Genomic DNA, 57,671 nt, shown 5'->3' with positions numbered 1-57,671 from the left:
CCAACGGTGAACCAGCTTACTTGAATTGATACTGCCGGATTATTCCATATAGAGAACCAGGTCAATCCACCAGCGATAAAGCTGAGGATGATAGCTGCGAGGGAAACTAGACCCGACTGGTCGCGTTTACCTGCTATTGCTTGATATAGGAATGCCACAAATGGCGCTGCCAAGGTAAGCAGTGCGGTCAGAAGGGGCGATATGTGAACAAATTGATCCAATGCTTACTTGTCTTTTAATTGGTTGATCTCATCCGGATTAATGGTTTTGTAATGTCTGTAGACATTTAATACAATAGCCAATCCAACGGCAACTGCAGCCGCTGCGAGAACGATGGCAAACAGGGCAAAAATTTGCCCACCATAACTGACCTTGTCGTATTTTCCAAAAGCAACAAAGTTCAGAATGGCGGCGTTGATCATCAACTCAATACCGACCAAAATCATAATTGCATTTTTCTTGGAAAGAACGGTATAGAGGCCAATGCAAAAGATGCAGGCACTGACAACTAAAAAATGCGTCAGCGTAATCATATTGTACGCTCCTTTCTCGATAGATGTGAGGCTCCGATTAAGGCCATCATCAAAAACACGGATATAATTTCAAATGGTAAAACGTAAAAGGTCATAAAACGTAACCCAATCTGATGAATGTTATTATCTGATGCGATAATCATGGTCCTATTTTCCTGGGCTTTTAAGATCCACCATGTTGGAGGAGCCTGTTGCCATTCAACAATGCCGTATAGCATAAGCAATAGGAAGCCAAGCACGATGGGAATCGTCTGCCACTTAGGCATGGTTAAGAATGTACCGCTGCTATCCTGAAGGTCTTTCAGGAGTTCTTTGTTGGAGAGCATAAAGGCAAATAACATCAATATGAGCACGCCTCCAACATACACCATAATTTGTGTGATAGCTACAAAATCGGCTAAAGCAAATAAGTAGAGTCCTGCCATAGCAAATAACACAATAAAAAACAGGAACAATGCACGCGCAATATTTTTAAGATTGACCAGTAAAAGTGCTGAACCGATTGCTAGGGTAGCAAAGGCGTAGAATAAAATAGTTTCCATCTTTTATTTTTGCTTTGCTGCCTCCTTTTCAGCTTGAAACTTGGTCCACTCTGCTTTGCGCTGTGCGACCTCACTATCGGTCATATCTGAAAAACCATAGATAAGATCGGTCAGTTTTTGAGAACTGCGGTCATATTCATTGGTCATGGTAATACATTCCGTCGGACATACCACAGTACAAAGTCCACAGTACATACATTTGGCCATATCAATATTGAATTTGGCCGGATATAGTCTTTTTACACTTCCATCGGAAGTTTTTCCAATCGCTTCCGGTGATTTGATGGCTTCGATTTCGATGCAGTCGACAGGACAAGCCTTTGCGCATAGATCACATACAATACAGTCCTCGATATCGACTTGCAATTGATAGCGGGCAACTTCGGGGATTGGCATTTTTTCACGCGGGTATTGTACGGTGACAATACCTTCTTGTTGATCAAAGTAATTGTCTTTCTTGATATTCAATTCTGTTCGCGAACGTCGGGCACCAAACAAGTGCTTAACAGTCAAAGATAAACCCTTGATTGCCGTACGAAATGCATGCGAAGCTGTTTTAAATATCATATCCTATGCTATAACTAAAATTCGCCAAATTGCAGAGATGGCCATACAAAGAAAAGCCAGCGGTGTCAATACTTTCCAACATAAACTCATCAGCTGGTCTGCACGTAACCGTGGTAATGTCCATCGAATCCACATTTGGATACCAACAATAAATAATGATTTGGCTAATGTCCAAAATATTCCCCACACTAAACCCGTGGTCCAATCGGCCAAACGTATTGCACCTATGTTTGGTAATGGTGTATTCCAAGCGCCTAAGAAGAGAACAACTCCCAACATCGATACCAAAAACATCATGGCATACTCTGCCAAAAAGATAAAGGCAAATTGTATGCCCCCATATTCTGTATGGAAACCGCCAACTAACTCAGATTCGGCTTCCGGGATATCAAAGGGTGCACGATTACACTCGGCAAGGGTAGCAATAAAGAATATGATGTAGGTAATAATCAAATGTGGGGCCTGAAAGATGTTCCAGGCGAAAAGGCCTCCGATCTCATTGACTTCCCAAAAACCAAAGAATTTAATGCTTCCATGAGTTAGAATTCCTTGTCCAATGGCGATTTCATTCAAATTTAGGGTTTGGGTTAGCATCACTACAGCAATCAGCGAAAGGCCTACCGGTATTTCATAGGACACCATCTGTGCAATGGCACGCATGGAACCCAATAAAGAATATTTGTTGTTAGATCCCCAACCTGCCATTAAAATGCCCAAAGCATCAATGGAGATGATGGCCATAATAAAGAACAAGCCTGTATGTGTATCCGCCGGGATAAAATCTTTGGCCCAGGGAATAACGGCAAAACCTGTAAATACAGCAACGAAAATAACGATAGGAGCAACTCTAAAGAGTATTTTATCGGCCGATGAGGGGGTGATTAATTCTTTTTGTAATAATTTGAGAATGTCGGCAATCGTTTGGAGACTGCCATACTTTCCTGTTTCCATCGGTCCTAGACGATCTTGTACAAATCCCGCGATCTTACGCTCGGCATATACTGCAAATAAGGTAAAGGCTGCTATAAAAGTGAAAATAGCAATGGGAACCAAGATATGTAGTATTGTTTCTAACAAGTCTTATTTATAATGATTTTTAATAAGAGACCAATGAATACGCAAACTTAACGAAAAACAGGGAATTTAGATAAGGAAAAATTAAAATATACTTAACAAGTAGATTATCGTGACAATAACGTAACGACGAGGCATCCTATAGTGTTCGGGCGGATGGTTTCGGACAGCTGTAAAGTCCTCCATGTTAGTTCGGATAAAAATATAAAAGCATCCCCGAGGGATGCTTTTTAAGGATATAAATCGAAATCGGATTAACGATTTGAAAATTCAACGTAGTCGCGTTCTGTGTGGCCAACGTATACTTGTCTAGGACGACCGATAGGCTCTTTGTTTTCACGCATTTCTTTCCATTGTGCAATCCATCCTGGTAGACGGCCTAAAGCAAATAATACGGTAAACATATCTGCTTTGAAACCTAATGCACGGTAGATGATACCTGAATAAAAGTCAACATTCGGATAAAGTTTTCTGTCGATGAAGTATTGGTCATTCAATGCTGCTTCTTCGAGTCTTTTAGCGATATCCAATACCGGATCTTGAACGCCTAATTTTTCCAAGATGTCATCACATGCTTTTTTGATGATCTTAGCGCGAGGGTCGAAGTTTTTGTAAACGCGGTGACCGAATCCCATCAGACGGAAAGGGTCGTTTTTGTCTTTTGCTTTAGCAAGATATTTTTCAGCATCACCACCATCATTTTTAATGGCTTCTAACATCTCGATTACAGCTTGGTTTGCACCACCATGTAATGGTCCCCATAATGCATTGATACCCGATGCAACAGATGCATAAAGGTTTGCATTGGATGAACCGACGATGCGAACAGTAGATGTCGAACAGTTTTGCTCATGATCAGCATGTAAAATCAACAATTTGTGCATGGCATCAATCACCACAGGATCGAATGTTTTTTCATCATTCACTTCTCCAAACAGCATGTTTAAGAAGTTGTCAATGTAACCAAGGTTGTTTTTTGGATAAACGACAGGATGACCCAACGATTTCTTTTGAATCCAGGAAACGATCGTAGGCATTTTTGCCAAAAGATTGATGATCGTTTGATCCTCTTCTTCGTCAGTTAAGTTTGGATTTAAAGATTCTGGGTAAAATGCCGATAATGCGCCTACTAAACACGAAAGCTGGCCCATTGGGTGAGATTTGGATGGGAATCCAGCGAAGAAGTTTTTCATGTCTTCGTGAATCATCATTTGCTTTTTGATGTCAGCTCTGAATTTCTCCAATACCTCTTTTTTAGGAAGTTCTCCATAAATCAACAAATAAGCAACTTCCAAGAAAGTCGATTTCTCCGCCAATTGTTCAATTGGATATCCTCTATATCTCAATATGCCTTTTTCACCGTCAAGGAAAGTAATCGCACTTTTCGTTGCACCTGTATTTTTGTATCCTGGGTCTAACGTAATAAATCCGCTTAGATCTCTTAATTTGGAAATATCAACTGCTTTTTCATTTTCAGTACCGACAATGACCGGAAGGTCATACGAAGTGCCGTCTAAATTTATAGATGCTTTATCTGACATGTTTATATATTATCTTATATCTGATTTGTTATGCTAATCTCACAAATTTAACTATTTGATATTTAAAATTGAAAGTTCTTTTGGAATTAAAATGACATGACTGCGTCATTTTGGATAATATTCACGAATTATTTACTTAAATAAGCAAATAATTTATTCAAATTTAACATTATCTTATTCTGCAAAAATATCAATCTATTTTTCGTTGCGCAACCTTTCCTTTGTCTTCGTAGTTGCCGTGTTTGCCCGATCCGAAAAAAGGTAGTATGACAAAACAAACCAGAATAATGGACGTTAGTGTCAAAATTCCTGTAGTCCACAATATTTTGCTGAAGTTTTCCGCCTCCAATAGCTTAATGCCCCAAAGTCCCAAAAGGAAATAGGTGGCAACGAAAAGGATCACCAGTGTGAATAATATGCCGAATATATATTTCATAGCTGAATTAATTTATGGGTTGTGAATGGATTGACCTCAGTATATTGAGCTGAATCGTACCGATTTACATTTTAAAAGGTCTCATGGGATAGCTATCACTTTTAAGGTTGAATCTCCCGTAATACACTAGATTTTATTGAGAATCTGTTTTTTTAATGTGTCGAATTCTTCTTGGGTAATGATATTCTCACGAAGCAGCAGCTGCAGCTTTTGGAGTTTCTCGACAAAGTCACCCTCTTGCTGAATATGATCTTTGATCTCCTCTTTTTGAAGGTCGAATTGCTTTCCGAGTTCCATACCGACTCCCAGTTGTGCACCTACACCTGCAATTCCGCCTTCATTTTTAGCTGCGTCGCGTAGTGCCCGTAATTTTTCTAATTCAACATAGCTCAGACCTGCCTGTAGTGCTGCTTGATTTTGTGTGCTTAAATCGGCGATTTCTCCAATTCTTCGTTGTGTATTGGCATCAAATTGAGTTCCTAGGATTTTGAAATCCGTAATGTCGAGGCCAAGATCATTAAAGTCTTGTGTAACCGCGGTCTTGATGTCGTTGGAAAGTAATCCCAGTTGACTGTCAATCTCATTGTAACCCAGTTTCTTTTGTGCAATCTGCGCAATAATTTGTTGGGGGATCCGATTATTGATGATGTCTTGAATATCAGCTGTGCTAACCGTATTTTGATTAGCCACAATGTTTTTATAGAAATGTACCGGTTCCTTGATGAGGTAAGAGAACGTACCATTCAAGCCAATTTCTATCGGTAAATTGTAATGGGGGTCGATATATTTAATAGGTGTTCCCGTTCCCCAAGATTGATTGACAATAGCGGCTGTACGGAAAAAGTAAATGTAGAGCTTATGTTCTGATTCAAAGTTTTGCCGCAAACGTGCTAAAGTAGTAAAGAATGGATGGTTGTCCGTTTTCAGATTGTATGTACCTGCCTCGGTCAGCAAGTTTTCACCTTTTCCTTCGTAGACGAGGATGCAGCCCTGCCCTGGAGCAAGGATCAGTTTACTGGAATTTTTGATCTCATTCCTTTCAGATGGAAATTTATACCATAATAAGCGGGGATCCTGGTTTTTCCACTCAATGACCTCAGAAAGCTGGTTGTTAAAAAGATTAAATAGTCCCATAGTGTTTAATTTAGTGTGTCGAATTTGGGGTTATACCCTTCAAACTTGTTGATTTGTTTGCCATTATTATCAAAATAATAATAGTTGCTCGCGTCTTTTACAATAAAACCATCCTTTAACAGGCATCCATTTCCATAAATGGACTTCAGGTCTGTGCTGATCGTTTTTTGTATGGCCCCCGTTGTTATATCCAGCAACTGGATCTGTATGGGATCGTCCTCAGCAGGTGTTGGTTTATACGCAATGAGAAGTGTTTTGTCATTTTGAGCAACCACTACGGGCTGGAAGTAAAGTCTGCCCGGTGTAAAGTCTTTGAAACTGATCAGACGGGCTCCTTTAAATTGCCATGGATTTATCAAGACCTTTTTGTATGGATCGCGGTCGGTAAAAATACCTGATCCGCCGTAATCCTTATCCCAGGAAAAGCGTGGGCTATCTTTTGGAAACCCATATTGATATTGGTAACTGTACTGGATCAACTGGATTTTTTCTTCTGGATAATAACTGGATTTGCTTGAAAAGGTAAAATCCGTTTTTGTTGTTGGGTTGGGCAGCTTTTTCCTTCTTTCATCGTACAGCTGTTTATCGGGAATAGATTTGTTAATTAAGGGGTAATAAGCTAGGTTTTGTCCTTCATTGTTGACAATTTGATAGGCAGAGCCATAGTCTTCGTATTTAAATTCAACTTTAGCGATGCCCGTGCTTAAAGATGGAGCATCTTTTACATAGTTCTCTAGGACACTTTTATAAGTGAGCGTATTTCTGTCTAGCTGATAAATGTATTTGGATTTGACGATGATATAAAGATGCTGATCTTCAAATACCTGAAGTTTTACGTCGCTGCTCGACAGTTCGACGGGAGTTTCCATCAAAGTCTTAACCCATTCTTTCTTACCTGTTTTTGGATCGAAGAGTCCAATATACACCTTATTGTCCTTGCCTTCGTCCATTCGACCCCTGAAGGTTCCGACATTACCGACGACGACGATATGTGGCGTATTATCTTTATCCAAAAATAGCGTGTTGCTTGCGTAATTCCATTCCAGCGGTTGGGCTTCTTCTTTTTTCTCTGCTGTATTGGAAGTGCTGTAAGTTGAATAATTAGGCGCTGGCTTTTTGGAAAATAGAGCACTTAGGGCTCCAATGACAAACATCAGCGCAATAAAGCCCACAACAGCAAATAATACAATCCGTATGGCTTTATATTGATCTTGGTTGTTGCGTGGGTAGTTATAGTTGTGGTTGATATTGATGTCATCACTATCCAGAAAAAATTCAGTTCCACAGCTGTCGCATTTGTAATAATCGGGGCGTAATGTGGTAATTTTTATACTGCCACAATGCGGACATTTGATCGCTTTGATATTTTTAGCCATTTATCTTTCTTGTATTTGTGTTAAACCATCTCCTTTTGGAGTGAACGGTGCGACTGATTGCTATCAATTTTACACAGTGAATATCCTGTTCTTTCCATTGATGAAGCGATTTATGAATGAATTTAGAATTAAAATAAACGTATAACAAATTTTTTGCCAGCTAACTTATATTCGTCGGATTTGAGTTTAAATGCGCAGGAAATGAGCTATTTCTTTTTTTTAAGGGGTTACAAAGTCCCTATTTGCGTGAAGATCACAAAGGGGATAAAAAATATTTTTGGTATTTACGAATTATTCGTAGATTAGTAGTAGATTAGAAAAAGGAAGATAAAGACATGGAAAAATTAACAGCACAGGAAGAGCAGGCAATGCAATCGATTTGGAGCCTCAATGGAGGTTTTATAAAAGAGATCTTGGATAATGTAAAAGGTGAGAAGATGCCTTATACGACTTTGGCTTCGACAGTAAAGAATCTGGAGCGCAAGGCTTTTGTGAAGGCAGTACGCTATGCCAATGCCAAACGCTATGAGCCGATGGTGAGTGAGGAAGATTATAAGGCTAAGTTTATGAATTCCTTTGTGGGCGATTATTTCAAAAATTCCTATAAGGAAATGGTTTCCTTTTTTGTACAGGAAGAAAAACTGACCGCCGATGAGTTAAAGGAGATTATGGACATGATTAAGCATAATAAATCTTAATAGCATGGAAAGTCTACTAACCTATATTATACAAGTCAATCTGTTGTTGGGTATTATCTATCTGGGATATATTGGACTATTGAAAGGCTTGACATTCTATTTTTTAAATAGAGCCTACTTTTTAGTGGGAGGACTATTTGCTTTTCTGTATCCATTTTTGGATTTAAAGTCTTTGTTTGTACAGCGTGGATTGAATATAGGGGTGGTAGGCGAGCAGATTTCGCTTTATATGATGGAACCGGAGGTTCAACGTCAGCTGACGTTAGGAAGGTTGGTGGAAATCGTTTTTGTGGCCGGTGCCGTTTTATTGTTCTTAAAATTTGTATTCCAATTAGTGAGTTTATTACGGATCCATCTGAATTCGACGTCCGATCAATGGCGGACGTACCTATTCCGGAATGTCCTGATTCCTATTGTTCCATTTTCGTTTTTGAATAAAATCTATGTTAACAAAGACCAGCATCTGGATGCTGAGCTAAAAGATATTTTTAAGCATGAGGATATTCATGTGAAAGGCCTTCACAGCTTGGATATTTTATTGTTTGAAATGATATTGGTGTGTTGTTGGTACAATCCTTTCGTCTGGCTCATGCGCAGGGCCATTCGCCAAAATTTGGAGTTCTTGACTGATCAACAGGTTCTCGATAAAGGAATTGACAAGCAGACGTACCAATACAGCCTATTGAATGTGTCCAAAAAGGGCACTTCAGTAGGATTGAGCAATCAATTTAATTTTAAACTTTTAAAACGTCGTATTATGATGATGAACAAGAAGCGATCATCGAAAATAGAGCTTAGTAAATACGCCTTTCTTTTACCCATATTTTTGTTGACGGGAGCAGCATTTACAGTAAGTAAAGCGGAGGGTAGTATTGAGGGGGTAGTTGAGAAGGCAAATGAAACTGTACTGCCTATTCCGTTGCCAACAGTTGATTTAAGATCTCAGACAGATCAATCAAATATGAAGGCTGCTTCGTTAACGGATACTTTGGCTAAAGCAAATCAAGTGGAGACAAAAGATTTTAAGGAAATCAAGAGATCCGCTATTGATTTCTCTAAAGATCAAAAGTATTTTGTGGATAATAAATTGGTCTCTAAAGCGGAGTTTTTGGCTATTCCTGAAGGAAAATTGGCAAAGTACTGGTTTTCGAATGATAGTGATCTGATCAAGTATCGGACGAAGTCTTCAATCGATATTGCTGGCGGAGCAATTTTGGCCAATACTGTCGAGATGCAACAACATTCGGATATAGCGCAAAAGAAATTACGCTGTGTTATGAATGGTATTGTGCAGGAAAAAACTTTTACTGTAGATGATATCGATCCAAATGCTATAGCGTCAGTCTCGGTATTACAAGGTAAGGCTGCTATTGATAAGTATGGTGAGGATGTTGGAAAAGATGGCATCCTTGAAGTGAAATTGAAAGAAGGAGCTCATATTGGTAAAGACGCGACTAGATTGAAAGGAAATACTATTGGGATAGAGGTTCGTGCCAATGCAGACCCTAGAAGTGAACCGCTTTATATTGTGGAAGGAAAGGAAGTTAATTCAACCATTATGTCTGCCATTCCGGGGACGGAAATCCAATCGATTGATGTGATTAAAAATAATGCTGCATCAATATATGGCGAAAAAGGGAAGAACGGAGTTATTCTTGTTAAGTTAAAGAAAAACGGTTCACCAAAGATCACAAATCAGACCCTTACTTTTACTTATGATAAAAAAGAAGATGCAGGTAACGTTGACAAGATGAAGGTGAATGGAAACCTCTCGGAAGTTGTTGTAATGGGGTATAAAAAAGAAGATGCGAACGAACCCGAGCTCAAGGGCCGAGCGCAGGGAATCCCTGGAAATATCATCGGATTGACAGATGATGGATCTGGAAAAGTCGCTGCCCGTAATATTAAATTTCGCGGAGTTCATGGAGCTAAGGGCAATCCACTATTTGTTGTCGACGGAGAAATTGCCGCAGACAAAAAAATCAAAGATTTGGATCCGAATACAATTGATAACATTACGATCTTAAAAGATCAAAATGCTACTGCACTATATGGTGATCAGGCGGATAATGGCGTCATCATTGTGAACACCAAGTCTTATGTAAAGGAACACCCTGAAATATCTTCTGATGTAAAGGACCGTCTATCGGGAAAAGTGAGAAAAGTAATTAAGACTGAGTTGGGGAAGGAACAAGGTGAAACGGTTAAGAAATAGACAAGGTCGATACAATAAAAGTACAAGAGTTACACAAGAAAAAGCCGATATATTCGGCTTTTTCTGTTTATGGAGTTGTTTTTTTGTGAAAACGAAAGGGGTATGACAACATTATCATTTCAAATAGAATCTTCTGAAGTAAAAAAGATTAAAGCGGTACTAAAAGCACTAGGTGGTACGAAAATAAAAATTGAGTCTGACGATGAATTTTCAAAATTAAATGATCGCGTGAAAGAAGCTAGGGCTGAGAAGGAAAGAGGCGAAAGCAATCAGGTATTTAAAATATTTTGGCGGTGAAATTTGGAGTAGGGCGATCAATGAGAGAGACCGCCTTATTGATGAAATTTTTGAAGAATAGATGTCTGTCATTTTGATCCAGGCACTGGGACATTAAAACGACAAGTAGCTTATTTTGTATTCAGATTTGTCATGGTCAGCTCGATGCCGATATTGATAAAACTCTGGATCATTTTTACAGAATGGTCAATTAAAGCCGGTAGTTCAGCTTGTTCCTCTTTGTCAAAAGGACCTAGTACATAATCTACTTGTCTACCTTTTGGGTAATTATTGCCAATACCGAAACGTAAGCGCGGATAAACCTGTCCGCCACAAAGCTGTTCTATGGATTTAAGTCCGTTATGACCGGCGCTGCTTCCTTTGGGTTTCATGCGTAGCGAGCCAAATGGAATGGCCAGATCATCTACAATCACCAATACATTCTGAATTGGAACTTTGCATTGTTGCATGTAGTAGTTGACGGCCTTGCCACTTAAGTTCATGTAAGTTGTAGGTTTAATCACAGTAACATTGTGCCCCCGTTGCTTAAATTCGCTATAGTAGGCCAACTTGAGCAAGGAGAAACTGGCGCCAGCCTGTTTAACCAGCTCGTCGGCAACCATAAAACCAATATTATGTCGTGTATCGGCATATTCACTGCCAATGTTGCCTAATCCAACGATAAGATAATTCATGCTGCAAAAATAGAAATTTAATAAACAAAAAAAGCACCGAATTTCGGTGCTTTCTGTAGTATTTTAAAATCTTGCTCAGATTATTTTTTACCACCTTTAGATGCTTTAGCAGCTTCTTGTTCAGCTTGACGCAATGCACGAGACATGATTACTGATACGATTGTATCATCAGCATTGTTCAATACTTTTGCGTTTTCCAATTGAATTTGACCTACACGAACTGATTTACCAACTTCTAAAGATTCCATTGGTACGGCAATTTCTTGTGGCAAGTTTGCTGGTAATGCTTTTACGCGTAAATTACGTAATTTTTGAACTAATTTACCTCCCATTTTAACACCTGGAGAAGTTCCTGTTAATTTGATAGGGATATTTAATGATACTTCTTTATCATCAAATAATTCTAAAAAGTCAACGTGTGTAACTAAATCAGTTAATGGGTGGAATTGTGCGTCTTGAACGATAGCTCTTTTAGTTTGACCGTCAATGTTTAATTCAACAATGATTACGTCTGCAGTGTAAAGAACTGGTTTCAAATCAGCTGCGGATACAGAAAGAGCTGTTTGCTCTGTACCACCGTAAAGTACTGCTGGTACTAAACCTTGGTAACGCAATTCTTTTGCATCTCTTTTCCCTACGTTCTGTCTTACAGAACCGCTAATAGCAATTGATTTCATCTTTTAATTTTTTATAAATTTGAGGTGCAAAGATAATCTAATTTCTGATATTATCAAAAAAATACCACCGCTATTCGTTCGGGAACAGGCACTTATTCCATGTTTTCGATTTTCCATGTTCATGACTAAGCCTGTTCATGGCGACTTGTTTACCCTAATGTATGACCAAATTGATACCACTTCCTATATTAAAACTGAAATAAGACTCTTTTAGCAGGGGCATAACAAGGGGTTAACAGGGATTTACCCCTGTTATACCCCTGTTAACCCCCTGCTAACCCCCTGTTATATCCCTGTAAATCTCCTATCGTTATAGCAGTTGATAGCAACCAATTGCTAACTTACTCTATTGGATAAAAATGGGCTTTTCGACTGTGATTAAAAGATAAGTGCCACGCGAAGAGTGTTTTTAAATCTTTGTTGTTTTTTTGAAAGGGCGGAGGTAGGTTGTGCAATATAAAAAAGACCTTGGCCGTTGAGCTGAATGCTTTCTGTACCAAGGTCCAATATCTAGAATCTAAAACGCAAAGATTATTCTACTTCAAATAAATCAGAGATTGAAGAGTGTTGATTTACACTTGTGATTGCTTTTGCAAATAAATCAGCCGTTGATAATACTTTGATTTTGGTCGATTGTTTTGCTTTTTCCGGATCTAATTGAATGGTATCGGTTACGATCATTTCTGACAATACGGAGTTTTCAATTGTTTCATATGCCTTTCCGGACAACACCGCATGTGTACAAACTGCTCTGACAGATTTTGCGCCATTTTCCATGATTAACGCTGCAGCTTTTGAAAGTGTGCCTGCTGTATCACAGATGTCATCGATCAAAACAACGTCTTGACCTGTTACATCGCCGATAATAGACATTGATTCGATTTCATTTGCGCGTTTACGACGTTTGTCACAGATAATAACTTCTGCATTGAAAAATTTAGCAAAGGTACGCGCTCTGTATGAACCGCCCATATCTGGAGAAGCAATCGTTAGATTCGGAAGTTTTAACGATTTGATGTAGGGAACAAAAATGATAGAACCATCCAAATGATCAACAGGAATATCGAAAAAACCTTGGATTTGTGCTGCGTGAAGGTCCATCGTCATGATGCGGTGAATGCCAGCTGCAGTCAATAGGTTGGCAATCATTTTTGCGCCGATAGCAACTCTTGGTTTGTCTTTACGATCTTGTCTTGCGAAACCAAAGTAAGGGACTACCGCTGTGATATAATGTGCTGAAGCTCTCTTCGCTGCATCTGTCATCAACAATAATTCAAAAAGATTGTCAGTAGGCTGGTTGGTAGATTGGATGATGAATACATCGCTTCCGCGAACTGATTCATTGTAGAATGGTTGAATCTCACCATCGCTAAAACGCGATAATGTTTTGTCTCCTAGTGGTTTCCCGTAAGATTGTGCGATTTTTTCGGCTAGTTCTGTAGTGCCAGAACCTGCAAATAGTTTAACCGTGTTGAATTGCAAAGGCATGGTTTTGTATATTTATGTTGGGTTATTGTATTGTCGTTTATTCAATATTTTTATTCCCTTACTATTTTTTAAAGTTAAACATTAAAAAAAATGGATTGTTTTCACAATCCATATACTCTTAACTTTAAAAGTTGTCCGACCTGGATTCGAACCAAGACAAACAGAACCAAAAACTGTCGTACTACCCTTATACTATCGGACAATGTCTCTAAAAAGTCAACGTTTCCGTCTTTTTCTTTTTGACGACGCAAAGATAGAGATTTGTTTTAAAAATCAAAATGTAAATTTAAAAAAATCTAAACCCTTTATAAATAATAAGCCTTGCATATAACGCAGAAAAGGCTTGCATTTGCAAGCCTTTTCTATTGTTTGTTGTCCGACCTGGATTCGAACCAAGACAAACAGAACCAAAAACTGTCGTACTACCCTTATACTATCGGACAAACAATTCAAAAATGTTCGTTATCGTGATGATGTCGTTCACATTTGATGATGCAAATATACGGACTATTCTTATTTCTGCAAATAAAAATGTGTTGTAAAGTGTATTGGAGCTGATTTTCAAATAAATAATTTTTGTTTGCTCCTGAAAATTCAGTGTGCTAACCTTTTTTTCGGTAAGGAGATCCCGTCAACAGGTTGTAAAGTGTACAAGTGCACTTGGACGTGCTTTCTTTGTCGCCAATATTAGATCGCGTAATGAAATTTTTTCAATTAATATGTGTTAAAAAATCAGAATAAAGTTCATTTCTTATTAACTTATCCTTATTTTCGAGCCGTATTAATAATACTTTTTACAGTTATCATTTTATGAACTATACTAAAATCAACAATCTTTTAGGATGGATATGTGCGCTAATTGCAACTGTAGCGTATGTCATGACTGCCGAACGATCGACGAGCTGGTGGGACTGTGGCGAGTTTATCGCTTCAGCCTTTAAACTTCAAATTGTGCACCAGCCAGGAGCACCTTTATTCTTAATGATTCAAAATATATTCTCAAACCTTGCCGGTGGGGATGTTACACGAATTGCTTTCTGGATGAATGTAGGGTCGGCGGTATGTAGTGGTCTGACCATTTTGTTTTTATTTTGGACAATTACAGCTTTAGCAAAGAAAATCGTTGTAAAGGGTGTTGATGGATCGTATACATCAACCGATTTAATCAAAATATTTGGCTCGGGCGCTGTTGGTGCATTGGCCTATGCCTTTACGGATACATTTTGGTTCTCAGCAGTAGAGTCCGAAGTCTATGCCATGTCTTCTTTATGTACAGCCGTCGTATTTTGGGGTATTCTAAAATGGGAAAATCATGCCGATGAAGCCGGTTCGGACCGTTGGTTGATCTTTATCGCCTATGTGATGGGACTTTCTATTGGGGTGCACTTATTAAACCTGTTGGTGATCCCGGCGATTGCTTTGGTGATTTATTTTAAACGTTCAAAAACTGTGACATCTTCGGGGGCGATCAAAGCCTTCTTAATTGGTGTAGTTGTTTTGGCGCTGATCTTATGGGGAATCATTCAATATACCGTTAAAGCGGCAGCCTATTTTGATCTGTTCTTTGTGAATAGTCTGGGAATGGGCTTCGGTACTGGATTTAACTTATTCATGATTTTAGCGGTGGCTCTTTTCGTATATGGGATCTGGTATTCAATCAAAAAGGTCAAACCGATGTTAAATCTGATTTTAATCAGTGCAGCATTTATCATTTTTGGTTACAGCTCTTTTGCCATGATTATGGTACGTGCCAAAGCAAATCCGACGTTAAATAACAGTGATCCGGATAATGCATTTTCTTTTGTAAGCTACCTTGGCCGTGAGCAATATGCAAGTGAGCCTCTTTTAAACGGACCTACATTTGATGCGCAGGTAGTGGATGCCGAACCGACCTACACGTACAGAAAAGATAAGGATAAGTATACAAAAGTGGAGAACGGCATGGATTATAAATACGATAAAACGATGTTTTTCCCGCGTGTCTACAGTTCACGGGATCAGGGACATATTGAATATTATCGTGATTACTTAAAAATTCCGGAAGGACAGTCGCCGACTTTTGGCGATAACCTGAAATTCTTTTTCAGTTATCAGATCGGACATATGTACGGCCGTTATTTCTTGTGGAATTTTGCCGGTCGTCAGAATGACCAACAAGGTCAGGGTTCGTTTACGGAGGGTAATTGGATCTCAGGTGCTAAACCTGTAGACCAAATGCATGTCGGTGGACAAAATGCCATTCCAGATTCATTGAAGACTGATCCTTCGAATAACAAATATTATTTCTTGCCTTTGATCATTGGTTTAATTGGTGCATTCTGGCATTTTGGAAAGAGACAACGTGATGCGGGAATTGTGGGGCTGTTGTTTTTCTTTACAGGATTAGCAATTGTTTTATATCTAAATCAAAGTCCACTTCAACCACGTGAACGTGACTATGCGTATGCAGGTTCCTTTTATGCCTTTGCGATCTGGATCGGGCTTGGGGTTTTCGCTATCGCGGATTATTTAAGCAAAAAAGTGGATGGTAAAGTAGCGGCCGGTGCTGCTACAGTAGCTTGTTTATTGGGTGCTCCGGTATTGTTGGGCTTCCAAAACTGGGATGATCACGATCGTTCGGAGAAAACAACTGCACGTGATTTAGCGAAAAACTATTTAGCATCTTGTGCACCGAATGCGATTTTATTTACTTACGGTGATAATGATACCTATCCTTTGTGGTATGTACAGGAAGTTGAAAATTATCGTCCAGATGTGCGTGTCGTAAACTTAAGTTTGTTGAGTTCGGACTGGTATATGCGCCAGATGAAGCAAAAAGTGAATCAGGCCGAAGGTTTACCGATCAATATCGATGATGAAAAGTTCAAAAAAGGCGTTCGCGAAGTGCTTTATTATCAGGATATGAAGGTTCCCGGGCATGTGGATCTGGACTTGATCATGCAGATTTTATTGTCTGACGACCAGAAGAACAAATTGGAATTGAGAGGTGGTAAGTTTGAAAACTTCTTGCCAACCAAAAACTTTAGCCTTCCGGTGAATAAAGAATCTGTTCTGAAAAATAATGTCGTTCCTAAAGCTTGGCAAGAATCTATTGTCGATACCATGAGCTGGACCTACAATAGAAATTATATCTCTAGAGCAGAATTATCAATCTTAAACGTATTGTTGAATAACGATTGGAAACGTCCAATTTATTTTGCGGCAACAGTTCCAAATGATAACTACCTTGGTTTAGATAAATATCTGGTCCAAGAGGGCTTTGCACTGCGTTTAATGCCGATTGCAACTCCTGCCGGGGCGGAAGGTACATTGGTTGATACACAGTCTGCTTATAAAGACATTACTACGAAATACCAATGGGGTAATATGGCACATGCTTCGTACCTGGATCCTGAATCTTACCGCATGATTACCATGATTACAAATACCGTAATGGGTGGTACAGCGACACAGTTGATGATGGAAGGTCATAAGGATGAGGCGCGTAAAGTCGCTGTTGAAACGTATGAGAAAATGCCAAAACGTGTTTATTTGATGCGCGATATTTTAGGCTATATTCCAATTGTCAATGTGTTGTATGAAACTGGTGAAACAAAGCGTGCGAATGAGATCGTAAACCGCAATTTGAAGTTTATGACCCAAAATATGCGTTGGTACCAAGATATTGCCCAAACGAAACCTGAGCTTGAATATTCCAATATTGGAACGGCTTTACGTGCTTTGGGAGCCTATAAGAGTATTTTAGCCTCTACTTCGGAAAAACAATTGCTACAGCAAGTGACCGATTTAGAAAAATCGTATAAACAACAGTATGGTGTTGAGTAACAATTAGAGACATCATCTTACCCAAAGGAGCTGCCCTTTACTACAGGCATTCGAAAAGGAGAAATACTTTTTGATGCGATGTAGGAAAGGGCAGCTTTTTTTGATTATTTTTTCTTAGCTTAACGCCATATAAAACCAAGCTTAAGTTATGATGAAACGTCAATTAAAATTGTGGGATGCAGTAATGCTGGTCATGGGGTCGATGATCGGAAGCGGTATTTTTATTGTATCGAGTGATATGATGCGGCAGCTGGGATCCGGATATTGGTTGGCGATAGTTTGGTTATTGACCGCATTGGCCACTGTTGCGGCGGCAATCTGCTATGGCGAATTGTCGTCGATGTATCCGAAGGCTGGTGGACAATATACCTATCTGACAGAAATATTTGGGAAGCCAATCGGCTTTTTATATGGCTGGAGCTTATTTACAGTCATTCAAACGGGGACTATAGCGGCTGTAGCTGTTGCTTTTGGCAAGTTTACGGCCTATCTCATCCCTCAGCTAAATGATGCAGCACCGTTATTTCAGCGTGGAGAGTTTAAGATTACCTGGATACAGATTGTTGCTATGGCTGTTATTATACTCCTTACCTTCATCAATACGAGAGGGATTAAGAGTGGAAAAGCTGTTCAATCTTTCTTTACCTCAGCAAAAATTATTGCCTTGATTTTACTGATTTTAGGTGGTTTGCTCTTGATTAAGGAAAATCATTTTTCAGAAAATATGGCTTATGGCTGGGATTCCTTCCAGAATTTAAAAGGTGCTGGCTGGTCGCAGATCTCGGGCGGCGTATTGATGGGGGCTTTGGCAGCGGCCATGGTCGGTTCGGTATTTAGCAGTGTGGCCTGGGAAAATGTCACGTTTGTTTCCGGGGAAATTGTCAATCCACAGCGTAATGTCGTTCGGGCATTGGTTATCGGGACGAGCCTGGTGATGTTGCTCTATATAAGTTGTAATTACATTTACCTGGCGGCTTTAAATCGAGAGGAAATTGCTTTTGCAGCCAATGATCGGGTAGCTATTGCGGCTGCTGAAAAAATATTAGGGCATAGCGGTACGGTAGCGATGGCAATTTTGGTTATGATCTCGACCTTTGGTTGTGTGAACGGACTTGCACTGTCTGGAGCGCGTGTTTTTCAGACCATGGCAAAAGATGGACTGTTTCTGAAACAGGCAATTCCCAATAACAAATATGATGTGCCTGCGCGATCGTTATGGCTTCAGGGAATCTGGGCTTCGTTACTTTGTCTAAGCGGACAATATGGCAACTTGCTGGATATGATATCTTTTGTTATTGTTATATTTTATATGATTACAGTGTTGGGGGTTATTATTCAGCGTGTACGAAGACCCGATTTGGATCGCTCCTATAAAACCTTCCTTTTTCCGATTACACCAATCTTGTACCTGTTGATCGGTACGGTCTTTTGTGTATTATTAATTATCTATAAGCCACAATACACCTGGCCCGGCTTTATCCTTGTATTAATCGGTGTACCGGTATATTTTTTCGCACGGAATAATAAACCTACCCAGCTCGACGAATAATCTCCATGTATAACATTTCGATGCTATGGAATTTGCTGTAAACGGTTGAAAAAGTGTATTGTATAGGACTGCAAAACCTGGTAATATACTCGGATAATAGCTTTGTAAATTTCCTTAAAACGAAGATATTCTTTGTTTAAATCACTTTTTGTTATTGTGCCAGTTGGATGCAACTATTGAAATTAATTGCCGTTCATAGCTTCATTTTTGTTAAAAAAAGTGTAGCTTTGCTCAAACATTCCCATAATGAAACAGTCGATTTTATTAGACGGACCAAAATTTCAAATCACAATTCAAAGACTATGTCGTCAATTGATTGAGAATCACGGTGATTTTTCAAATGCTGTCGTCATAGGTATTCAACCCCGAGGAACTTTCTTAGCGAGACGTATCGTCAAAGAGCTTGAACAAATGATCGGAAAAGAAATTTTAGTTGGCGATTTGGATATTACCTTTTATCGTGATGATTTCCGTACGAAAGGGAATACCGGTCCACTCTTAGCAAATAGCACAAATATCAATTTTATTGTAGAAGGTAAAGAGGTCATCTTTATAGATGATGTCTTATGGACGGGACGTACTATTCGTGCGGCAATGGATGCTGTACAGGCATTTGGCCGTGCAAGAAGAATAGAATTGCTTGTTTTGGTCGATCGCCGGTTCTCTAGACAGATTCCTATTCAGCCTGATTATATCGGAATACAGGTAGATTCTATTGATTCACAAAAAGTAATTGTTAACTGGAAAGAGTCAGAGGATCAGGATAGTATTATCTTGATTACGGAAAAAAAGACGTCAGCTAGCGATTCATAGCGGTGTTATGACCATATAGCTGAAGGTTATAGGTAACCTTTGGAAACAGGCACTTTCAATAAAAAATGATTAGTAAATATTTGAATATACTATAAAATGTCATCTGTAGCAGAACAATTAAGTACCCGCCATTTATTGGGGATCAAAGATCTAAATGAGAACGATATCCAATTGATCCTGGATACAGCAAGTAATTTCAAAGAGGTATTAAATAGACCGATCAAAAAGGTTCCTTCATTACGGGATATTACGATTGCCAACGTGTTTTTTGAAAATTCTACACGTACACGCTTGTCGTTTGAGCTAGCTGAAAAGAGGCTTTCTGCGGATATCGTGAATTTTGCAGCATCCTCCTCTTCCGTAAGTAAAGGCGAGACACTCATCGATACGGTGAACAATATTCTGGCCATGAAGGTTGATATGATTGTAATGCGACATCCCTATGCCGGGGCTGGGGTATTTCTAAGTAAACATGTTGATGCTCAGATTGTCAATGCAGGTGACGGAGCACATGAACACCCTACACAAGCTTTGCTTGATTCATTTTCAATTCGTGAACGCTATGGCGATGTCGCTGGTCGTAAAGTAGCTATTGTTGGGGATATCACACATTCACGCGTTGCCTTGTCGAATATCTTATGTCTTCAAAAGCAAGGTGCTGAAGTGATGGTTTGTGGTCCGACCACATTAATTCCTAAACATATTACCTCATTGGGTGTAAAGGTAGAGCATGATTTGAGAAAAGCGCTGAACTGGTGCGATGTTGCAAATATGTTACGGATTCAATTGGAGCGTCAGGATATTGCCTATTTCCCTTCCTTAAGAGAATATTCCATGCTATATGGATTGAATAAAGAGATTTTGGATTCTTTAGAGAAGCCAATTACAATTATGCACCCCGGACCAATCAATCGAGGGGTCGAAATCACATCGGATGTCGCGGACAGCGAACATTCAATTATTTTGGATCAGGTTGAAAATGGTGTTGCTGTGCGCATGGCTGTCTTGTATCTACTAGCAGGGCAACGCGGATAGTTGAAATTGGCTTCGCTCTGCGTTAATGCACGTGTGAGACTAAATAACACTGTTTTCTAATGCAACAATAGTATGCCTGACTTTATTTTTTGTCGGGCATATTTTTTGTGCAAAATTTCCGTTATAATACAGGATTATTCACAGATGTTAATAACTTTTGTGTAAAATAGCTCAATTAAAGTATAATTTAGTAAAATGAATAAAACTATCTCCCCAAGAAGTGGAGACTTGAATTGATTTTCAATAAATTTGGGGCTATCTTAAAGCCTTTCATGGCTGAGAAGCTTTTGATAAATTCGCCGGTTAAAGCAAATTTATCGCGGGTTGGAGGGAGATTCATTTACATTTGCAGATAAATAACATATTAAGGTTTCACATATTATGTATAAGAAGATTTACCAGGTGGGAGTTGCATTAACCGTTATGGCGACGCCAGCATTAGCGCAACAGACAGAATGGCAACAAATCAACAAGGCGTATAAAACAGGAATGGAATTGTATGAACGCGGAAAATTTAGTTCTGCTTCAGCCCAATTTGATCGCGTTGAAGCTTTGCGGACAAAATCCAACTTGCAATTGGACGAAACAGAGGAACTGTCTTTGTTGAAAGAGAACGTACGGTACTATCAAGCGGTTTGCGCACTGGAATTGGGCGAATCCGATGCCGAAAACCGTTTTCTGAAATACATTAAAGATTTCCCTGTCAGTGCAAATGCTAAAGCAGCTTATTTTCAAATCGGTAAATCCTATTATGCTAAAAAAGATTATGTTAAGGCCTTAGAGTGGTTTAACAAGATCGATAGCAAAAATTTAGCAGGTAAAGAAAATGTAGAATATCGCTTTAAATATGGATATGCTTCCTTTATGACAAAGGATTATAAAACGGCGAAACCATTATTTGAAGGATTGAAAGATCAAAAAACTGAATTTCAGGAAGCTTCCATCTATTATTACGCTTATTTATCGTATCTCGACGCAGAATATAAAACAGCATTGAACGAATTTGAACGTTTGAATGGATCCAAACAATTCGAAAATAGTTACCCCTATTATATCACTGCTTTGTATTTCTTGGATAAACGCTACGACGATGTATTGGATTATGCATTGCCAATTTTGTCGCGAACAAAACAAGAAAATGAAACAGAGATGTTCCGCATTATAGCGGCAACATACTTTATCAAAGGTGATTTAAAAACATCAAAAGAGTATTACGATAAATTCCAGGCACAAGATCAAGGTAAGACGCAGAATAATCAGGATAGCTACCAAATTGGTTACATTGCCTACAAATTGAAGGATTACGATAAAGCGATCGCAGAGTTGGAAAAAATGACCGAGCCTGACGCTTATTATCAGTCTGCGATGATTACCCTAGGTGATGCTTTCTTGAAGAAAGGCAATAAGCAATCTGCGCGTAATGCATTTTTCCGGGCTTCGAAATTGGATTTTGATCCGGCAATGCAAGAAGAGGGCTTATTCAACTATGCTAAGCTTTCGTATGAGTTGGAATTCCACCAAGTGGCTTTGGCTTCTACACAAGAATACTTGAAAACGTATCCAAAATCGAAACGTTTGGAGGAAGCGAAAACTTTACTTGCTGAAGTATTGTTGAGTACAAAAAACTACCGCGAAGCAGTTGATATTTTGGAATCTATCCCTAAACGTGGAAAAGAAGCAAACGCAGCTTATCAAAAGGTAACCTACTACAGAGGTTTGGAATATTATAACGAGCGCGCTTTTGAAAATGCAATTTCCCTATTCATGCGCTCCGAAGAGTTTCGTTATGACGAGGAAATTTACGCTTTAGCCACCTATTGGAAAGCGGAAGCAATGTACGAAGTTCGTAAATATGGTGAAGCGGTTACAAATTTCAATAAATTCTTACGTTTACCAGGAGCTAGCAAAACGGATGTGTATGGCTATGCCAATTATGCGTTAGCCTATGCGGCTTTCCGTAATGGTAACTACAGCACGGCGGCAAATTACTTCGAGCGTTTCTTAGCGTCTGGTGGTTCGAAAGGAATTGAAATGAATACACGTAATGATGCAATTGCACGCTTAGGTGATTCTTATTTCTCTTCGAAAAACTACGGTAGAGCATTAACAGAATACAATAAATTAATTTCCTCTAAAGCTCCTAGTCAGGATTACGCGTTATTCCAGCGTGGTATTATTCAAGGATTACAAGGGGATAATAATGGTAAAATTTCAACATTGAATGCTGTTATTGCGCAATTCCCGAGTTCGAATTATGCCGACGATATTGCTTTTGAGATTCCTTATACACGTTTCTTGATGGGAGAAAGTGATCAGGCAATTGCAGGCCTTCAAACAATGGTTGAAAAATATCCGCGCAGTAGTTATGTGCCACGTGCTTTGGTGACGATCGGTTTAGTTCAGTATAATCAAGATAACAATGATGCTGCATTGGCAACCTTCCAACGTGTAGTTGATCAATATGCATCAACAGATGAAGCAAGACAGGCCATGCGTTCCATTGAGAACATCTATTTGGACAAAGGCGATGCAACAGGATATATCAAATATGCAACGGGAACAAATTTAGGTGACGTTTCGAAATCTGAACAAGATTCACGTTCATTCTCGACTGCGACGACTTTATTCTCAAGAGGTAATTATCAAGGGGCGGTGGAAGCTGTAAATGCATATTTCGACAAATTCCCGAAACCAAATCAAGAGAAATATGCACGTTTTGTTCGTGCTGAAAGTAACGCAGCTCTGGGTAATACAGAAGATGCATTACATGATTACAATATTATCTTGAATGACTGGACGTCTCCTTATACAGAACGCACGTTGATTTCGGTTTCCAATTTATATTTGAAACAAAAGAAATATAACGAAGCGACACAGTTGTTGAAAAAACTGGAGCTTACTTCTGAGTATAAGGCTAACTATGGTTTCGCAATCAATAACTTAATGGTCTCTTATTTCCAGATTGGGGATTATAAAGAAGCATTAAATTATACCAATGCTGTCAAGAATTACGAGAAGTCTTCGGAAGAGGAGATCGCAAATGCTTTCTTGTATGCCGGTAAATGTTATGTGAAGCAGAATAAGAAAACTGAAGCCATGAAAGAATTCAGTTTAGCAGCATTGAAGAGCCGTACCGTCTTCGGTGCAGAAGCAAAATACAATGTTGCAGTTCTGCAATTGGAAAATAAACAATACGATGCTTGTATTAAGACAGCTATGGATCTATCTGATAATTTCTCTTCGTACGAATATTGGGTAGCGAAAAGTTTTATCACTATGGCAGATGCTTATGCAGGTAAGGGGGATACCTTCCAAGCAAAAGCTACACTTGAATCGATTGTGGATAACTATGATGCGAAAGATGATATTTTGCCAGCAGCAAAAGAACGTCTAAATAAATTGAACAACAAAAAGAAATAGGATACAATGAAGAAGTTGCAAAATAGAAACGTGAAGAAATATACTTTAGCAGCGCTTTTGATGGGCGTGGGATTGAATTCTTTTGCACAGGAAACAGGCAAGAAGAATGATCCTGAAAAACCGGTCACTATCGATTCTTTTGATGTTGTTCGTGATTATAAACCAATTCTTGCGGATGCTGTAAAAATCCGCCGCAGTCCGGATATGACCAACAAACGGGAATACCAACCCAAATTGTCCTACAACAATATTTTGGACAAGAAATTGGATATCAATACGGGTTTGAAACAATTGAATGTACAGGAGATTCCTTTTGCGCAACCTTTTGAGCATAGTAGCAACTATGTCAAATTTGGTATCGGTAACTATAACAGTATATTGGGAGAGGCTTATTTAGCTTCTGAGCAGTTTGAAAACACACGGTTTGGCTTATTTGCAAAACATTTGAGCCAAAAGGGTAATATTGATGGACAGAAGTTCAGTACACAGGATATCGGTATCTTTGGTCGCCGTGTATTGGATGCGGTAACCGTTAAAGGTACCATCGGATACAATCGATATGGAACGAATTTCTATGGTCAGACTTTTGATCAATCGGGAACAACTTTATTGAATACGACTCCGGATAAACAGACCTTTACAGATATCTATTTGAATGGCGAGCTGTCAAGTAATGTGGATCCAAAAAATGAGCAGGCATTAAGCTATTCCGCAAAAGTTGATGGCTATTTGTTTAAAGATGCCTACAAAGCCAAAGAAAATTCGATTGCATTATCCGGTTATTTGAATAAGCGTTTAAGTGCATTCAATGTTGGGGCAAATTTAAGCGTAACAATGAATAACGTGAAAGATAGCGCTGAGGTGAAAAATCATTTGGCGGTTATCAATCCATATATTCGTTTTAAGGGCGACAACTATAACGTAACCTTGGGTGCGAATTTAACTTCTGAATTTGGCGATAGCTCAAGATTCAATATTTTCCCATCAGTAGAGGCTGATTTTGCTTTGGCTCCTGAATACATCTCTTTGTTTGCCGGGATTAATGGTGGCGTAAAACAAGCTTCTTTCCGTAGTTTCGCTAAAGAGAATCCGTATTTGGCTCCTAACGCTAAAATGATCAACTCGATTGAGAAAATGAATGTTTATGCGGGTTTAAAAGGAAATGCCGGTGCAACATTTGGTTATAAAGTAAAGGTATTCTACAAGCAGATTGAAGGACTGCCTTTATTTAAAAATAGTGCATTTGGTGATAGTCAAAACGGTTATGTGCCTTGGGCTTTTGATGTTGTTTATGATGGCGTGATCAATAAGGCTAAACATATGGGATTGGAAGGAGAAATCAATGTACGTCTTTCACAACTGGTTAATCTGGGCGGAAAAGTGTATATAGACGATTATAAATTGAGTGATGAGGAAGAAGCATGGGGATTGCCAAAATTCCGTATGCAGGCGAACGCACGCTTCAATATTTCGGATAAATTTTTCGTAGATGCTGAACTTTCTACACAAGGCAATACCTATGCATATATCTATGATTATAACACAGATGGTAGCCGTATTGCCAACAGCGGGCATAAGGCAACAATAGGTTCATTTGCTGATCTTAATGCAGGCGCAGAATACCGAATCAAAAAACAATTTGGTATTTTCGTCAAAGCAAATAATATTTTTGGGAAAGAATACGAACGTTATATGTATTACCCAAGATTGGGCTTTAATGTAATTGGTGGTCTTAATTATTCGTTTTAACGAATTAAGATTATAAATTTGCATCTTAAAATAATGCGCGATGAATCTAGGCAAAAACATCAATAGTTTATTAAAACGTTATGCGGAAGTATACGTGCCCGGAATAGGTGTGTTCAAACGAATTCATTCTCCGGCTCAGTTCGATAAACAAAATAATGTGTTTTTGCCACCAATTTCTTATGTTGAGCTGGACTACTCTGCTCAACATGGATTTAATATTGTTCATTATATCCAACAACAGGAAAACTTGGGCCTCAATCAGGCGCAACAGATCTTATCGGAAACTGTTGAGAACCTGCGGGCTGATTTGGGGCAATTTGGACAAGTCAAATTGGATGATCTTGGCTTATTGATTAGTTATGGCGCAAGTTTAGTCTTCAAACCCTTGGATCTATCGGGATTCGACTTCCAGCCCGTTACAAATCTTGTTGCACCAGAAATTGAAACCGTTGTTTCGTCTTTGGAAGAAGCCAAAGAAGAAGAACTTACGAACTTAGTTGTTGAAGATGCCCCTGTTGTTGAAGAAGATCCTGTGGTGGAAGCTGATGATAACGTAGAGCCTGTCGAGGAGTCTATTTCGGATACGGCAGATCGAGACGAAACGATTGCGGTTGAAGAGGCGAAAGAAGAAGCTGAAACAGCACACGAGCCAGTCGTTGTAACGGATTCTGTAGTGAATGAGACTGTACAGGAAACTGAATTGGCAAATGATCTTAATGATGATGAAACCGAAGAGTCGCCATTAGCAAAAGGGGAAGCGGAGGAGCTTGAACCTGCAGATGCAGCTTTGATAGCTGATAGCAATCAATCGGTTACTCCAAAGGAAGAAATCGCTTCAAAAAAAGAAATCGGTGCTATTGCGTCGGCTAATGCCAACTCAACCTACGCACCAAATATCTATGAGGAAGAGCCGCGCAGTTCAAATGCGATCTGGTATTGGATGACTGGAATTATTGTACTGGCAATGGTTGCTGTTGCGGTCGTATACACCAATCCTGCGTTGAAGGAATCTTTATTCGGGTCGACCAAACCTGTTGTAAAAGCGGCAGATACCCTTGTTCAACAAAAGCCGATCATGCCTGCCGATACCTTGTCCAATACGCAAGCCGATAGTCTTCGGAAAATCGATTCTTTGGCTAAGCGCAATGTAGCCGATTCTGTTAAAAATGCAGCTGCTGTGCCAGCGACCAATGCTGCAGCAAAACCTCCGGTTCTGGAAGCAAATCCTGTGATTAAAGAATCTATTCCTGTAGCGCAGCCCAAATATCAATTGGTAATAGGTTCTGCAAAGACAATGGCACAAGCCGAGCAGGAAGCTAAGCGTCTTCGCGAAATGGGCTACAAAACGGCACGCGCTGTAGAGGGAAAATTTAAAAGAAATAGAAAGAAAATTATCTTGAACACCTACATGACAAAATCCGAAGCAGACCTCGCTAAGAAGTCTGTTGAGAAAAAGATTGAAGGTGCATGGGTAGAAACATTATAGAAACTATATAAAACTATTAATAATTATGTCATTAGTACAAGATACAGCACGGGCTGCTGTGGATTCGTTTAATCAAGCTGCACAACAACCATTACCTGCTGCTGCGCCTACAGAAAACATGAGTTTGATCGATATGATGATCAAAGGGGGATGGATTATGGTTCCAATCCTATTGTTGTTCTTTATTGGATTGGTTATCTTTTTTGAGCGTTATTTGACGATTCGTCGTGCTGCAAAATATGACAACAGCTTAATGTCGCAAGTAAAGGCAAATGTGTTGTCCGGGAATCTGGATTCGGCATTAGCTGTAGTTCGTTCAAGTAACTCAGCTTTGGGACGTATGTTGCAAAAAGGCTTGTTGCGTGTCGGCAGACCGATCAAAGATATTGAAGGAGCGATCGAAAACGTGGGTAAATTGGAAGTTGCCAAGTTAGAAAAGAACATCAATATTTTGGGTATTATTGCTGGTATTGCCCCTATGCTTGGTTTCGTAGGTACGATCTTTGGAGTAATTAAGATTTTCCACGACGTGGAATTAGCTGGTGGTATTGATATTGCTTCTGTATCTGGGGGACTATATGTAAAAATGGTATCGTCTGCATCAGGTCTTGCGGTGGGTATCTTAGCTTATTTGGGCTACCATATCCTGAATATGATGGTGGAACGATTGATTTTACGGATGGAAACGGATGCAGTAGAATTTATTGATTTATTGGATGAACCCGGAAGATAATGAACTTACGAAGTAGAAAAAATAAACCATCTGCGGAAGTACATACTTCAGCGCTGAATGACATCATGTTTTTCCTGATGTTATTCTTCCTGTTGGCTTCTGCAGTTTCTAATCCGCAAGTGGTGAAGCTATTGTTACCAAAGTCAAGTGCGGGAGAACAATCTGTTGCTAAAAAGACCGTCACGGTATCGATTACAAAAGATTTGGGCTATTTTATTGATAAAACACCCGTTCCAATTGAAGGATTGGAGGCTGCAATTCAATCCCAAATGGCTGCAGGCGAGGAAGTGACAATTATGCTCTATGTCGATAATACGGTTCCCATTCAAAATGTTATTTCTGTTATGGATGTAGCGAATCGATTGAAGATTAAAGTGGTATTGGCAACAGAACCCAAAAAAGATAAGTAAGAATAATTAAACTTTTTGAAAGTTTATTGTTCATATGTTAATATAGGAGATTAATGCGATGAGATATCATCTTCAACATGAAGAAAATAATTTCCCCAAAGCGTTGGGGATATCGACTCTAGTCATGGCATCGTTGCTCTTGATTGGTTTTTTTGTTGTTTTTAAGGCACAGGCTCCAGATGAATATGGAATGGGGGGAATGATCGTTAATTATGGAACATCACCCGAAGGTATGGGGGATGACTATATGAGCGTTGAGGAACCTTCTGTAGATCCCAATGCGAATAATGAACGCCCAGACCGTATCGATCCTGTCGAAACACCTACCCCAACTCCAACGCAGCAAGTTGCGGAGAAGGCAGTCGCTACCCAGGATCTGGAAGATGCTCCTGCGGTAACAAAAACTGAAAAAAAGGTAGTATCAAAGGCGCCTGAAACCACCAAAGAAGTGAAAGAAGTGGCTCCTCAGGCAAATGCTAAAGCACTTTTTAAAGGGAATAAAAACAATGGTAAAGGAGCTGGTGATGGTACAGGGACAACACCTGGAAATCAGGGGTCCAAACTAGGTGATCCTTTAGCAAGTAATTATGGCGAAGGGGGATCTGGAAACGGTAACATGATGTTGTCCATCGAAAATCGAAGCTTTACACAACGACCAAGTATCGACGATAATGGACAGCAAGCAGGAAAGGTTGCTGTGGAGTTTAGAGTCAATAAGCAAGGGGTTATCACCTATGCGCGTGCTGGTGTAAAAGGAACGACGATCACCGATCCATCGTTATTGGAGAAATGTGAGCGCGCTGTACGTGGCGCTAGGCTAAACCAATTGCCGAATGCTCCCGACTCACAGACGGGACGGATTGTGTTCAATTTTAGATTAAGATAAAAATCATTCACATGAATGCTTATAATGAGGCAATCGAGTATCTGTATACTCGATTGCCTATGTTTACAAGGGATGGCGCCTCTGCCTTCAAAAAAGACCTTGACAATACCATCAAACTTTGCGCTGCTTTGGACAACCCACAGCGAAAATTCAAAACGTTACATATTGCTGGCACAAACGGAAAGGGATCTACCTCCCATATGTTGGCCGCTATTTTGGCCGAAGCAGGCTATAAGACCGGCCTCTATACTTCACCACATTTACTGGATTTCAGAGAACGTATTCGTGTCAATGGACAGTTATGTGAGCAAGAATTTGTTGTCGATTTTGTCAATACCCATCGCGAACTGATAGAAGAAGTCAGTCCATCCTTTTTCGAAATTACTGTAGCCATGGCTTTTGATTATTTCGAGAAGAATAAGGTTGATATCGCTGTCATTGAAGTCGGCCTTGGCGGGCGTTTGGATAGCACCAATATTATTCAGCCTTTGCTGTCCGTAATTACCAATATCGGTTTTGATCACATGAATCTTCTCGGTAATACACTGGCAGAAATTGCTGCGGAGAAGGCGGGAATTATCAAAAGAGATACACCTGTCGTTATTTCGGAATATGCCGAAGAAACGGCTGCTGTGTTTGTGGGTAAAGCAGCAATCGAGCATGCACCGATACAATTCGCTTCTGACAAGTATGAGACCAAGATGCTGGCCGTCGATCAAGATTATTTAACAGTGCAGGCTATTGATCCTAACGGTCATCAAGCAACATATCAGCTCGATCTTAAAGGCTCTTATCAGGTGAAAAATCTTGCCGGCGTGTTATTAGCTGTGGATGAGTTGCGTCAACTGGGCTTTGAGATCAGTGATCAACATATTCATCACGCGCTGAAAAACGTGCAAGCAAGTACAGGAATTCAAGGACGGTGGCAACAATTGTCTAAGGATCCATTTATCATCTGCGATACAGGGCATAACGAGGACGGAATTCATGAAGTGCTCAAAAATTTGGCGACAACAGTTTATGATAAATTGCACTTTGTGATAGGGGCAATGCGTGATAAGGATTTATCCCATATGTTGCCTTATCTACCGAAGGATGCAATCTATTATTTCTCCGCTCCGGATATGCCGCGTGCAATGCCAGCGGATGAGTTGCGGAAAGAAGCTTTGGAATTTGGTCTAGTTGGACTCGATTATCCATCCGTGGAAGCCGCGTTTGATGCAGCAAAAGAGGCGTATCAGCAAGGTAACCTAATTTTTGTTGGCGGAAGCAATTTTGTTGTTGCGGAAGTGCTGGCTAGTTTGACGCACGAATAGGAATATCACCTTTTCTCGCAAATAAATCTGCGGGAGGAATTCATAGAAATTGATCATAAAAAGGGAGCTACATGACGTGCAGCTCCCTTTTTATACTTTTGTACCGTTGGTCATTAGTCATTGATTGTCAATTCACCACGAATATCCTTTTCAATCCAATAAGCGACTTCTTTTTGATCTTCTAACTCACCTTGAAGATACATCAATTTGGTTACTGCCGCTTCAAATGTAAGGTCGTAGCCATTGAGCACGCCGATAGATTTAAGTCCTTGTGAAGTCTCATAACGACCTAATTCAACAGACCCTACTTTACATTGTGAAATGTTGAGGATATTTTTACCTTGTTCAATGGCTTCCTTCAATAGATCCAGAAACCAAGTGTCGGTGGTTGTATTGCCCGATCCGAATGTTTCCATAACTATGGAGCGGACATCGGAATCCAGGACTGCTTTGATAGTTTGCGCAGAGATTCCCGGAAATAATTTTAATACAGCTACCCTGTTGTCCAGTTTGGTATGTAGGATAAATTCTTTATCAATATTATTTAATAAAGCATCTGTATTGTATTTGAGGTGAATACCGGCTTCGACCAATACGGGGTAGTTTGGCGATCTAAAGGCCTCAAATTTGGCCGAATTATATTTAAATGAGCGATTGCCGCGGAATAATTTATTGTCGAAAAGAATACATACCTCTTGGATAATGGAGATGCCATCCTGCTTCGCCGAAGCGATTTCCAACGCTGTCATCATATTTTCCCTGGCGTCCGTTCGGATCTCACCGATAGGTAGCTGAGAGCCGGATAAAATGACCGGTTTTTGGAGTCCTTCCAACATAAAGCTCAGTACGGAGGCCGTAAAAGCCATTGTATCGGAACCATGTAGAATAACAAAACCGTCGTAATTCGCATAGTTATCCTTAATAATTTGTGCCATTTCAATCCATATTTCAGGCTTCATGTTGGATGAATCGATTATAGGTTCGAAAGAGTGCACGGTCAGCTTATAGTCTAAGCGACTTAAATCAGGGAGATTACGTTTGATCAATTCAAAGTCGAAAGGAACGAATGTTCCTGTTTCATCTTTAACCATTCCAATGGTCCCACCTGTGTAGATAATAAAGATATTATGCATTGAGTTTTGAAATTATATACCAAATATACGTTTTGAATTTTCTGTTGTGATTTCGGCTACCTTCTCGACGGAAATCTGATGCAGGTCAGCTACTTTTTGAGCGACGTAAACCAAATAGCTGCTCTCATTTTCTTTACCGCGGAAAGGGACAGGTGCCAGATAGGGTGCATCGGTCTCAAGAACGATATGCTTCAAGTCTATTTCTTTAACCACTTGATCTAAGCCCGCTTTTTTAAAGGTAACGACCCCGCCAATACCAAGGGCGAACCCTAAATCGATCGCCTGATGGGCCTGCTCCAGGCTGCCCGTAAAGCAGTGCAGAACGCCAAATAGTCTGTCGTCGTGGAGTTCTTCCAATAATTCGAACAATTCAGTAAAGGCTTCCCGGCAATGGATATCGATTGGTAGATTTAATTCTTTAGCCCATTGAACCTGAGTTCGAAAGGCGTCTTTTTGAATTTCAAGCGTGCTTTTATCCCAATAAAGATCCAGCCCGATCTCACCTATGGCATGGACTTTGTTTGTTTCCAAGCTCTTTCGGATGGTTTCTAACTCTTCCACATAGTTTTCCTTTACGTCGCAGGGATGTAATCCAAGCATGGGAAAACAATGGTCTGGATAAGCTGCTACGGTATCAAATACAGGTTTTATGGAAGCGCTATTCACATTCGGCAAAAAAAGGCGTTGTATGCCATTATCAAAGCAACGTTGTAGATGTTCTTGCAGTTTTTCGGTTCCTGCATGGTAATAAATGTGTGTATGTGTATCTGTAAGCAACATAGTTTTCTGCGTGGAAGCAGTGGGTTAGGGTAAAAACTTGTTTTTATTATTATCGAATAAAGTGGTAGACTTAATTACCAAAATTTCAATTCGATCTCCAAAGATAACTTATTAATTAGCAAAAATGAAAATTAATACAGGATTCCTTCGATTGAGATGAATTCCTTTTTCGTATCTTGGAAAACGCCATTAGGAGGAGGACCGCCCCTTCATGCCATGAGGACAGTAGTAACGATTATTATTGCCCCTTGGAAAGATAGGTCGTAATAAAAAGAGTCAGAAGTCAAACATACCGTAAGATTTACTGTTAAACAGATAAAAGAGGCGGTTGTTGTCCTATTTTTATAAGAATAAATGAATCATATGATGAATAAGAGGTTATGCCTGGGTTTGTTGACTTTGGCGTCGGTTATGTTTATAAACAAACTACATGCGCAATCATTGATTGACCCATCGGTAAAAGACATTATTCAAAAAGCCTTTCAGACAAATAAAGAATTGAAATTGAAGGCTTACGAAGTCGATAAAGCACGTCTGGAAGCTGATGGTGTTAAAGCAAATCGGTTGCCGCACGTCTCCGCACTCGGGCTATACGGTTATGTACATAGCAATGGGAGTATTGATATTCCCACAGTTAATATTCCTTTGTTGAACCTAGGTCTGTTTGAAGGAGCAACAGGATTTAGTATGCATGGGCAAGCTGCTTATGCGGGAGTGTCTGTAAAGCAGATTATCTTTTCCGGATTACAGATTCCGAATGGAATAAAAGCATTGCAGGAGAAAGCTGCGGCTCAACAATATTTAGAATCGGCCAGTCGAGAGACACTCTCAAAGGATATTATAGCATCTTTTGATCAGTTGATGCTGTTGGATGAGGTGGATAAATTAATTGTAGATTCTGAAAAGCGATTAAAGAAAGAGCAGGAAAAGGTGAATAAAGCAATTCAAAATGGACTTGCGATACCTTATGATCGAGATAAATTGAAATTGGCATTACTGGAATTGGAAGAGAAAAAGGTAGAGCTTTCTGGCAATCGGGATTTGTTGTGCCAAAAGATCGAACAAGAAACAGGCGTGTCTTTTCAGGAGGTTGGTGGAATTCATTATGGACTTAAACCTATATTTTTGTCAGAGCTACCACGTGATGTCGAACAAAGATCCGAATTGAAAGCACTAGATGCTTCTTCAAAAGCGTATGAATATCTGTATAAAAAAGAGAAGGGGGGAGCTCTTCCTGCTGTCTTTGCCTTTGGATCTGCAAACTATCTGAATGTCTTCAATTCCAAACTCACGGTGAAAGACCAACCGCTGTTTGGTACAGTCAACTTGCCACTTAATTCCATCAAGGGAAGTCCAAATGTCATGGTCGGCGTAGGGGTTAAATGGGATCTCTATACTGGTGGGGAACATCACAATAAGATTAAGCAAGTCAAACTCGATCAACATATCAATACAACCAAGCGGGAAGATACGCAGGAAAAGTTAAATCTATTATTGAGCAAGAATACAGTCACCTATACGACTGGCAACCAAAAGTTGAAAGTGGGGGAACAGCAGTTGAAAGTTGCCGAAAATAACCTTTCTATGGCTGTTAAACAGTATCAAGCCGGCTTAATAGATGTTACGGAGTTATTGGCTGCTGAAAACGATTGGTACAAAGTTAATTTGGGTTATTTTAACAATGTATTGCAGCAACGTACTGCTGCGGTCGAATTACTACATACATCAGGAAAATTATTACAAACTATACATGAGTAACATGAAGAATTTATATGGGATATTATCGCTGTTTATTTTTGTTTCTTGTACAAATCAAGTGAAAGAGAAGCCTATTGAAGGTAAGGTGGAGCGTGAGCAAGTGACGGTCGTGACAAAGGTCCCGGGAAAAATTGCGAAGCTTCTGGTTGAAGAAGGGGACTTTGTGCATGCGGGTGATACCTTGGCTATTTTGAGTATTCCCGAAGTGGATGCTAAAGAAGAACAGGCAAAAGGGGCACTACAGTCTGCTGATGCACAATATAACATGGCAGTCCGGGGCGCTACAAAAGGACAACTCGTGCAATTGCAAGCGAAGGTAGATGGACTTAAGGAACAATATGAATTTGCGAAAAAATCTATAGGTCGGTTGGATGCCCTTCTGCAGGACAGTCTTATTCCACAACAAAAGTACGACGAGACCTACGCCAAATATCAGGGAGCCAAAAATCAATATCTTGCAGCACAGGCTGAATTAGCTGAAGCAAGGGGTGGGGCTAGACAGGAACAGCAGATTATGGCCTTGGGGCAAAAGGAACGTGCACTTGGAGCGATCTCTGAAGTCAATGTTGCTGCGCAGGAGAAATATGTCATTGCTCCACAGGACATGAGTGTGGAGACGATTAATCTGAAAGTCGGTGAATTGGCGATGGCTGGTTATCCCATTATAAATGGTTTCCTCGATCGATCGACCTATTTTAGATTTACATTGCCCGAAAATAAAATGGGAAAACTTCAAAAAGGAGAGGCCGTGGAAGTAGAAATCCCTTACTTGAATCATAAAAAGGTTAAAGCGAAGGTGATTAGTATTAAAGCCTTAAATTCGTATGCAAGCATCGCCTCAGCTTATCCTGATTTCGATCCGCAACAGGCTGTATTTGAATTGAAGGTTATCCCTGAAGATGCTGCCGGTAGCAAAGATTTGTTAACAAAAACGCTTGTGGTTCTCCATGCGAATTAAAGAGCTTAACTGTGAAAAAATTTTTAGAATTGATCCAACGGGAGTTTAAGCTCTTCTTCAATAATAAAGTGCTATTGATGCTTTTTCTGGGGGCACCTGTATTATACGGTGTCTTGGTGGGGCACGTTTATCAACAAGGTAAGGTAACGCAGATGCCGATCGTTGTGGTTGATGAGGATAATAGCCCCTTAAGCAGTTCATTTATTGATATGCTTTCCGATAATGAGAGTATTGACGTTGCCCGTGTATTACCGTCCTTATTTGATTCAAAAGATATTGCCATGCAATATGAGGCAACAACGATTGTGCATATTCCCAAGGGTTTTGCATCTGGAGTACAACAGGGACGTTTGCCCGAAATGACTGTTTTCGTAGATGGTGCCAATACATTGACCTCCAATACCGCCATGATGGCTGTTAATGTTTGTGCCTCGACGTTGAAAGCGGGCATACAGATTCAGGCGCAAATGAAACGTGGTGTTCCCGCAAAGATTGCTGCACAGCAGTACGAACCTTTTAAGACAACTTTTGTTAAGCAAAATATCCGAAGTGGAAATTACCTGTATTTTATGCTGCCGGGAGTGCTAATTACCGTGCTGCAGCAGGTCTTGCTCTTAGGTTTGGCTTTGTCTTTTTCCTCCGAATTTGAAAGTAATACATTTCCAGAACTTGTACGTAAAATCGGTAATCCGATTGGACTTATTCTTGTTAAGATATTACCTTATGTTTTGATGTCTGTTGGTATTCTGGTTTTATATTGGGGTTTTGGTCAGTATTACCGTATGCCTTTACAGGCCGAATTTGGTCGCTTTGTCCTGTGTACTTTTGTCTTTTTGCTCGCCGTATGTTTTATCGGTGTACTCGTCAGTATTGTACTGCCTTCGCAGTTGAAATCGACTGAAGTGCTTATGGTCATTGCGACGCCAGCATTTATTTTGAGTGGCTTTACCTGGCCGTCGAGTCTAATGCCAGGATGGGTACAGGCAATAGCAAATGTAATACCATCGACCCATTATCTACGAATTTTTAGGTTAATGTTTATTCAGCATGCTGAAAATTACCATACCGATAAGGCCCTGATCGCATTAACCATCATCATGATCATCAGTTTTATATTGGCCGTAGTAATACTGTGGCTAAAAATACGGAAGATCAAAAAAGAAGATAAAAAGGTTAACGCATAACCAATAAAAACAGGAATAACAAAAAAGCGGTTTCATCAAAATGAAACCGCTTTTTTGTTAACTGAAATTTACAGTCAAATTATTTTTTTGCTGCTGGAGCTTTCGTTGCAGGAGCTGTTGCCGCTGGAGCAGTAGTTCCAGTAGGCGCTACCATGCCTGGAGTTGTTGCTGTAGGAGCAGGAACTTTTCCAGGTTTAATATCCAATACTTCTACTTCAAATACTAAAGGAGCATATGGAGGGATAACACCTGAAGGGCGATCGCCATAAGCCAAAGATGAAGGAATGACTAAAGTTGCTTTTGTACCTTTGTTAAACAGTTGGAAAGCTTCAGTCCATCCTGGGATCACACCATCAACACCTAATTGGAACTTTAATGCCTCATAAGGACGTTGAGGATTGAAAACTTTCTCTTTTTTAGCTACATCTGGAAGGTTTGTATCAAATACTTTTCCTGTAGTTAATGAACCTACATAGTTCACATGAATAGAATCACCTACTTTTGCATTTGTTCCTGTTCCAGGTTTCGTGATTACGTATTGAAGACCTGAAGCTGTTTTTGTTGTTTTTAAGTTTTTATCCTTGATGTATTTTTCAAGTTTAGCTGGTTCAGCAGCTTTGTGTTTGTTCAATTCTTCTTCAAAATATTTCTGAACTTGTTCGCCCAATTGTTGGTCAGTTAATTTTCCTTTTTTGAAGTGTTTTTTGACTTTGATCGAATAAACAATGAATTTATCTGCAAACTCTGGTTTTGGTTGGTGTGTTTTAGCAGCCATAGAATCCAAGTTAATTTTGAATACCAAGCTATCGCCTTCACCTACGTATTTGAATAGACCAGTAGGGTCACCTGGATTTTTTGCGATGATACTATCTGGATATAATTGAACGATTTGAGGGACTCCCATGTCATACGTACTTTGCATTGTAGAATCTCTGTCCGTTTTCACAACCATGTCGAGTGCTAATAAATCGCCTGATACTGCTTTTTCTTTTGCATTATCGTCTACGATTTTATACTCAAGACCACCTTCAGCCTTTTTGAATTTTTGGCATGACGTCATCAAAAGACCGGCAGCCGCGAAAAATAGAATTGCTTTCTTCATTTTCTAATGTATGTTACGATATCTTATTTTGTTAATATTTCTTTATAATTTGGTAAAACCGATTTGAATTTTGCAATCACTGCTTCGAGGCTTTCTTTCGAATTACCGCCTGAAGCGTTAAGATGCCCACCCCCATTGAAATACAATTTACAGATCTCATTGCAAGGAACTTCTCCAATCGAACGCAAAGATAGTTTAATTTGTTCATTTCTGTCAATAATTAAAGCAGCCAATCGAATTCCTTTGATCGAAAGTGCATAATTGACCAATCCTTCGGTATCGCCGGTGATAACTTCAAACTGCGTGAGATCCGCTTTGGTGACATGGATAATAGCGGTGTTATATTCATGGATAACCTCTAGACGATTCAGTAGACAGAACCCTAAGAATTTCAGGCGGCTTTCAGACGAACTATTATAAATCTCTTCGTGAATAGCCCAGTTTTGTGCGCCGCAATCAATGAGTGATGCAATGATGCGGTGAATTTCAGCAGTGGTCGAACGGAAGCGGAAAGAGCCCGTATCGGTCATAATACCGGTATATAGGCATGTCGCCATGTCTGCACTGATATGGTCTGGATCTTGCATCTCATGGACCAAGAAGCGATAGATCAATTGTGCAGTCGCTGCTGCAGATGGATCCCAAAATGCGTAGTCTTCAAAGCCTTCCGGATCTAAATGGTGATCAATCATGCATTTGATTCCCTTCGCTTGACGAATAGGTTCACCCATTTCGTGAATACGGGCAAGACCATTGAAATCCAAGCAGAAAATTAATTCAGCTGCGTCAATCTGTTGATTGTGCAGGTCAATATCCTGCGTATAAATTTGTACATTTTCCAAGCCAGGTAGCCAATCCAAAAAAGCTGGAAAGTCTGATGGTACAATGAGATTTACCTGGTGTCCTTTCGAGGTCAACCAAAAATACAATCCTAAAGATGAACCCAAAGCGTCCCCATCTGGTTTGTAGTGCGTTGTAATTACAATACGTTTTGGTTCAGCCAATAACTCTTTTAATTCTTCCGATTTCAGCATAGTCATATTAAGTCTGCAAACCTACTATAAAAAAATTAGATTAGACAAATTTTTTATAAAGATCTTTTTGCATCTTATCGCGTTTGGTGTTGATTTTAAAAAATTGATTTTCAGGTTTTTAAAACTTATATACATAGATCTTGAAATCACGCTTCATGCAGATTAAATAATTGGCATTGTCGCCATAGTTAATCGGTCCATAATAGAATTTTGAAAAACCTTCTACAGGGAATCCTTCCTGAACCAGGCCATCAGATCCGAAGACATAAATCATGCGATTGTCGGTTCCTACGCCTATGATGTCAGATTTACCTATTCGTTTAAAAAACAACGGTCTGTTACTGGCCTCTTCGATGAATTTATATTCAAAGTAGGAAGAAGAGTCTCTTGAACTATAGGCATTCAGTTTGTTGTTGGCTAGAATAACAAAGTCCCTGTCTGCTCCACCGCTAATATCTTCAAAATTAAAGAATGCATCTTTGCCCCAGTCTCCCAGTTTTATTTTTTTGGTTTCGCCCTCGAAAGGAATTTTGAATACACTACCTTTATTGTTTGCCAAGTAAATGAAGGAGTTCTTTTCATCCGACGCCGCAACTAAACCAATTGGATTTTTAACACTTTCCCCATCGGTATCCAATGTTTTTTTATGGATGACCTTACCATTTTGATCAAAGAAATAGACGGAAGCAGTGCTTGTACCAGCAATAATATAATTGGTCTGTCCCAGGCTGGTTGTTTTTAAATCGAATAAAATTCGCCCGTCCACACTATTATTTTCAAAGCCCTCCACTTTTTTGCCTTCGAGGGTATAGGCAAGAATGCGGTCTGTTGCCGGAATATAAATACGTTGTTCTTTATTGAAGGTGGCGATTGTAGCCCCATAAGTTGCCGAGTATGGCAATTCAACTGAAAAACCGGTTCGGTTTTTACCATCTGGCATAAAACGATATAAGCGGTTTTTTGTAACGGCGACAATACTGAGATCCTGTAACTGAATTGGCTCGCCCAAAATTTCACCTTGGAAGAGGTTCTGCCAAAGTTCTTTTCCATCTGGCGAAAATGCATGTACCGTATGATCTTGTTCTTGAATCAGGATAAACTTATTCTTCCCATCTTGATCGAAAATCCAAGGTTTATTGATAAGTCGGTTCTCCAGTTGAGCTGTCCATTCTGGTTTGCCCCCTAGTCTCGTATCACTCTTAAAGAGTGCATATAAACTGGACGAAAATGTGCCTTGGTTGCCACTTAGCTGATAGGACCATGAATAGAAATTTTGAAAGCCATATTCATCCTCATCTTTAAAGTTCTTTGCAAAATCAGCTTTTAAGTTATCCAGAATATTGCTTTTACCAGCTTTAGGTTCTAAATAGAACGTTATGTTACTGCGGCTGTTCTGCAATGCTGCATGATTTTTGAAAATTGCAGTACCCGAAAGAAATTGCTTTTCCCGGAAAGATTCACGATAATCTCGCAAGATACCTGTTCGGCTAGCAACAACCATGATATTGTCTACAATAGTGAAATAGGGTCGGGTAAAGCTATTGAAAGGTTCTCCAAATAACGCATGTAAAAGATTCGAATATTTAAATTGATAGATCGAATCCCCTACAGCAGTACTGAATTTCTTAAGATTATCGGCAAATTGTGTGGAATCCGAAATGCTAATCAAACCAATCGCATCCTGATTGTCCAGCTCCGCGAGTGCAAATTCATCGTTGAAAATTGGCGCAATAATACTGTCAAATGATACTTTGCTATCCTCTTCAAAGTTTTTTATACTTTTCGTCAATCGAGCGTCTTCTTTTTGTTGTACTAACAATGCTTTTAATCCGCTGCGGAAACTATGGGGATCAGAGATACTAAAGTCTATATAAGATGCTGCATTTTTAGGGAGATAGTTCCCCAGAGCTTGCACTTGAGCCGTCTGTGTGGCAAATAACTGTAAGTAGCTATTTTTGCTCGGCGCGAGATCTGTTTCACCCTTAAAGATAAAAGCATCCTTTTTGAAATTCATGTTCCAGGACGTTTGGCCCTTCAGCGAATCGATCAGGTTGAGATAGGTACCAAATTTGGATTTCATCAATATTCGAGCAATTTGCGAGAGTTGCTCATTGAAAAAATAGAGACTAAGCGGTGTGTTTTTATTATTATGGTTTACGAAGAACTCGATTTGTTTGGCACTTATTTTCTTAATCTGTTTATCAAAGATCTGGGAAAGCACCTGCTTAGAGTAGCTGGCGAAAATGATTTCGTGAGAATAGGCACAATAAAGTGTACTATCCTTAATACCTTGATTAAGCCCATAAAATCGTTGGCCTAAGGTGTCAAAGGGTTGTATCTTGTAGTTTTTACCGACGTTTCCAAGCAATGTTGCCAGCGCGTTATTATCAATGCTTTGACCAACCTGGACGCTATATAGTGGAGTAATCTGATCTTTTTCCTGGTGAAAAGACAGTAATATTTGCTGCCCCGCTACAAGAGGTGCTAACTGTTCGCTACGTAATAATTCGTCCTTAAGACGTTCCAAATTACTGAAATTGCGTTGGCCAATAATAGCTTTAAAGAGCTCATAGTCGTTAAAGATCGTATCTACCGTCTGATCATTGGCAAAGGAGGCAATGGCTAATGTATTTTCAGGAAGATATTGTAAAGCTTTAGAATCTTGTTTATTGTTTTTATTGAAGTCTCCAAAAAGATAGATCGTGGCCGCGATGACCGCGATGAATAATATAACAGTGATGATGATTGTTTTTTTCATCCTTTTTATTTTTTTCAATGCCTGATAACAACTCGAATAAATCGTCACTAACCCGCTGGTCGATACGATTAAAAATGCAGTTTTAGCAGAACAACTATTTATGAGGTACTCATTTTCTTGTCAGCAGATAAGTACACTAAACTTGTTTTTTAAATGGTGATGAAGTTATCATGCGGCAAATGTTTAGCAAGGATATACAAATCTTGAACCTCGTTCAAGATCTTGGTGAGCTGCACGATGCTCATGATGATTCATACGTAAAACAAACCTAATAAAAATATATGGGAAGAGATAGAAAATCGTTGCTATAATGCGCCTTTGTAATAGAAATTTAACAAAAAATTCCTTATTTTGCTCTGTTTTTAATACATTTATCGCTAGAAACTCATTTTCAGCATTCACTTTAACATAATGAATAAGAAAATCATTTTAGCCGCTTCGTTGTTGGGAGCATTAGCTGTAATATTAGGTGCCTTTGGCGCTCATGGTCTAGAAGGAAAGGTAAGTACATATCATATTGAAACTTGGAAAACTGCAAATCAGTATCATTTCTATCATACCTTCGCCCTGTTATTTTTATCTACTTTTTCGCGGGCAAAGACGTACTCAATTAAAGTATCATTTATTGCTTTCCTCATTGGTATACTTTTTTTCTCAGGATCGTTGTATGTCTTAAGTGTGCGAGAAATAACCGGCTTTGGCAATCCGTCTATTTTAGGACCTATCACGCCTTTGGGAGGATTGTCTTTGATCGTTGGCTGGGTTGCACTATTTATAGCAGCGCTAAAAAATAAATCGTAATCCTATTTAATTGCCTATGTCCATACGAAATCATATTCGTATTTAATCATAACAGAGCCTTCTTGAATAAATTCAGGAAGGCTCTTTTAGGTTACAGTGGATTGACCTGCGATCTCTTGGCTTTTACACTCCGATGTCGCTTTGGCGCCATATGATTGTAGACGGTTTTATGCATCGCCGGAGTCGTTTGACCTCTATTCCTGAAGGTTTTTTTGTACTTTTATACCATAATTTGAATTTATGTCCAATCCACAATCTACGATTTTTAGTGAAAGAGATACGCTGTTTGTTGATGTGGTCCTACCACTAGCATTGGCAAGAACATATACGTATCGTATTCCGGTTGACTGGAATGATCGTGTGCAGGTCGGTGTACGAGTCATCGTGCAATTTGGACGGAATAAGATCTATTCTGCCGTTGTCAAGTCCATTAGCCAGGAAGCACCAAAGCACTATGAAGCAAAGTATATTTTGGACATCATTGATGAAAAACCCATTGTCAATTTAGCTCAGTTTAAACTGTGGGACTGGCTAGCCGATTATTACATGTGTAGTTTGGGCGAAGTCATGCAGGCAGCGCTGCCCTCGGCATTGAAGCTGGCCAGTGAGACCAAAGTCGTTTCATCCATTGGGGAAGAATTTGACCGTTCTACACTTTCAGATAAGGAGTATCTTATCATCGAAGCTTTGGAGGTGGCGGGAGAACTTAAAGTCAATGATATTGTGAAATTGCTGGGACAAAAAACAGTCTTCCCTATATTGAAGCAATTATTTGACAAAGGGATTGTTTTGATTTCTGAAGAGATTACAGAACGGTATAAGCCTAAGACCAAAGCATTTTTGCGTTTTGCGCCCGACTTTCGAAATGAAGATGCAAAAAGAGAATTGTTGGACAGTTTAAACCGTGCACCAAAACAACAAGATGCGGTATTGGCATTTATGCAGCTGGTCAAAAAAACGGAGGAAATTACGCGACCCATGTTGACGGAGGCCTCGGGCTGTGGTAACGGTGCAATTACGGCTTTGATTGACAAAGGTGTTTTTGAAATAAAGGAAAAGGTTGTATCCCGGTTTCAGGGGGAAGATATCGAACTGGATGCCAATTTTCAATTTAATGAAAATCAGCAAAGGGCTTATACCGAAATACAAGCGTCGTTTGAGGAGAAGGACGTTACGCTGTTGCATGGTGTGACTGCTTCGGGAAAAACGCAGATTTATATACGCCTTATCGAACAAGCAATCGCTGCGGGAAAATCAGCCCTCTATCTACTGCCTGAGATTGCGCTGACAGCGCAGATTACAGCGCGCTTAAAGTTGCATTTCGGTGATAAACTGGGGGTGTACCACTCCAAGTTTAATGATAATGAACGTGCCGAGGTGTGGCATAAAGTAATGAAAAATGAATTTCAGGTTGTGATTGGGGCTCGTTCTTCCGTCTTTTTGCCATTTCAGGATTTAGGGATTATCATTGTTGATGAAGAGCATGAAAGCTCCTATAAACAGTTTGACCCAGCTCCACGTTACCATGCCCGCGATACGGCCATTTACCTCGGATTTCTACATCAGACCAAAGTGCTGTTGGGATCCGCGACGCCTTCTTTGGAAAGCTATTACAATGCCAAAGCTAAGAAGTATGGTTTTGTGCAACTGCTTGAACGTTATGGCAACGCACAATTGCCAAGTATTGAGTTGGTGAATATTCCCGAAGAAGGAAGAAAGGAAAATATGTTTTCCTATTTTTCGGGTACCTTGTTAAAGGCAGTCGAAGAAGCTGTAAAAAATAAAGAGCAGGTTATATTATTTCAAAACAGACGTGGTCACACGACAATGATCCAGTGTAATACCTGTGGATTTGTTGCAAAATGTGTCAATTGTGATGTCAGCTTAACCTATCACAAGAGCTCTAATATGATGCATTGCCATTATTGTGGTCATGTGGAGCCTCCACTTCGTGTTTGTCCAGCCTGTGGAATGCCGCATATCGAAAGTAAAGGCTTCGGTACAGAACGGGTAGAGGAAGAACTTGAAATCCTGATGCCCGAAATCCGCATCGGTCGCTTGGATCTGGATTCCACAAAAGGCAAATATGGTTTCGACAAAATTATCACGGCTTTTGATGAGCATGAATTTGATGTTCTTATAGGGACACAAATGGTCGCTAAGGGGCTCGATTTCGGAAGAGTAAGCCTTATCGGTGTTGTCAATGCAGATACGATCATTAACTTTCCGGATTTCCGTTCGTATGAACGATCATTTTCGTTATTTTCCCAGGTAGCAGGACGCGCAGGTCGACGTGAAGCCGGCGGAAAAGTTATCATCCAAAGCTATACCACGAATCATCGGGTGTTAGAACAGGTGGTCAATAACGACTACGAGGGCATGTTTATGACGGAAATTACAGAACGGAAAAACTACCTTTATCCGCCTTTCTACCGTCTCATTCGGATTGATATTAAACATACGGATTTTCAGAAATGCTATGATTCGGCCAATCGTTTTGCCTCGGCGCTGCGGCAACAGTTGGGTGCAAGGGTATTGGGACCTGAGCCGCCCTTAGTTTCACGGGTGCGGAATAATTTTATCCAGACCATTACCCTGAAGATTGAACGAACAAATATTAGTATTGCAAAGGTCAAGGAATTGATCCGTTCGGTTCATCTCGATTTTGAAATCGATAAAACCAATGCTGGTGTGCGCGTTCAGGTCGATGTAGATCCCTATTAGTGACAGCTATTGCTCGCATTAACTTGTAAAAACGAGCGTTCTTTGTCAACTTAAATCACATGCGCTTATCGTTTTCTTCGCGGCCAAATTCAAGAGGTCAACGGAGGTTGAGCTAAGGGAAAGATGATTCGGGAAATAAAGCAAATAAACTTGAAAATACGTACAGTGTTGGTATTGAATTATTTGTGATTAATTCTGTTTAATGTGCCTTTTAAAAGGTAAATTTGAAACATCATGGCGTACAAGTTTATTGATAATTATCGGGAGAAAGGTGCTCGTAAGAAATTGGTTGAACATCTAAAAAGCCGGGGCATTGCGGACCAGAAAGTATTAGATGCGATTGGCAAGGTACCACGTCACTATTTTTTTGATGAAACATTCTGGAATCAGGCCTATCGGGATATTGCTTTTCCAATCGGTGACGGACAAACAATCTCACAGCCTTATACCGTCGCCTATCAGTCGGAACTGCTCCACGTGAAAAAGGGAGATAAAGTACTGGAAATTGGCACGGGATCAGGGTACCAAACCTGTATCTTGTTGGAACTTGGCGCAGAAGTGTATACTATCGAGCGTCAGGAAAACCTATATCAACGAACCATTCAAGTGTTGCCCTACATGGGCTATAAACCAAATTTCTTTTTAGGTGATGGCTCTAAGGGAATCGAAGAGCACGCCCCTTATGACAAGATTATTGTCACTGCAGGTGCGCCTTTCGTGCCAGAGGTTATGTTAAAGCAGTTGAAAATGGGCGGAATTTTTGTGATCCCTGTAGGAGACGAAAAATCGCAAAAGATGATGACGATCATTCGGGTAGGTGAAAATGATTTTGACCGTATCGAATTGGATACGTTTCGTTTTGTGCCTTTGGTGGGTGATCAAGCTTGGTAGGAGATCCATTCAACCAGTTCCGATGGCCTCCTCCAAAAATCTGCGAGTGACAATCGAGCCTTTGTTTCATGAGCAGATGCAAAATAGCCATGATTAAATTGAAATGAACGTGAAAGAATAAATATTCACCTTATGACTCCAACTGCAATACGATATGACCAGAAGCATCGCGAAACTGCTTCAACTGTGGTCAAATTAAATAAACAAGTCAACACGCTCAGCTTGTTGCGGCTATTTGTGATACTCGGTGGCGGAGCATTGTTATTTTATACCTTTCAACTGGAAAGCCTTCCGCTGGTTTTTTTCTGCTTTTTTGGACTACTGTTCCTATTTGCCTATCTCGTGCGGAAGCAGAGCCAGTTAGAGCTTCAGAAGAACTATTTTGAAGCTTATTTGAAAGTTTTGGCAAATGAACAGGCCCTGGCAGAAGGGAAACTAAACATGTATGACCATGGTGAGCATTTTGAAAACGGAGCTCATCCTTATAGCTCCGATATGGATATCTTTGGCACATACTCCTTATTCGCGCAGATAAATCGGGCAACGACCAAACAGGGGATTGATCTTTTGGCTTCTTGGCTTGATGCGCCTCTCCAAAGCAATCAAATTCAACGCAATCAAGAAGCATCCCAGGAACTCGAAAATGAATCCGAATGGATATGGGATTTTCAGGCAAAGCTCTTGGCCAATCTGAACCATAAATTGGATATCAAGGCATTTTTAACAAATTACTTTCAAGACCGAAATTTTCAATTCGGAAATGCTTTTATGCGATTTTATATCAAAGCAGGCCCTGTTTTATTTTTGGTCGCTTTAGCCGGCAGCTTTTTCGTGCCAAAATTGGCTGGAGTGGCAACCTTGATAGGACTATTTCATATTCTTTGGGCATTGGCCAAAGCAGGAAGTGTGAGTATGTTCTCCTCGCGAATAGACAAAATTGGTGGCGTGCTGGGATCATATGCAGATGCGATTCAATCGATCGAAGACCACGCATGGAAGTCTATTGCTATGCAGGAGATCGCCGGAGAACTAAAACAAAACCAGGGAACAGCATCCATTTCCTTTGCCTTTAAAAAACTCGCTGGTCTTATTAACAATTTGGACGCACGGAATAATGTCTTTGTTGGGTTATTTCTAAACTTATTTCTGCTTTGGGACTTTAGACAAGTATTGGCTATTGTTGATTGGAAGAATAAATACGAAAACCAGATTCTGAATTCATTCGATACCTTAGCTAAGGTGGAGGCTGTCACAAGCCTTGCCATTTGGAAGAGAAACCATTCGTCCTATAGTTATCCAGTAATTTTGGATAATCCGCTGGAAAATAAGATTGACGCGCAAGGGTTATATCATCCACTGATTCCAAGCAATCAGGTCGTCGCCAATGATTACAGTAGTATAGATCATCGTGTTGCTTTGGTAACAGGTTCAAACATGGCTGGAAAGAGTACATTTCTGCGGACAGTAGGTATTAATGCAATTTTGGCTTATGCCGGAGCTGCGGTTGCAGCGGCATCTTTTCGGCTTCCGATTTACAAACTAATATCTTATATGCGCATCAAGGATAACCTGAATGAAAGTACGTCGACATTTAAAGCTGAACTGAATCGGATGAAATTTATATTGGATACAGTTTCAGCACATAGCGATAGCTTTTTTCTAATCGATGAGATGCTTCGTGGGACAAATTCGATCGACAAATATCTTGGCTCCCGTGCAATCATAAAGAAACTGGTTCGATTGGACGGTAAGGGTATGGTGGCTACACACGACTTACAACTGTCCAGTTTACAAGAGGAATTCCCGGGAGATATCAAAAATTATCATTTTGACATTCGTGTTGATGCGGGGCAGATGCTGTTTGATTATAAGCTGAAGATAGGAGAATGTAAAATATTCAATGCGTCGCTCTTATTGAAAGGTATAGGGGTGGATATCGACGAAAATATGGAATAAAAATGACGGAACTGGAGCTAGATTGGTTTACATTTGTCTCCTCTTAAATCCACTAAATAAAACAATAAATGACTTTACAAGAACGTATTGATTTATCAGAAACACATGTTTGCACGACCGTGTTTCCGTTTTTGACAAATCATCACGATACTTTATTCGGCGGCAAGGCGATGTCCATTATGGACGAAGTATCGTTTATGGCTGCGACACGATTTTGCCGCAAAACGTTGGTGACTGTATCGACAGACCGTATCGACTTCAATAAGGCAATTCCTTCCGGAAGTATTATAGAAGCTATCGCAAGGGTTCAAAATGTAGGCCGGACCAGCTTGAAGGTGAAGGTCGAGATATTTTTGGAACATATGTACAAGGAGGGAAGAGAATTGGCCATTGAGGGTGTTTTTACATTTGTTGCCCTCGATGAAAACAGACAGCCAATTCCAGTCCTTGAAGGCTTGGATATTGAATAAAATTTTAGCTTCCGAATGCGGAAACTCAAGGGAGGTTTTTTTAAAATTATAACATGGAAAAGGGTCGCATCTGCGACCCTTTTTGTTATTCGTTTCTCTTGATTGGGCTGAGGTCGTTAAGCTCTTCGGCTGTAAATAAACGATAATGAACTTTGAAAGTTTTACCCAGTGGCGTTTCCAATGAGAATCCCCCCGGACCAAATCCATCCAGCACATCGAGTGTGAAATGCGCATGTTTCCAATATTCAAAGAGATCACGATCCACCCAAAACTCATATCCTTCGGCTAATCCGATCATGGCGTCATTTGTCCTAGGAAAATAACCTCCTTCCTCAAAACACTGAGGCTGTGTACCCTCGCAGCAGCCTCCGGCCTGATAAAACATTAATTTACCATGCTTCGCTTCAAGTTCATGAATGAGCTCCCTGGCTTTTTCAGTGATGTCTAGTCTATTTATCATGGTGAAATCCGTTTATCTGTTTTAGCGTTGACGAATAGGAAATTCAGCGGAAGGGGTAGCATTTGCTCCCCCCTAAATTCGGGCATCTAGCTGTTCGAAAAGTGTACCCGGTGCGCTGCAGTTAAAAGAAACCAAGTTTTTCTTTACTGTAGGAAATCAACATATTTTTAGCCTGTCTGTAATGGGCAAGCATCATTTTATGGTTTTCCCGTCCAATTCCTGATTGTTTGTATCCGCCAAATGGAGCACCCGCTGGGTAGGAGTGGTACTGATTTACCCAAACACGTCCTGCTTGTATGGCACGTGGGATCTGATAAAGCTGATGTGCATCTCGGGTCCATACACCTGCTCCGAGACCATACATGGTATCGTTGGCGATGGCAATTGCTTCTTGTTCATCTTTGAACGTGGTGACTGCAAGCACCGGGCCGAAGATTTCTTCCTGGAAAATACGCATGCTATTATTGCCTTTGAATAGGGTAGGTTTGATGTAGTAGCCTTCTTCAAAACCAGCACCGACATTGTTTTCATCACCGCCGGTCAATACTTCGGCCCCTTCTTCTTTGCCAAGTTTAATATAGGACATAATTTTGTCCTTCTGGATCTTCGATGCCTGAGCACCCATCATTGTTGTTGGGTCTAATGGATCGCCCACTTTGATCTGATTAACCCGATCGACCACTTTAGCGATAAATTTTTCATAAATGTCCTCCTGGATCAGTAAACGAGAAGGACAGGTACAAATTTCGCCCTGATTGAGCGCGAATAATACGGCTCCTTCCACTGCTTTGTCCAAAAAAGCGTCGTCTGCATCCATAACCGAACTAAAGAAAATATTGGGCGATTTTCCACCCAATTCTAGGGTTACCGGAATGATATTTTCAGTCGCATATTGCATGACCAGACGTCCAGTTGCTGTGGAACCAGTGAATGCTGCTTTGGAAACCTTTGGGTTTGTGACCAAAGAACGGCCAAGTTCTGCGCCGAAACCGTTGACGATATTGACTACTCCGGCAGGAATCAGATCACCGATAATTTCCATAAGAACAAGAATGGATGTGGGTGTACTTTCAGCAGGTTTTAATACGACGGTGTTCCCTGCGGCAAGGGCCGGAGCTAGTTTCCATACGGCCATTAGAATCGGGAAATTCCATGGAATAATCTGTGCAACAACTCCGATTGGTTCGTGTACAATCAGTGACACTGTATTGCTGTCCAATTCGCTTATGGACCCCTCTTCTGCGCGGATTACACCAGCAAAATACCTGAAATGGTCGATTGCCAATGGGATATCGGCATTTAATGTTTCACGTACCGCTTTTCCGTTGTCTATCGTTTCAACGGCGGCGATATATTCTAAATTAGCTTCAATGCGGTCAGCAATTTTATTGAGGATGATACTTCGTTCTGTAGCCGAGGTTTGTCCCCAAGTTTCAAAAGCTTTAGCGGCGGTGTCGACAGCGAGATCCAGATCTTCTTTTGTTGAATGGGCAACTTGAGTAAACACTTTTCCATCTACCGGCGAAATATTATCGAAGTATTTTCCTTGAATTGGTGCGACAAATTTACCACCAATGTAGTTGTCATATCGTTCTTTGAACGATGGCCTTTTGATTGCGCTCATATGGTTTATTTATTAATTATTTTTAATCCCTTCTTATCAAAGTTAGCCAGCAATTATTCAATGGTGTAGCAGAATTGATCCAAAACATAGCACAATTGTGGCACATAACTTTCGATCATAGTTTATTTTATTTATTATATTTGATTGACTGCCAATTATATTTAATTGTTGCACTATGGAAAATAGGACGCTGATTCATACATTGCCATTTTCGCGGAAGGGGGAGCTCAGCACATTAGTGGAGAACCGACGCGCATTTACGTTAGATAGCTTGGAGCTTAATATCTACGAAACATATCGGATATCGCAGCATGTGCCTTTATGTTTTGATGATTTGGTTATGATTAATATGATCCAGGGTAAAAAGATCATGCATTTGGAGAATGTAAAGGCTTTTGACTATCTGCCCGGTCAGATGATGGTGTTACCTGCATCGGTGGCTATGCATATTGATTTTCCAGAAGCGACCCTCGACCAGCCCACGCAGTGTACCGCTTTAACAATTCATAGAGAGAAGATAGCAGCAGTCTTGGACTATCTAAATGAGTTTTATCCAAAAGAACATGTCAATCAATGGCGGCTTGATCCGGAGTTTTTTCACCTGTACAATTCGACTGAGCTTGCCGATCTAGTGAACAAGTTGTTTCAGATCATTATTAGTGAAAATCCGTTGAAAGATGTGCTTGCAGATCTGACCTTTAAAGAGCTTACGATTCGGCTACTTCAGTCACAGTCGATGATGGCGTTAAAAATTGGGAAGTCGCCCAACAAAGTACTGTTACACGTGCAGGAATTTATTCAGAAACATATTACCGAGAAAATTTCAATTGGTCTATTGGAGCGGACTGCTCACATGAGCAAAGCGAGCCTTACGCGGATGTTTAACCGTGAACTTGGACTAAGTCCAATGGAGTACGTGATCCAACAGCGTATCGAGAAGGCAAAAAAGATGCTTTTACTCACCCGTAATGTAAAGGAGTCGTGCTATGGGGCTGGATTTAATGATGTCAACTACTTTGTTCGGCTTTTTAAAAGCAGGGTAGGCATGACGCCAGGCGCATTTGTCCTGGCGCGTTAACCTAAAATTTCATCACGCGATCAAGCTCACGTTTAACATCTCTTTCTTTGATGTTTTCTCGTTTGTCAAAATCTTTTTTACCCTGTGCCAAGGCAATTTCAACTTTGGCAAACCCCCGGGCACTGATAAAGATGCGTAGGGGTACAATGGTAAAACCACGTTCTTCCCCTTTCTCTTTCAGTTTTTTTAATTCTCTTTTTGTCAATAGCAGTTGACGGTCGCGTTTTGCTTCATGGTTATAGAAAGATCCCATGGAATATTCGGCAATGTGCATGTTACGGATGTATAATCCGTCCTCAAAAAAACTACAGAAACTATCGTTAATATTTGCCTTTCCTTCGCGTATGGATTTTATTTCTGTACCCAATAATCGAATTCCTGCAATGTACTTGTCCAGTAAGTGGTATTCAAAAGAAGCTTTTTTATTTTTTATATTGATATCTGAAGATAAAGCCATATATTGTTGTATATTAGTAAGTCTATACCATTGCTATTGCAATGAACCTAAATGTAACTAATTATAGGATAATTTAAAGTTCGCAAATATAATTATTAAAATTGTCTTATTTTAAAGTAGAATTGTGTGGGCAGATGTTAGCGGAGTATTAAAATAAAATTAACGGTTTTGGGCGATGTGTTAAAAATATGACTAAATTTAAGTGAAAGTCAGATTATGTTTTCGTATGTTTGCAACGTTTTTTGGAATTATTGTGAATATATACAACGTAGAATTTCAACTTACATTGTGGATATAGCAGATTTTTAGTCGGAGACCGAGTTTTTTATATAAAAGTCCAATTCGATAATTTTGTTTGTTACAATAACATCTAAAAGTTAGAAATAGTTTTAGAAATACCTTTTTATCGCATGAGTAAAGGAAAGTTAGGCGAAAAAATATCGCAATTTAAGATTGTTGAGGAGTTGAAAGCTAAGGGCTTATATGCCTATTTTAGACCTATTCAATCAAAACAAGATACCGAAGTAAAAATCGATGGTAGACGTGTATTGATGTTTGGTTCTAACTCTTATTTAGGGTTAACGACTGATACACGTATTATAAAGGCAGCGCAGGATGCTTTGGAAAAGTATGGTACTGGATGTGCTGGATCTCGTTTCTTAAACGGTACGTTGGATATTCACGTGGAACTGGAAGAAAAATTATCTGCTTATGTAGGTAAAGAAGCCGCTATTCTGTTTAGTACAGGATTCCAATCAAATCTAGGGCCTTTGTCATGTCTAATGGGACGTAATGATTATATTTTGTTGGATGAGCGTGACCACGCATCAATTATTGATGGTAGCCGTTTGTCTTTTTCCAAAGTAATCAAATACGGTCATAACAATATGGAGGACTTACGTGCTAAGTTATCACGCCTACCTGAGGATAGTGCGAAGTTAATTTGTACGGACGGTATCTTTAGTATGGAGGGTGATATTGTTAATTTGCCTGAACTTACATCGATTGCCAATGAGTTTGATGCTGCCGTAATGGTCGACGACGCACACAGTTTAGGTGTTATTGGGCACAAAGGAGCTGGTACAGCTTCTCATTTTGGGCTTAATGATGATGTAGACTTGATTATGGGTACATTTAGTAAATCGTTAGCTTCTTTAGGTGGATTTGTGGCCGGTGATGCAGATGTGATTGATTTCTTAAAACATAATGCACGCTCTGTGATGTTCAGTGCTTCAATGACTCCCGCTTCGGTGGCTTCAACATTGAAAGCTTTGGAAATTATTCAAAACGAGCCAGAGCATATTGAAAAATTATGGAAAAATACAGATTATGCCAAAGCTCAATTGCTGGATCATGGATTTGATTTGGGTGCTACGGAAAGTCCTATTTTACCAATCTTTATTCGTAGCAATGAAAAAACGTTCTGGGTAACTAAAATGCTTCAAGATGATGGCGTATTTGTTAATCCAGTTGTTTCTCCAGCAGTTCCTGCGGAAGAGTCTTTGATTCGTTTTTCATTGATGGCGACACATACTTATGACCAAATCGACGAGGCTATTGAGAAGATGGTTAAAGTATTCAAACAAGCTGAAGTTGAAACATTAATATAAAATCTAATCGTATGATTCAGATTATACCCGTTGAAACAAAGAAACAAAGACGGCTGTTTATAGATTTCCCTCATAGTCTCTATGAGGGAAATCCTAATTATGTACCTGCCTTATTTCTTGAACAAAACGACTTGCTTTCCCCTGACAAGCATCCTTTTTATAAACATTCCCAAGCACAACCTTTTCTAGCTTATCGTAACGATAAGATTGTCGGTCGTATATGCGCCATCTGGAACAACAACCATAATGCCTTTAATCATGTGAATGAAGGGCAGTGGGGTTTTTTCGATTGTATAGATGATCAAGAAGTCGCAAACGCGTTATTTGATACTGCAGAAAAATGGGTTAAAGCTAAAGGTGGGGATACGATCGTTGGGCCGATCAATTTATCAACTAATGATACCGTTGGTTTATTGGTTGACGGGTTTGATAAACCTCCGGTGGCCATGATGCCCTACAATTCACCTTATTATATCGACTTGATTACCAATTCAGGTTATGGACATAAAGTGGATTTGAGAGCTTATTTGGTCATGGAAAAGTCTGCGGATAAACGTTCTGTATTGCTTTTAGATAGGTTGGAAGAGCGTTTGAAAAGATCTGGCATTACATTGCGTCAATTTAATGTGAAGGATTTTAAAAACGAAGCAGCAAAAGTTCGTGACATTTATAATAGAGCATGGGATAAAAATTCGGGTTTTGTTCCGATGACAGAGGACGAATTTAATTATACGGCCAAAGATCTAAAAATGATTCTCGATCCACGTTTTGCTATCGTTGCGGAGAAAGATGGTGAGCTTGTTGGCTTTGGTCTAGGGATACCTGATATCAATCAGATCCTTATCAAAGTGAAGCGAGGACGTCTACTTCCTACGGGTATTTTTAAATTGTTATTTGGAAAGAAAAAAATCAACTTGCTTCGTGTACTCATGTTAGGGGTATTGGAAGACTACCGTAAACTTGGTATTGAAGCATGTCTGTATGGCCGAATTATAAAAGAATCAAAAGATTCTAATATCAAGGGGGCCGAATGTTCGTGGATGTTGGAGCATAATTACATGATGAACCACGCTATTGAACAAATGAATGGAGAATTGTACAAACGTTATCGTTTGTATCAAAAATCATTATGATAGAAAAAGTATTAATCACCGGAGCGAGTGGTTTTGTAGGCTATCATTTGACAAGAGCAGCGAAAGAGGCGGGGATGGAAGTTCATGCCGCGGTGAGGAAGTCAAGTGATGTTTCAGAAATTCGCTCCGTTGTAGATAAATTTGTTTATCCGGATTTCTCTGATGAAGAGTCTATCAGCGAATTACTGGAAGCGGAAAACTATACCTATGTTGTTCATGCTGCGGCAATGACTCGTGCCAAGCACGAAGAAGATCTCGAAAAGGTCAACGTTGGTTATACAAAAAACTTGGCATCTGCTTGTTTTTCTTTAAAAACTCCCATCAAAAGATTTGTTTTCGTTAGTAGTCTTGCGGCAATCGGTCCTGTTAGCTACGATGCTAACCTTATCGATGAGAGCAATCCCTATCGCCCTGTTACGGCCTATGGTCGTAGTAAACGGAAAGCGGAGCTCGCCTTGGATGATTTTAGAGATCAGCCACTAACGATTTTGCGCCCCACTGCAGTATACGGCCCTCGTGAAAAGGATATTTTTATTGTTTTTAAAACAATGAATGGCGGCTTGGATGCCTATGTTGGCCGCTCTCCTCAAAAGCTTAGCTTTATTTATGTTGCTGACCTGGTGCAGGCGATCATTCATGCCTGTCGTTTTGATCAAGGAGGAAAGCAGGTGTATAACCTCAGTGATGGGCAGGTGTATGGCCGTTATGAGTTGGCTAGATTTTTCAAAGAGTTTAGCCAAAAGAAAATGATTCGTATGCATATTCCTTTTGGTGTCGTGAAGACTATCGCGGTTATTTTTGAACGTTTGTATAAAAAATCTAAAGCAATACCTGTGCTATATCCGGAGCGACTGAATGAACTTACAGCTGAAAACTGGGGCTGTGATATCTCGGCGGCTCAACGTCAGCTACAATACCAACCTAAATATGATTTGAAGAAAGGCTTAATGGAGGCATTGGCTTGGTATAAAGAAAATAAATGGCTATAATCGCAGATAATGAGTGAGTTAAAAATAAATAAAAAACTTTTTCAGGATAGAAAGAGAACAAATATCTTAAGTGAACCCGAACAAAAACTTATTTCGTACCTCGTACCTCGAATTCCAAATTGGATTACCTCGGATGGACTTACGGCAATTGGGTTTTTAGGCTCCTTAATGATATTGGGGAGTTTTATCTTGGCTGAATATGTTGATATTCGCTATTTGCTTCTAGGGATCCCTGGTTTCTTTGTGCAGTGGTTTGGTGATTCATTAGATGGTCGTATCGCATTCTACCGCAATAAATCCCGTCGCTGGTACGGTTTCGCGCTGGATATTGTAATGGATTGGATTAGTACGGTTTTTATAGGATTGGGGTATGTGCTGTATACCGTGGGTGATTTTAAGTATCTGGGATTTACATTGGTTGCATTATATGGCTGGGCAATGATCATATCTCAGCTCAGGTATAGAATTACCGATAAGTATACGATAGACGCCGGAATTTTGGGACCTACTGAAATTCGGGTGATTATTTCATTGGTTATGCTATTGGAAGTTTTAATGCCTGGATCGATTAACTGGTGTGTACTGGTAATTTGTATCGCTCTCTTTATAATTAATACAAATGATACACGCCTACTTCTTAAATTAGGCGATGAAAAAGATAAAGCGGATAAACTGAAAAAACAGCAGGAGGAGGTTATTTAACGATGTCTTCAAAAGTTATTACTTTTTTAAAAGCTCAACTTTCCGCCTTTTTAGGCGGATTGTTTGATTTTGGAGTATACTCTGCTTGTTATAAGCTACTTCATATCAGTGCTCCTTTTTCTAATGCGATTAGTGGTAGCCTTGGTGCTGTTGTTAATTTTTTGATCAATCGATACTGGTCCTTTGGTAGCACGCAAAAGTCCGTGGGAAGTCAGTTATGGAAATTTGTGATCGTCGTCTGTGGTAGTATTACATTGAAGTCTACAGGAATTCATTTTCTGGTCGATGTATATCATGTAAACTTTTTGTTTTCGAAACTAGTTGTTGAGTTGCTTGTTTCTTTGGGTTTCAACTATACGCTTCAGCGTTTTTGGGTTTTTAAAGCTGAAGAGAAATCGTAATTTCCTTATTTTTTACGAATCAGCTTTAGCTGTTTTCAGTTCCATTTCTTTTTCTGTTTCTTTCGATTTCTCGTGCTCTTATGTTACCAAGATTTGTTTTGATAGGATGTTAGTCGAGCTGTTGGTTTAGGTTAAAAGAGCTTTTTAACAGCCTATAGTTGCGCTATTCCTGCAAGTTGCTGTTATTGATCGATCTGTAAGGGTAATTCAGCTTTGACGCTAGGTTGCATGACGAGCTGCAATATATTACTCATTGTATAGCTGTCGTGTTTATTTCGCTTTTGTTTACTTCTTCTTTAAACTAGATTTTACCTAGTATTAAGTTAGCTTTTGGTTAGGGTTTGTTTAGCCAGAACCTATACTATACCTAAACTAAACCTAATTAAACCCTAAACTAACCCTAAGTAAACAGGCAGAAAAGTATAGCTGCAAAAGAAGGTATCCCGGAGTCCTGTGTTCTGCCATTGTTCTGGCCTTATCAATAGCCGGCACGCCGTCTTCAATTGGGCAAAAGCAGAGCGAAGAATGCCCTGTGCATCTTTCAGGCCTAACAATACCACCTTTACTGTTTACGATACCGTTTCGCTATCCCCGGGAAGTGGGAACGCAGCAGGGTTGGCCCGGTTTCCGCGGTACGATCCAATTTCCAGTACCATTCCTTTTTCCCCAGGGAAGCCTGTACCGAAGCCCGGTTCCCGGTATGTACGCAGCACGCCGCGGTCCCCGGCAATGTCCAGGTTAGATCCCGGTTCCCTGCCTATTCTGCTCCAGAATCAGCCATCCCAGCCTTCCGACCACCTGTTTTACAAAAAGAATCTCGCACCCTTACAGGCAGTTAAGGGAAAAATGAAATAAATAAGAACAAAAGGCTTGGAAGTTTGTTAACAAACTCCCTATCTTTGCACCACTCCGCAAGGGAGGGACGGTTACTTCGCAGGAAGAAACCATGAAAAAAAGAAGGGTTTAAGGGAGTTTGGCAGGATTTAAAATCCCGCTGGATTTATTTTAAACGCGGAAATCTGAAAAAGAGAAAAGAAAAAAAACTTCAGAAAGTTTTTGGAAGTTCAGAAAAGATTTCTACCTTTGCAGTCCCAACGGAAACGAAGGGGAAAACAAAACGATAAAGACGGCGCAATGCCCTCGGAATATAGCGGATACGGAAGTTGAAGCGACAAAGTTCTTTAAGAAAACACA

At 39.9% G+C, this 57,671-nt stretch carries 49 protein-coding genes (1 of these 49 running past the window's edge); 29 read left to right on the top strand and 20 right to left on the bottom strand.

What is annotated here, in order from left to right; translation table 11 throughout:
- The 9 genes from AAW12_RS06345 to AAW12_RS06305 form a co-directional block, all read right to left on the bottom strand.
- A protein-coding gene (locus AAW12_RS06345) for an NADH-quinone oxidoreductase subunit L (protein WP_046672768.1) crosses the window boundary here: on the bottom strand, positions 1–221 show its start. It extends 1,834 nt beyond the left edge of the window; the window shows 221 of its 2,055 coding nt (coding positions 1–221); the start codon lies at positions 219–221; its stop codon lies off the left edge, out of view.
- Between the two features lie 3 nt (positions 222–224).
- Positions 225–533, bottom strand: a complete 309-nt coding sequence (gene nuoK, locus AAW12_RS06340) for an NADH-quinone oxidoreductase subunit NuoK (RefSeq protein ID WP_046672767.1) — start codon at positions 531–533, stop codon at positions 225–227.
- Positions 530–1,075 carry an NADH-quinone oxidoreductase subunit J gene (locus tag AAW12_RS06335; protein WP_046672766.1) on the bottom strand — a complete coding sequence of 182 codons (546 nt, stop codon included), beginning with the start codon at positions 1,073–1,075 and terminating at the stop codon, positions 530–532. The genes nuoK and AAW12_RS06335 overlap by 4 nt, the downstream gene beginning before the upstream one ends.
- A 3-nt stretch (positions 1,076–1,078) precedes the next feature.
- Positions 1,079–1,642 carry a NuoI/complex I 23 kDa subunit family protein gene (locus AAW12_RS06330; RefSeq protein ID WP_046672765.1) on the bottom strand — a complete coding sequence of 188 codons (564 nt, stop codon included), beginning with the start codon at positions 1,640–1,642 and terminating at the stop codon, positions 1,079–1,081.
- 3 nt (positions 1,643–1,645) lie between these two features.
- Positions 1,646–2,719, bottom strand: a complete 1,074-nt coding sequence (gene nuoH, locus AAW12_RS06325) for an NADH-quinone oxidoreductase subunit NuoH (protein WP_046672764.1) — start codon at positions 2,717–2,719, stop codon at positions 1,646–1,648.
- Between the two features lie 251 nt (positions 2,720–2,970).
- The gene (locus AAW12_RS06320; RefSeq protein ID WP_046672763.1) at positions 2,971–4,257 is read right to left on the bottom strand and encodes a citrate synthase; all 1,287 of its coding nucleotides are present in this window, start codon (positions 4,255–4,257) and stop codon (positions 2,971–2,973) included.
- Between the two features lie 190 nt (positions 4,258–4,447).
- On the bottom strand, positions 4,448–4,693 hold the full coding sequence (locus tag AAW12_RS06315) for a hypothetical protein (RefSeq protein WP_046672762.1): 246 nt from the start codon (positions 4,691–4,693) through the stop codon (positions 4,448–4,450).
- Positions 4,694–4,819: 126 nt separating this feature from the next.
- Positions 4,820–5,827 (bottom strand): SPFH domain-containing protein, encoded by a 1,008-nt coding sequence (locus AAW12_RS06310; protein ID WP_046672761.1) that lies wholly within the window; start codon positions 5,825–5,827, stop codon positions 4,820–4,822.
- A gap of 5 nt (positions 5,828–5,832) precedes the next feature.
- Positions 5,833–7,203, bottom strand: a complete 1,371-nt coding sequence (locus tag AAW12_RS06305) for a hypothetical protein (protein ID WP_046672760.1) — start codon at positions 7,201–7,203, stop codon at positions 5,833–5,835.
- A gap of 335 nt (positions 7,204–7,538) precedes the next feature.
- On the opposite strand from AAW12_RS06305, the gene AAW12_RS06300 reads away from it, so the two are divergent.
- The 3 genes from AAW12_RS06300 to AAW12_RS06290 all read left to right on the top strand — a co-directional run bounded on the left by AAW12_RS06300 (position 7,539) and on the right by AAW12_RS06290 (position 10,413).
- The gene (locus AAW12_RS06300) at positions 7,539–7,901 is read left to right on the top strand and encodes a BlaI/MecI/CopY family transcriptional regulator (RefSeq protein ID WP_046672759.1); all 363 of its coding nucleotides are present in this window, start codon (positions 7,539–7,541) and stop codon (positions 7,899–7,901) included.
- 4 nt (positions 7,902–7,905) lie between these two features.
- On the top strand, positions 7,906–10,116 hold the full coding sequence (locus tag AAW12_RS25355; RefSeq protein WP_053003543.1) for a TonB-dependent receptor plug domain-containing protein: 2,211 nt from the start codon (positions 7,906–7,908) through the stop codon (positions 10,114–10,116).
- Positions 10,117–10,218: 102 nt separating this feature from the next.
- Positions 10,219–10,413, top strand: a complete 195-nt coding sequence (locus AAW12_RS06290; RefSeq protein WP_156167566.1) for a hypothetical protein — start codon at positions 10,219–10,221, stop codon at positions 10,411–10,413.
- A 110-nt stretch (positions 10,414–10,523) separates the two neighbouring features.
- On the opposite strand, the gene pth is transcribed toward AAW12_RS06290, so the two are convergent.
- The 3 genes from pth to AAW12_RS06275 form a co-directional block, all read right to left on the bottom strand.
- Positions 10,524–11,087 (bottom strand): aminoacyl-tRNA hydrolase, encoded by a 564-nt coding sequence (gene pth, locus AAW12_RS06285; RefSeq protein ID WP_046672757.1) that lies wholly within the window; start codon positions 11,085–11,087, stop codon positions 10,524–10,526.
- An 80-nt stretch (positions 11,088–11,167) separates the two neighbouring features.
- A complete protein-coding gene (locus AAW12_RS06280) occupies positions 11,168–11,764 on the bottom strand; it encodes a 50S ribosomal protein L25/general stress protein Ctc (RefSeq protein WP_046672756.1) in 597 nt (198 codons plus the stop codon).
- Positions 11,765–12,295: 531 nt separating this feature from the next.
- Positions 12,296–13,252: a ribose-phosphate pyrophosphokinase gene (locus AAW12_RS06275; protein ID WP_046672755.1), complete on the bottom strand. Its 957-nt coding sequence runs from the start codon at positions 13,250–13,252 to the stop codon at positions 12,296–12,298.
- A gap of 810 nt (positions 13,253–14,062) precedes the next feature.
- On the opposite strand from AAW12_RS06275, the gene AAW12_RS06260 reads away from it, so the two are divergent.
- The 11 genes from AAW12_RS06260 to AAW12_RS06210 all read left to right on the top strand — a co-directional run bounded on the left by AAW12_RS06260 (position 14,063) and on the right by AAW12_RS06210 (position 30,474).
- The gene (locus tag AAW12_RS06260) at positions 14,063–17,077 is read left to right on the top strand and encodes a DUF2723 domain-containing protein (protein ID WP_046672754.1); all 3,015 of its coding nucleotides are present in this window, start codon (positions 14,063–14,065) and stop codon (positions 17,075–17,077) included.
- Positions 17,078–17,225: 148 nt separating this feature from the next.
- Positions 17,226–18,626: an APC family permease gene (locus tag AAW12_RS06255; RefSeq protein ID WP_231585216.1), complete on the top strand. Its 1,401-nt coding sequence runs from the start codon at positions 17,226–17,228 to the stop codon at positions 18,624–18,626.
- A gap of 246 nt (positions 18,627–18,872) precedes the next feature.
- On the top strand, positions 18,873–19,439 hold the full coding sequence (gene pyrR, locus AAW12_RS06250; protein WP_046672753.1) for a bifunctional pyr operon transcriptional regulator/uracil phosphoribosyltransferase PyrR: 567 nt from the start codon (positions 18,873–18,875) through the stop codon (positions 19,437–19,439).
- 96 nt (positions 19,440–19,535) lie between these two features.
- Complete coding sequence (locus AAW12_RS06245) at positions 19,536–20,474, top strand: aspartate carbamoyltransferase catalytic subunit (RefSeq protein ID WP_046672752.1); 939 nt, start codon at positions 19,536–19,538, stop codon at positions 20,472–20,474.
- A gap of 381 nt (positions 20,475–20,855) precedes the next feature.
- On the top strand, positions 20,856–23,894 hold the full coding sequence (locus AAW12_RS06240; RefSeq protein WP_046672751.1) for a tetratricopeptide repeat protein: 3,039 nt from the start codon (positions 20,856–20,858) through the stop codon (positions 23,892–23,894).
- A 6-nt stretch (positions 23,895–23,900) separates the two neighbouring features.
- On the top strand, positions 23,901–25,643 hold the full coding sequence (locus AAW12_RS06235; RefSeq protein ID WP_046672750.1) for a TonB-dependent receptor: 1,743 nt from the start codon (positions 23,901–23,903) through the stop codon (positions 25,641–25,643).
- Between the two features lie 40 nt (positions 25,644–25,683).
- A complete protein-coding gene (locus AAW12_RS25350; RefSeq protein WP_053003542.1) occupies positions 25,684–27,129 on the top strand; it encodes an SPOR domain-containing protein in 1,446 nt (481 codons plus the stop codon).
- Positions 27,130–27,154: 25 nt separating this feature from the next.
- Complete coding sequence (locus AAW12_RS06225) at positions 27,155–27,862, top strand: MotA/TolQ/ExbB proton channel family protein (protein WP_046672749.1); 708 nt, start codon at positions 27,155–27,157, stop codon at positions 27,860–27,862.
- Complete coding sequence (locus tag AAW12_RS06220) at positions 27,862–28,272, top strand: ExbD/TolR family protein (protein ID WP_046672748.1); 411 nt, start codon at positions 27,862–27,864, stop codon at positions 28,270–28,272. Before AAW12_RS06225 ends, AAW12_RS06220 begins: the two co-directional genes overlap by 1 nt.
- 58 nt (positions 28,273–28,330) lie before the next feature.
- Positions 28,331–29,158 carry an energy transducer TonB gene (locus AAW12_RS06215; protein ID WP_046672747.1) on the top strand — a complete coding sequence of 276 codons (828 nt, stop codon included), beginning with the start codon at positions 28,331–28,333 and terminating at the stop codon, positions 29,156–29,158.
- An 11-nt stretch (positions 29,159–29,169) separates the two neighbouring features.
- Positions 29,170–30,474, top strand: coding sequence for a bifunctional folylpolyglutamate synthase/dihydrofolate synthase (locus AAW12_RS06210; protein ID WP_046672746.1), 1,305 nt, complete (start codon positions 29,170–29,172; stop codon positions 30,472–30,474).
- Positions 30,475–30,587: 113 nt separating this feature from the next.
- Here AAW12_RS06210 and AAW12_RS06205 read toward each other — a convergent pair whose 3' ends face one another.
- Both AAW12_RS06205 and AAW12_RS06200 read right to left on the bottom strand, forming a co-directional pair.
- The gene (locus AAW12_RS06205; RefSeq protein WP_046672745.1) at positions 30,588–31,607 is read right to left on the bottom strand and encodes an asparaginase; all 1,020 of its coding nucleotides are present in this window, start codon (positions 31,605–31,607) and stop codon (positions 30,588–30,590) included.
- A 12-nt stretch (positions 31,608–31,619) separates the two neighbouring features.
- Positions 31,620–32,387: a TatD family hydrolase gene (locus AAW12_RS06200; RefSeq protein WP_046672744.1), complete on the bottom strand. Its 768-nt coding sequence runs from the start codon at positions 32,385–32,387 to the stop codon at positions 31,620–31,622.
- 363 nt (positions 32,388–32,750) lie between these two features.
- On the opposite strand from AAW12_RS06200, the gene AAW12_RS06195 reads away from it, so the two are divergent.
- From AAW12_RS06195 to AAW12_RS06185, 3 genes are read left to right on the top strand one after another with little or no spacing between them, the layout of a single operon-like run.
- Positions 32,751–34,145 carry a TolC family protein gene (locus tag AAW12_RS06195; protein WP_231585215.1) on the top strand — a complete coding sequence of 465 codons (1,395 nt, stop codon included), beginning with the start codon at positions 32,751–32,753 and terminating at the stop codon, positions 34,143–34,145.
- A 1-nt stretch (position 34,146) separates the two neighbouring features.
- Entirely contained in the window at positions 34,147–35,103 is a 957-nt protein-coding gene (locus AAW12_RS06190; protein WP_046672743.1) for an HlyD family secretion protein, read from the top strand.
- Positions 35,104–35,114: 11 nt separating this feature from the next.
- Positions 35,115–36,287 carry an ABC transporter permease gene (locus AAW12_RS06185; protein WP_046672742.1) on the top strand — a complete coding sequence of 391 codons (1,173 nt, stop codon included), beginning with the start codon at positions 35,115–35,117 and terminating at the stop codon, positions 36,285–36,287.
- Between the two features lie 79 nt (positions 36,288–36,366).
- Here AAW12_RS06185 and AAW12_RS06180 read toward each other — a convergent pair whose 3' ends face one another.
- The 3 genes from AAW12_RS06180 to AAW12_RS06170 form a co-directional block, all read right to left on the bottom strand.
- The gene (locus AAW12_RS06180; RefSeq protein WP_046672741.1) at positions 36,367–37,389 is read right to left on the bottom strand and encodes an FKBP-type peptidyl-prolyl cis-trans isomerase; all 1,023 of its coding nucleotides are present in this window, start codon (positions 37,387–37,389) and stop codon (positions 36,367–36,369) included.
- A gap of 23 nt (positions 37,390–37,412) precedes the next feature.
- A complete protein-coding gene (locus AAW12_RS06175) occupies positions 37,413–38,423 on the bottom strand; it encodes a DHH family phosphoesterase (protein WP_046672740.1) in 1,011 nt (336 codons plus the stop codon).
- A gap of 118 nt (positions 38,424–38,541) precedes the next feature.
- Positions 38,542–41,181: a hypothetical protein gene (locus tag AAW12_RS06170; RefSeq protein ID WP_046672739.1), complete on the bottom strand. Its 2,640-nt coding sequence runs from the start codon at positions 41,179–41,181 to the stop codon at positions 38,542–38,544.
- Positions 41,182–41,592: 411 nt separating this feature from the next.
- Between AAW12_RS06170 and AAW12_RS06165 the strand changes: the two genes are divergently transcribed.
- The 5 genes from AAW12_RS06165 (at position 41,593) to AAW12_RS06145 (ending at position 48,023) form a co-directional block, all read left to right on the top strand.
- Positions 41,593–41,982, top strand: a complete 390-nt coding sequence (locus AAW12_RS06165) for a DUF423 domain-containing protein (RefSeq protein ID WP_046672738.1) — start codon at positions 41,593–41,595, stop codon at positions 41,980–41,982.
- Between the two features lie 240 nt (positions 41,983–42,222).
- Complete coding sequence (priA, locus tag AAW12_RS06160; RefSeq protein ID WP_046672737.1) at positions 42,223–44,706, top strand: primosomal protein N'; 2,484 nt, start codon at positions 42,223–42,225, stop codon at positions 44,704–44,706.
- Between the two features lie 234 nt (positions 44,707–44,940).
- Positions 44,941–45,597 carry a protein-L-isoaspartate(D-aspartate) O-methyltransferase gene (locus tag AAW12_RS06155; protein WP_046672736.1) on the top strand — a complete coding sequence of 219 codons (657 nt, stop codon included), beginning with the start codon at positions 44,941–44,943 and terminating at the stop codon, positions 45,595–45,597.
- Positions 45,598–45,729: 132 nt separating this feature from the next.
- On the top strand, positions 45,730–47,553 hold the full coding sequence (locus AAW12_RS06150) for a MutS-related protein (protein ID WP_053003540.1): 1,824 nt from the start codon (positions 45,730–45,732) through the stop codon (positions 47,551–47,553).
- A gap of 68 nt (positions 47,554–47,621) precedes the next feature.
- Positions 47,622–48,023, top strand: coding sequence for an acyl-CoA thioesterase (locus tag AAW12_RS06145; protein ID WP_046672735.1), 402 nt, complete (start codon positions 47,622–47,624; stop codon positions 48,021–48,023).
- An 85-nt stretch (positions 48,024–48,108) separates the two neighbouring features.
- Here AAW12_RS06145 and AAW12_RS06140 read toward each other — a convergent pair whose 3' ends face one another.
- Together AAW12_RS06140 and AAW12_RS06135 are read right to left on the bottom strand one after the other, a co-directional pair.
- Positions 48,109–48,483 (bottom strand): DUF779 domain-containing protein, encoded by a 375-nt coding sequence (locus AAW12_RS06140; protein WP_046672734.1) that lies wholly within the window; start codon positions 48,481–48,483, stop codon positions 48,109–48,111.
- A 121-nt stretch (positions 48,484–48,604) separates the two neighbouring features.
- Complete coding sequence (locus AAW12_RS06135) at positions 48,605–50,107, bottom strand: aldehyde dehydrogenase family protein (protein ID WP_046672733.1); 1,503 nt, start codon at positions 50,105–50,107, stop codon at positions 48,605–48,607.
- Positions 50,108–50,282: 175 nt separating this feature from the next.
- Here AAW12_RS06135 and AAW12_RS06130 point away from each other — a divergent pair, with 175 nt between their 5' ends.
- A complete protein-coding gene (locus tag AAW12_RS06130; protein WP_046672732.1) occupies positions 50,283–51,185 on the top strand; it encodes an AraC family transcriptional regulator in 903 nt (300 codons plus the stop codon).
- A 1-nt stretch (position 51,186) separates the two neighbouring features.
- Here the strand turns inward: AAW12_RS06130 and smpB are convergent, their stop codons facing one another.
- Positions 51,187–51,642, bottom strand: a complete 456-nt coding sequence (gene smpB / locus AAW12_RS06125) for an SsrA-binding protein SmpB (RefSeq protein ID WP_046672731.1) — start codon at positions 51,640–51,642, stop codon at positions 51,187–51,189.
- A gap of 410 nt (positions 51,643–52,052) precedes the next feature.
- Between smpB and spt the strand changes: the two genes are divergently transcribed.
- From spt to AAW12_RS06095, 6 genes are all read left to right on the top strand, one after another.
- Positions 52,053–53,252, top strand: a complete 1,200-nt coding sequence (spt, locus tag AAW12_RS06120; protein ID WP_046672730.1) for a serine palmitoyltransferase — start codon at positions 52,053–52,055, stop codon at positions 53,250–53,252.
- 11 nt (positions 53,253–53,263) lie between these two features.
- The gene (locus AAW12_RS06115; RefSeq protein ID WP_046672729.1) at positions 53,264–54,385 is read left to right on the top strand and encodes a hypothetical protein; all 1,122 of its coding nucleotides are present in this window, start codon (positions 53,264–53,266) and stop codon (positions 54,383–54,385) included.
- A complete protein-coding gene (locus tag AAW12_RS06110) occupies positions 54,382–55,374 on the top strand; it encodes an NAD-dependent epimerase/dehydratase family protein (RefSeq protein WP_046672728.1) in 993 nt (330 codons plus the stop codon). Before AAW12_RS06115 ends, AAW12_RS06110 begins: the two co-directional genes overlap by 4 nt.
- Positions 55,375–55,383: 9 nt before the next feature.
- The gene (locus AAW12_RS06105) at positions 55,384–56,076 is read left to right on the top strand and encodes a CDP-alcohol phosphatidyltransferase family protein (protein WP_046672727.1); all 693 of its coding nucleotides are present in this window, start codon (positions 55,384–55,386) and stop codon (positions 56,074–56,076) included.
- A 2-nt stretch (positions 56,077–56,078) separates the two neighbouring features.
- Complete coding sequence (locus tag AAW12_RS06100) at positions 56,079–56,477, top strand: GtrA family protein (protein WP_046672726.1); 399 nt, start codon at positions 56,079–56,081, stop codon at positions 56,475–56,477.
- A gap of 525 nt (positions 56,478–57,002) precedes the next feature.
- Positions 57,003–57,332, top strand: a complete 330-nt coding sequence (locus AAW12_RS06095; protein WP_046672725.1) for a hypothetical protein — start codon at positions 57,003–57,005, stop codon at positions 57,330–57,332.
- Positions 57,333–57,671: the final 339 nt, after the last annotated feature.

The organism is Sphingobacterium sp. Ag1, assembly GCF_000988325.1.
Classification (GTDB): Bacteria; Bacteroidota; Bacteroidia; order Sphingobacteriales; family Sphingobacteriaceae; genus Sphingobacterium.
The sequence above is the reverse complement of the archived record's forward strand: the minus strand, read 5'-3'. Positions and strand labels throughout refer to the sequence as shown.

What these genes read in the sequence shown, in the direction of transcription:
- AAW12_RS06195 (WP_231585215.1), top strand. Translation starts at nt 32,751, where the DNA reads ATGATGAATAAGAGGTTATGCCTGGGTTTGTTGACTTTGGCGTCGGTT.
- AAW12_RS06190 (WP_046672743.1), top strand. Translation starts at nt 34,147, where the DNA reads ATGAAGAATTTATATGGGATATTATCGCTGTTTATTTTTGTTTCTTGT.
- AAW12_RS06130 (WP_046672732.1), top strand. Translation starts at nt 50,283, where the DNA reads ATGGAAAATAGGACGCTGATTCATACATTGCCATTTTCGCGGAAGGGG.
- AAW12_RS06155 (WP_046672736.1), top strand. Translation starts at nt 44,941, where the DNA reads ATGGCGTACAAGTTTATTGATAATTATCGGGAGAAAGGTGCTCGTAAG.
- AAW12_RS06280 (WP_046672756.1), bottom strand. Translation starts at nt 11,764, where the DNA reads ATGAAATCAATTGCTATTAGCGGTTCTGTAAGACAGAACGTAGGGAAA.
- AAW12_RS06175 (WP_046672740.1), bottom strand. Translation starts at nt 38,423, where the DNA reads ATGCTGAAATCGGAAGAATTAAAAGAGTTATTGGCTGAACCAAAACGT.
- AAW12_RS06335 (WP_046672766.1), bottom strand. Translation starts at nt 1,075, where the DNA reads ATGGAAACTATTTTATTCTACGCCTTTGCTACCCTAGCAATCGGTTCA.
- AAW12_RS06140 (WP_046672734.1), bottom strand. Translation starts at nt 48,483, where the DNA reads ATGATAAATAGACTAGACATCACTGAAAAAGCCAGGGAGCTCATTCAT.
- AAW12_RS06315 (WP_046672762.1), bottom strand. Translation starts at nt 4,693, where the DNA reads ATGAAATATATATTCGGCATATTATTCACACTGGTGATCCTTTTCGTT.
- AAW12_RS06205 (WP_046672745.1), bottom strand. Translation starts at nt 31,607, where the DNA reads ATGCATAATATCTTTATTATCTACACAGGTGGGACCATTGGAATGGTT.
- AAW12_RS06105 (WP_046672727.1), top strand. Translation starts at nt 55,384, where the DNA reads ATGAGTGAGTTAAAAATAAATAAAAAACTTTTTCAGGATAGAAAGAGA.
- AAW12_RS25350 (WP_053003542.1), top strand. Translation starts at nt 25,684, where the DNA reads ATGAATCTAGGCAAAAACATCAATAGTTTATTAAAACGTTATGCGGAA.
- AAW12_RS06300 (WP_046672759.1), top strand. Translation starts at nt 7,539, where the DNA reads ATGGAAAAATTAACAGCACAGGAAGAGCAGGCAATGCAATCGATTTGG.
- AAW12_RS06210 (WP_046672746.1), top strand. Translation starts at nt 29,170, where the DNA reads ATGAATGCTTATAATGAGGCAATCGAGTATCTGTATACTCGATTGCCT.
- AAW12_RS06310 (WP_046672761.1), bottom strand. Translation starts at nt 5,827, where the DNA reads ATGGGACTATTTAATCTTTTTAACAACCAGCTTTCTGAGGTCATTGAG.
- AAW12_RS06110 (WP_046672728.1), top strand. Translation starts at nt 54,382, where the DNA reads ATGATAGAAAAAGTATTAATCACCGGAGCGAGTGGTTTTGTAGGCTAT.
- AAW12_RS06275 (WP_046672755.1), bottom strand. Translation starts at nt 13,252, where the DNA reads ATGCCTTTGCAATTCAACACGGTTAAACTATTTGCAGGTTCTGGCACT.
- priA (WP_046672737.1), top strand. Translation starts at nt 42,223, where the DNA reads ATGTCCAATCCACAATCTACGATTTTTAGTGAAAGAGATACGCTGTTT.
- nuoK (WP_046672767.1), bottom strand. Translation starts at nt 533, where the DNA reads ATGATTACGCTGACGCATTTTTTAGTTGTCAGTGCCTGCATCTTTTGC.
- AAW12_RS06165 (WP_046672738.1), top strand. Translation starts at nt 41,593, where the DNA reads ATGAATAAGAAAATCATTTTAGCCGCTTCGTTGTTGGGAGCATTAGCT.
- AAW12_RS06095 (WP_046672725.1), top strand. Translation starts at nt 57,003, where the DNA reads ATGCCCTGTGCATCTTTCAGGCCTAACAATACCACCTTTACTGTTTAC.
- AAW12_RS06150 (WP_053003540.1), top strand. Translation starts at nt 45,730, where the DNA reads ATGACTCCAACTGCAATACGATATGACCAGAAGCATCGCGAAACTGCT.
- AAW12_RS06255 (WP_231585216.1), top strand. Translation starts at nt 17,226, where the DNA reads ATGATGAAACGTCAATTAAAATTGTGGGATGCAGTAATGCTGGTCATG.
- AAW12_RS06145 (WP_046672735.1), top strand. Translation starts at nt 47,622, where the DNA reads ATGACTTTACAAGAACGTATTGATTTATCAGAAACACATGTTTGCACG.
- AAW12_RS06290 (WP_156167566.1), top strand. Translation starts at nt 10,219, where the DNA reads ATGACAACATTATCATTTCAAATAGAATCTTCTGAAGTAAAAAAGATT.
- AAW12_RS06135 (WP_046672733.1), bottom strand. Translation starts at nt 50,107, where the DNA reads ATGAGCGCAATCAAAAGGCCATCGTTCAAAGAACGATATGACAACTAC.
- AAW12_RS06180 (WP_046672741.1), bottom strand. Translation starts at nt 37,389, where the DNA reads ATGAAGAAAGCAATTCTATTTTTCGCGGCTGCCGGTCTTTTGATGACG.
- spt (WP_046672730.1), top strand. Translation starts at nt 52,053, where the DNA reads ATGAGTAAAGGAAAGTTAGGCGAAAAAATATCGCAATTTAAGATTGTT.
- AAW12_RS06320 (WP_046672763.1), bottom strand. Translation starts at nt 4,257, where the DNA reads ATGTCAGATAAAGCATCTATAAATTTAGACGGCACTTCGTATGACCTT.
- AAW12_RS25355 (WP_053003543.1), top strand. Translation starts at nt 7,906, where the DNA reads ATGGAAAGTCTACTAACCTATATTATACAAGTCAATCTGTTGTTGGGT.
- smpB (WP_046672731.1), bottom strand. Translation starts at nt 51,642, where the DNA reads ATGGCTTTATCTTCAGATATCAATATAAAAAATAAAAAAGCTTCTTTT.
- AAW12_RS06240 (WP_046672751.1), top strand. Translation starts at nt 20,856, where the DNA reads ATGTATAAGAAGATTTACCAGGTGGGAGTTGCATTAACCGTTATGGCG.
- AAW12_RS06305 (WP_046672760.1), bottom strand. Translation starts at nt 7,203, where the DNA reads ATGGCTAAAAATATCAAAGCGATCAAATGTCCGCATTGTGGCAGTATA.
- pth (WP_046672757.1), bottom strand. Translation starts at nt 11,087, where the DNA reads ATGAATTATCTTATCGTTGGATTAGGCAACATTGGCAGTGAATATGCC.
- pyrR (WP_046672753.1), top strand. Translation starts at nt 18,873, where the DNA reads ATGAAACAGTCGATTTTATTAGACGGACCAAAATTTCAAATCACAATT.
- AAW12_RS06200 (WP_046672744.1), bottom strand. Translation starts at nt 32,387, where the DNA reads ATGTTGCTTACAGATACACATACACACATTTATTACCATGCAGGAACC.
- AAW12_RS06220 (WP_046672748.1), top strand. Translation starts at nt 27,862, where the DNA reads ATGAACTTACGAAGTAGAAAAAATAAACCATCTGCGGAAGTACATACT.
- AAW12_RS06100 (WP_046672726.1), top strand. Translation starts at nt 56,079, where the DNA reads ATGTCTTCAAAAGTTATTACTTTTTTAAAAGCTCAACTTTCCGCCTTT.
- AAW12_RS06115 (WP_046672729.1), top strand. Translation starts at nt 53,264, where the DNA reads ATGATTCAGATTATACCCGTTGAAACAAAGAAACAAAGACGGCTGTTT.
- AAW12_RS06225 (WP_046672749.1), top strand. Translation starts at nt 27,155, where the DNA reads ATGTCATTAGTACAAGATACAGCACGGGCTGCTGTGGATTCGTTTAAT.
- AAW12_RS06170 (WP_046672739.1), bottom strand. Translation starts at nt 41,181, where the DNA reads ATGAAAAAAACAATCATCATCACTGTTATATTATTCATCGCGGTCATC.
- AAW12_RS06245 (WP_046672752.1), top strand. Translation starts at nt 19,536, where the DNA reads ATGTCATCTGTAGCAGAACAATTAAGTACCCGCCATTTATTGGGGATC.
- AAW12_RS06235 (WP_046672750.1), top strand. Translation starts at nt 23,901, where the DNA reads ATGAAGAAGTTGCAAAATAGAAACGTGAAGAAATATACTTTAGCAGCG.
- AAW12_RS06215 (WP_046672747.1), top strand. Translation starts at nt 28,331, where the DNA reads ATGAGATATCATCTTCAACATGAAGAAAATAATTTCCCCAAAGCGTTG.
- AAW12_RS06330 (WP_046672765.1), bottom strand. Translation starts at nt 1,642, where the DNA reads ATGATATTTAAAACAGCTTCGCATGCATTTCGTACGGCAATCAAGGGT.
- AAW12_RS06260 (WP_046672754.1), top strand. Translation starts at nt 14,063, where the DNA reads ATGAACTATACTAAAATCAACAATCTTTTAGGATGGATATGTGCGCTA.